This window comes from Spirochaeta thermophila DSM 6192, from assembly GCF_000147075.1.
GTDB lineage: Bacteria > Spirochaetota > Spirochaetia > Winmispirales > Winmispiraceae > Winmispira > Winmispira thermophila_A.
In genome coordinates this window covers 637,501-693,101 of sequence record NC_014484.1, presented here as the reverse complement: position 1 = coordinate 693,101, position 55,601 = coordinate 637,501, and the positions used below count along the sequence as shown (strand labels likewise).

Below are 55,601 nucleotides of genomic sequence, written 5' to 3'. Positions count from 1 at the left end.
GCCTCGGCGGCCCACATCCGGGAGGCCCTCATAAGCCCTGTCCTGGGGAGTCTCGAGCGGCTGCGGCTGGTGCTCCCCGTGGGGAGGGAGGAGGGGCGCATTCTCTTCAGCGATCCGATCGAACATGAGGGACCGGTCGAGATCGTGGGAGGGGGAGGCTTCCTCTGCCGGAACGAGGAGGGAGAGCCGGAGGTGCACCTCCACCTGGTGGTCTGCCTCGCCTCGGGAGAGCTCGCCGGCGGGCACGTGCTTCCCCACGGCAACCCGGTGCTCGCCACGGTGGAGTGCGGACTCCTCGTGCCGGCGGGGGTGCACCTCGTGCGGAGGAGGGACCCCCTCCTGGGGGTGCCGGTCCTCCATCCCGAGCCCCGCCCCTCCCTCACCCACGCCCTGCACGGCCACCACCACCGAGGGGGGAGCGGGCGGACCAGGAGGAGAGGCGCTCCCTTACCCCATGGGCTCCCCTAGTCCTCCCAGTCGAGGAGGCGCTTCTCCCCCTCGAGCCGTCGTATCTCGGTGACGTCCTGCGAGACCTCGAGGCAGCCCCGGTACCGTCCCTGCCCGTCGCGGAGGGCGAAGTACCTGATGTGGATGAACCTGCCCTTCATCTGGATCCAGAACTCCGCCACGTCCTTCTTGCCCTCTTTGAACGCGGTGAGGATCTTCTCCACGATGTGGACGCTCTTGGGGGGGTGGCAGTTGCGCACGTCCCGGCCTATCACCCCGGGGCTTCGGGGGAAGATCCTGTGCGGTGTGTCGGTGTAGTAGCGGACCTTGTCGTGCTCGTCGACGAACGAGATGTCCACGGGGAGGTGCCTGAGGATGAGATCGGCCTGCTCCACGGTGAGCTGCCCGGTGCTGAAGGGGAAGAGCACCGAGGTGCCGAGGAGGGCGGGAAGCTCGGAGGCGGGGCGCATCCCCTCGGGAGCGGGGACCGCCGCGGGTCGTGCGGCCTCACCGGGAGAGGCGGTCTCGGGGAGAGGAGGAGGCGGGCTCACCCAGGCGTAGCCGATCTCCTCTTCCCCTTCCCTCACCTTCCGCCACTCCTCCTCGGAGAGCGTCTCAAGGGCGAGGGGGAAGAGGATCCGCTCCTCCTTGTAGATCATCTCCCGGACGGCGGTGGCCACCTCCCTGAAGAGGGATGCGAACCGCTCGGCGTCGCGTGATGAGGCGAGCCTGACAAGTTCCTTGATGCCGGCCCTGATCTGGTCGTGGATGGCCCACATCACCTGTGAGGGACCGGTCACCCCATGTTCCTCGAGCCTCGGGAAGAGCTGGTGCTCCTTGCGCAGGTAGTGGAGGTCGATGCGGGAGAGTTCTTCCAGGAGGGGGACGATCCTCTCCCACGCAGGTCCTTCCTCCATGGCCTTTTCGACCTGTTCGAGGAGGGAAGCGGCGTGGGAGTCCTCTTCCATGAAGGTGTGCACGGGGTGGCCGGGCGGGACCGTGGGCCGCTCGCGCTCCTCCAGTGCCTCCCTGAAGACCTGTACGTGCACGTCGCAGAGCCGCTGCACCTCTTCCACGGGTAGACCTTCTGCGATGAGCTGTTGCTCCATCTCGGCGATCTCGGGGGCATCCACGTCCTTCACGAGCTCGGAGAACCTGCGCTTCACCTCGTCGAAGGGGGCTCCTCTGTGCAGGTCCATGATGAGCTCCTTGAGGATGTGCACGCGCTCCTCTCGTGTGGGCTTCGCTACGAGCTCCACCTCCACCCCCCGCTCCCTGAGAAGCGAGGCGATGCGGGAGAGGAGGTCCTCCACGGGGATCTTTGCCATGGCGGCGGCCTTCTCCACGGTGGCGACCTTGGCGAGGGTGGCCCGGGCGATGGGGTTCTTGAGGAGGGAGAACTCGGGGGCCACGCCTGCGAGCGAGTCGGCCATATCGGGATGCGCGGCGAGGATCTCGGAGATCTTCGTGTGGGGCGTGAGTGTCATGGTGTTCCTCCGTTTCGTGCTGATGAGAGGTTCATCGTGTGCCTCATCTCGGGCCGTTCAGGCCCTGAGCATCACGAGGAGGAACCGGGCATCCTCGACGGCCTCGAGGGCATGGAGCACCCCCGCGGGCATGAGGATGCCGCTTCCGGCGGTGAGTGCGGCACGCTCCTCGCCTATGGTCACCTCGAGGCTCCCCTCGAGGAGCACGATGTAGGCGTCGTAGGGGGCGCTGTGGGGGGAGAGGCGCTGCCCCCTGGAAAAGGCGAAGAGCGTGAGGCTCCCGGACGGGCGCTCCAGGAGGGTCTTGCTCACGATGGCCCCCTCCTGCACGGAAAGGTCGAGGTTCACCGGCTCCGCCATCTCTGGTCCTCCTCATCTTAAGGCTACCTCTATGATACCTCGGGGCGGGGGAGGAGTCCACAATTACGACAAAAAAAGTCGGATTTAGGTGTAACACATGTTACACTCTCCTCTGGGCACGGTCCCCCATGGGCCGTGGGAGGCGATGTCGCGGCCCGCTACGAGGCATGCTCCCTTCGGTGCACGCGCCAGGCGATGAGGAGGGCCATCACGGAGAGGACCTGCACGGTGACGGAAAAGACCACCAGGTAGGCCGGCGCCCTGTCGTAGAGCAGGCCCATGAGGGCGCTTCCGGCAAACCACGCCCCGCCGAAGACGGTGTGGAACAGGCCGTAGGCCGTGGCCCTGCGGTCGTGCGGCACGAGGTCGGCGATGACCGCGCGCATGACCGACTCCTGGGTGCCCATGCTGATGCCCCAGAGGGCCATGCCGGCCACCACGGCGGCGGGGCCGCCCAGGAAGAGGAGCGGGGCGGTGAAGACTTCCAGGGTCCACATCACAGGGAGGACGGCGAAGCCGATCCTGTCGTAGAGCACGCCCACCAGGAGGGCGGCGCCGGCATCCACGGCCATGGCGCCCGCGTAGAGCGCGGGGATGAGGGGCTCGGGGAGGGCGCCGGCCCTCCCAAGGTGGAAGGCCACGAGCGGAAAGTCCGCCACGCCGGCGGCGAGGAGGGCGGCGGAGGCGAGGTACCACCCATAGGCGGGAGAGAAGGTGGTCCGTCCCAGGTGCGGTGCGTGGGAGGATGCCTCCAGGTCCGAGGGCCGGGGGAAGAGGAAGCGTGCGGCAAGCACGGCGAGCACGGCGAGCACGGCGGGGATACCCAGGAGGGCGAAACCGAGTCGGTAGGTCGCCTCGGAGCCGGCACCGCGCGTACCGGTGAGGAGGAAGAGGAGGGAGAGGAGGGCGGGCCCGAGGAAGGCGCCGATCTGATCCATGGCCTCGTGCAGGCCGAAGCCGAGGCCGCGGCCGGTGCGCGAGGCGGCGTAGGAGAGGAGGGCGTCGCGGGAGGGGTTGCGCAGGCCCTTGCCCAGACGCTCGGCGAAGATGAGCAGGACCGCGAGTTCCCAGCGGCCCACAAGGGCGAGGAGGGGGATGGCCCCCAGCTGGACGGCATAGCCAGCGATGGCCACGGTCCAGTAGCGCCGGGTCCTGTCGGCGAGCTTCCCGGAAAAGAGGCGGATCGCGTACCCCAGGAACTCGCCCGCCCCCACCGCAAGCCCCACGGCCGCGGCCGAGGCACCGAGCACCTGCATGAACTGGCCCACGAGGCTGCGGGCCCCTTCGTAGGTCATGTCGGCGAGGAGGCTCACCACCCCAAAGAGCACGATGAAGGCAAAGGCCTTTTTCCGCACGGCGTCATCCTCAGGTCTCGAGATCCCGTTCATAGACGCACCTCCGGTCATTCTCCATGGAGCACCTCACGGACGAGCTCTCCGATGCGGTGACGGGCCATCTCGAGCACCCTCCTCCCCTCCTCGGTGATGACGTAGTACCTCCGCCTCCTCCCGTCCACCAGCCGCTCCTCTGAGGAGAGGAACCCCTCGGCCTCGAGGCCGTGGAGGGCAGGATAGAGGGAACCGGGACTCAGCTCGTAGCCGTGCCTTTTCAGCTCGCGTATCATCGCGAGCCCGTAGATGGGCCCCTGTGAGGCGTGGTGGAGGATGTGGAGCTTGATGAACCCTGCGAAAAACGACCGCACGATCCGCTCGGTGTCCATGTTGGTATCGTGTTCCGTTATCGGATTTCGATACTATAGTAGCGGCACACCCGGCCCCTGTCAACAGGGCGTAGTTGACAGGATCGCATGGTTTCACTATTGTTTAGATATCTAACTATCGGCTCCAGGGTAACCCATGATCGAAGAACTGTCCTCGGCCTTCGAAGACCTCATGTTCCTCAAACGGAAGGTGTTCCGGAGTCTCCTCGCAGAAGAGGGAGTCTATCCCGGACAGCCGGGCATCCTCTTCCACCTCTTCCATCACCCCCACACCGATCAGAAGGGGATCGCCGAGGCCCTGGGCATCACCCCGGCGAGCGCCACGGTGATGCTCCGCCGCATGGAGCAGGCCGGCCTCATCACACGCGCGAGAGACCCCCACGACAGACGTCGCATCCTCGTCTCTCTCACCCCGGACGGCCGGATAAAGGTGGAGCGGCTCAAGGAAAAGATCGGGTCCTTCCACCGCACCATGTTCTCGGTGCTCACCCCCGAGGAGCAGGAGGCCTGTACGGCCATCTTCCGGAGGATCGCCGACCACCTCTCCCGCACCTTCGGGATCCACCACAAGGAGTAGCCCTTCATGAAGTTGCTCGCCCGCTACATCGCCAGGTACTGGTACTTCGCCCTCGGCTCCCTCCTCTTCATGGGGACCGAGGTGGCCGTGAACCTCGCCCAGCCGGCCCTCATGGGCCGGGTCGTCGATGAGGGCATCATCCCCAGTGACATGGGGGCCATCGTGCGCCTCGGGCTCATCCTCTTCGGGATCGTGCTCATAGGTGTGGCTGGCGGGATCGGCTGCACCATCACCGCGAGCGCGGCTGCCACCCGCACCGCCCGCGACCTTCGGGATCTCCTCTACCACAAGGTCTTGCGGCTCTCCCTCAAGGAGGAGTCCCGGTTCGGTGCCGGCACCCTCATCACCCGCCTCACCGGGGACATCGTCCAGGTACAGACCATCGTGCACATGCTCCTCCGGATGATGATCAGGGCCCCGCTCCTCGCCCTTGGCGGACTCGTCATGTCGTTCCTGCTGAGCCCACGGCTCACCCTCATCATGCTCGCCTCCCTCCCCCTCCTTGCCGGCATCCTCATCTTCCTCATACGGAAGGGTATCCCGCTCTTCGTGGAAGCCCAGGGGGAGATGGACAGGCTCAACACCGTGGTGCGAGAAAACCTCGAAGGCGTGCGGGTGGTGCGGGCCTTCGTGAGGACAGACTACGAAGAGGGACGGTTCGGGAAGGTGAACGACAGGCTGAAGGAGGTGATGACAAAGGCCTCCAGTCTCATGGGGCTCGCCTTTCCCCTCGTCTTCCTCATCATGAACCTCTCCATCGTGGCAGTGCTGTGGGCCGGGGGCTTCCTCGTGCAGGAGGGTACCGTACAGGTGGGGACCATCATCGCCCTCACCAACTACCTCCTCCAGATCCTCTTCGCCCTCATGATGATAGGTTTCTTCTTCATGGGACTCTCCCGTGCCCAGGCCTCGCTCCTCAGACTCTCCGAGCTCATCGAGGCACCCGAGGAGTCCCTCAGCCTGGAGTCTGTGCAGATCCTTCCTTCCAGGTCCCCCGCATCCCTCGTGGTGGAAGACCTCTCGGTGGCCTACGACGGCACACCAGCCCTCTCGGATATCTCCTTCGAGGCCCCGGCGGGCACCCGCATAGGGGTCATAGGCCCCACAGGTGCAGGCAAGACCACCCTGGTGATGGCCCTCCTCCGGATGACTGAGCCCTCGGGAGGACGCGTGCTCCTCGACGGTGAGGACATTCAGGCCCTCTCCCTCGAGGAATTGCGGGCCCGGATCGCCGTGGTCTTCCAGAAGCCGGTGCTCTTCCGCGGCACGGTGGCGGACAACCTGAGGTGGGGCTTCCCCGGAGCAACAGAGGAGCAGATGATCGAAGCCCTCAAGAAGGCGCAGGCGTGGGAGTTCGTCTCCCGGCTCCCTGGCGTGCTCGAGGCCCGCATCGAGCAGGGGGGTACCAACCTCTCAGGCGGCCAACGCCAGCGACTCGCCATCGCCCGTGCTCTCGTGCGCCCCGCCTCCCTCCTCATCCTCGACGACGCCACGAGTGCCCTCGACGCCGCCACCGAGTCCCGCCTCCTCTCCTCCCTCCGCACCCTCCCCGTCACCACCCTCCTCATCTCGCAGCGCATGAGCGCCATCACCACCTGCGACCTCATCCTCGTGCTGGACGACGGCCGCCTCGCAGGCGCCGGCCCCCATCCCCTCCTCCTCGAACAGTGTCCCCTCTACCGGGAACTCTACGAGACCCAGATAGAAGGAGCCCTCCATGCGTAGCCCCACCGGACCCTTCCGCCACCAGGCCCCCCTCGACGCCCCCCGCCCCACCCGCATCCTCCCCATCCTCACCCGCCTGTGGCGCTACCTCCGCCCCTACCGCACCCCCCTCCTCGTGGCCCTCCTCGCCGTACTCGCCACCACCGTCGCGAGCCTCGCCGCCCCCCTCTACCTCAAGACCGCGGTCAACGCCATGGCATCCGGTCCCGGCGCGGTCAACCTGTCCGCCCTCCTTTCCGCCGTCCTCACCATGGCCGCCCTCTACCTCGCCTCCACCGGCCTCACCTGGATCCAGGTGCGCGCCCTCATCACCGTCACCCAGGGCACCCTCCACCGCCTCCGCACCGACCTCTTCTCCCACCTCCAGCGCCTTCCCATCCCCTACCTCGACCGCACCCCCCACGGCGACCTCATGAGCCGCCTCACCAACGACGTGGCCACCCTGGAGACCACCCTCAGCCAGACCCTCACCCAGCTCGCCTCCAACATCCTCCTCCTCGTCGGCTCCCTCGCCATGATGCTCGCCCTCTCCCCCCTCCTCACCCTCCTCACCGCCCTCATCATCCCCCTCGCCGTCCTCACCACCCGCACCCTCGCCCGGATGAGCCGCGAGGCCTTCCGGAACCAGCAGCACCTCCTCGGCACCCTCAACGCGATGGTCGAAGAGACCGCAGGCGGCCTCCGCGAACTCAAGGCCTTCGGCAGGGAGCGGCGCTTCCTCGAGGACTTCACCACCACCAACGAACGATTCACCGCCACCGCCTACCGGGCCATGGTGGTCTCGAGCATCCTCCCCCCCATCATGAACGCCCTCAACGGCCTCTCCTTCCCCATAATTGCCCTCGCAGGCGGATACCTCGCCCTCGAAGGACACCTCTCGGTGGGCGTGGTCGCCGCCTTCCTCACCTATGCCCGCCAGTTCTCGCGCCCCATCAACGAGATCTCCAACCAGTTCACCCTCATCCAGAGCGCCCTCGCAGGCGCCGAACGCATCTTCCAGCTCCTCGACGTAGAGGAAGAGCGCGACATCCCTGAAGCCCGACCCCTCACCACCACCTCCGGCCACCTCACCATCGAGCACCTCACCTTCGGCTATGACCCCGCCCGCCCCGTGCTCCGCGACATCACCCTCGACGCACCATCCGGAAGCCTCATCGCCATCGTCGGCCCCACCGGCGCAGGCAAGACCACCCTCGTGAACCTCCTCATGCGCTTCTACGACCCCCAGGAAGGCCGCATCCTGCTCGACGGAAAGGACACCCGCACTATCACCAGGGCCTCCCTCAGGAGCCACATGGGCATGGTCCTCCAGGACACCCACCTCTTCACCGACACCATACGGGAGAACATCCGGTACGGACGACCCGATGCCACCGACGAGGAAGTGGAGGAAGCCGCCCGCATCGCCGAGGCACACCACTTCATCCAACACCTGCCCCAGGGTTACGACACCCTCCTCACCGACAGGGGAAGCAGCCTGAGCGAAGGCCAGCGGCAGCTCCTCACCATCGCCCGCGCCGTGCTCACCGACCCCGCCGTCCTCATACTCGACGAGGCCACCAGCAGCGTGGACACCCGCACCGAACGACACCTCCAGAAGGCCCTCCGCACCCTCATGAAGGGCCGCACCAGCTTCGTCATCGCCCACCGGCTCAGCACCGTGCGCGAGGCCGACCTCATCCTCGTCATCAGGGAAGGACGCATCGTGGAACAGGGCACCCACGAGGAACTCATGCGCCGAAAAGGCCTCTACTGGCAGTTCCACCAGCACCACCAGGACGAGGCGGAGCTCCCCACCCCCGGAGCAGGCGGAGGCTCCTCCTCATAGGCTGCGCATACCCACAGGCCTCGCCCCTCACCGCCCCCCTACCCTCTTCCCCGTAGGCACCCCTCCCGTAGCCCCCTTCCCCACCTCCCCCACCCTGCGCTACCCTTCCTTAGGAGGATCCTCCCATGACCCTCAGACGCATCCTCCTCCTCTTCCTCCTCACCATACCCCTCACCGCCCGCGACTTCCCCCAATCCATCCTCACCATCCACCCCTTCCCCGACACCTACACCTCCCCCCTCCTCCCGCACGGCACCCTCCGCCTCTGGTACGAGACCTACACCCTCAAGGAGAGCCCCACCGACAGCTTCCACATCGGCATCTCGGGCGCCGCCACCCCCCTCGCCTGGCGGAACCTCATCGCCCTCCGCATCTACTTCGACTCCATCCTCGTCGTCGGCCCCCTTGCCCCCGGCGACGAGCCCGCCTCGGTCATGGAGTGGTGGATGAACGCCGTCCAGTACCAGTACGGCGCCCTCCTGGGCGTACGCCTCTCCCCCCTCGTCCTCGCCGCCGAGTACTCCCGCATGAGCTTCCACCCCCTCCGCTGGCGCATCCGCGACGACCTGCACCTCACCGACCCCGCCACCGACAGGCTCGGCCTCCTCATCACCACCCCACCCCTCTCCCCCCTCCCCTGGCTCACCATCATCCCCTCCCTCAGGGCCGCCTACGTCGACCTCTTCGACTACTGGCAGGCCCACGGCCTCCCCGAGTTCAGGGAAGACGCCTACTTAAGGGCCGGCCTCCTCCTCACCCTTCCCCTCCACCCCCTCATCCACCCCTACCTCGAGACATGGAACGACCTCCTCCTCTTCCCCGACACCACCGGCTACGCCGCCCGCTTCGAGACGGGCATCCTCCTCCCCTCACCAGCAGGCGGGCTCCGACTCCACCTCGTGACCAACACCTTCTCCGACACCCAGGAGGTGGAGGAAGGCCCCTTCCCCATGACCACCGCGGGATTCGGCTTCACCTTCATCGTCTCCTCCCCCGGTGGACGGTAGCCTCCCCACCTGGTATCTTCATTCAAGAGAAGAGCCTCTGCGCACTCGAAGAGACACGAGGAGGGAGCTATGCCGAAGATCACCATCATCTACGACTCGGAGACCGGCAACACCAGGGCACTCGCAGAAGAAGTCGCAGAAGGCGTGCGGGAAGGAGGGGTGGAAGCCGTCCTCACCCACGTGGACCAGGCCGACGCGGCCGCCATCCTCTCCTCGGACGGCCTCATCGTGGGCTCGCCCACCTACTGCGGCGGGATGTCGTGGAAGCTCAAACGATTCTTCGACCAGCACGTGGATGCGGCCTGGGGCAAGGCCAAGGGCAAGATAGGGGCCGCCTTCACCACCTCGGGCGGGCTCGGCGGCGGCAACGAGGCCACCCTCTTCTCCATCCTCAGCGCCCTCATGAACTACGGATTCCTCGTCTTCGGGCTTCCCGACTACTCGGCACCCGGCGTCACGGCACACTACGGCGCCGTGGCCGTAGAGGCGCCAGGCGAGGCCCAGAAGAAAGCCGCCCGCATGCTCGGACGCCAAGCCGCAGAGTACGTCAAGCAGATGAGGGGGAATGCAAGGTAGAGCACGAGCCCACCACACGATGACAACAGAACACAGCACCAGATCCCTTCAAGAGGCCATACTTGGTCTTCACCTGAGGAACCAAAAGGAAATGGAAAGGATATAAGCACATGAAAGGAAAAGCCATGAACCACCTTATGCGGGTCCTGATCATCAACGCCCCCCATCGGGCGGTTCTGGAAGAACGTCCGATCCCCCATCCTGCACGGCACGAAGTCCTCATCCGGGTACATCGGGCAGGGATCTGCGGCTCCGACCTTCATATCTACGAGGGCTCGAATCCCTTCGTCTCCTACCCCCGTATACCAGGGCACGAACTCGCAGGGGAAATCGTCTCTTGGGGAAGCGAAGTGAGGGACGCCCCTCCGCCGGGCACAAAGGTGGTCGTGGATCCGGTGATAAGCTGTGGGAAGTGTATCGCCTGCAGGATGGGCCACCCCAATGTCTGCTGCGACCTTCAGGTGGTAGGCGTGCACCGAGACGGAAGCTTCGCCCCCTACCTCGTGGTGCCGGCCGCGAACGTGTATCCTATCCCCGAACATCTCACATGGAATGAAGCAGTCTTCATCGAACCCTACTCCATCGCCGCGAACGTGAGACACAGACTCCAAGTGACCCCAGACGATACCGTGCTCATCATAGGAGCGGGAATCATAGGAACCCTCACGCTCCAGGCGATACGGCTCACTGGGGCGCGAACCATCATCTGCGACATCTCGGAACCTGCGCTCGAGAGAGCGAGACGCATGGGCGCCGAAGAGACCATCAACACCGAAGGAAGAGACCTCGCAGATGCAGTCCTCGCATACACCGGAGGAGAGGGACCCACGGCCGTGGTGGACGCCGTGGGAGCGCCCTCGCTCTTCGAGTCCATCGTCAGGAGCTGTGCACCGGGAGCCCGTATCGTTCTCCTGGGCTTTTCTTCTGTCCCCACCCCCGTCCGCCAGTCTGAGATCATCCGCAAGGAGCTCTCCATCCTGGGAAGCAGACTCAACAACCGGAGATTCCCCGAAGTCGTCTCATGGTTCGCTGAAGGAAAGATCGATCCCACCCCACTCTTCGTCGGAGAGTACTCCCTCAAGGAGGCCCCTTCACTGCTTGATCGAATCAGCAAGGAGAGAGCGCTACCGGGAAAACTCATCCTTCGGCTTCAAGAAGAGTGAGGCATGGCGTCGGAAGGGCTCCCTCAGGAACGGAGCTGCTCCCAGCCAGCCCTCACATACTCCAGAAAGGAAATATACGCCGCCACCACTCCCGCCCCAAGCACGACAAAGAAGACGAGCCCCAACACAGGAACGAGGGGGCTCTCAGGGATCACCCCTCCGACTGAGTAACGCACGAGCCCCAAAAACGTGGCCACCGCGTAGAGCACCGTCTTCACCTTCCCCCCCGTCTTCGCCCCGAGGGCGATCCCCTTCCGCGCGAGCATCATCCGAAGGAAGGTCATCGCGAGCTCCCTGTAGAGCACGAGCAGGAACACCCACGCCGGCATGATCCCCGCCTCCACGAAGCACAGGAAATAGGTGAGGCGCGCCACCACATCGGCGAACGGGTCGAGAACCTTCCCGAGGTCGGAGACCGTGCCGGTAGAACGGGCCACCATACCATCGAAGAGATCGGAGAACTCCATCACCAGATACAAGACCCACACGAGCCCCAGGGCGAGCCACGGAGAGGTGGGTACCCATTCGGGCACGAGAAGAAAGAGCACAAAGAACACCGGTGCGAGGCCAATCCTCACCACAGTGAGCAGATTCGCCGCATGCTGTCTCATACCCTCACCCTAGTACGGCATGGGAAATCTGTCAACGAACGGGGACCAGCCCTTGCGCTACCGTATCCCCAAACGCCTCTCGGCCGCCTTCAGGATGGCCTGCAGCATCTGGGGATACTCCATACCGGCGAGACGCGCCATCTTTGCGAGGTGCCCGTCCCAACACCAGCCGGGGTTGGGGTTCACCTCCAGAAGATACGGATTCCCATCCGCGTCGCATCTCCAGTCGAACCGGGCGTAGTCCCGACACTCCAGTCGCTCGAAAAGACGGACACACCACTCCACGATGGACTTCTCCGTCGCCTCGGGAAGCCCTGCGGGAATCGACTGGAGGGCCTTCCAGTAGGGAGAGTCGGGGAGCCATTTCGCCTCGTACCCGCAGATCCGAGGAAGCTCCGGCGGGAGTGCGGAGTAGTCCTCCTCCACTATGGGGAGCACCATGTAATCGTCCGGCGGATTGCCGATGATCCCCACCGTCAGATCCTTCCCCGTGAGGAACTCCTCCACAAGTACCGGCTTCTCGTAGCCGAACGTATCCCTGATCTCGGAGATGCAGGCGGAAAGCTCATCGAGCGACCACACCACGCTCTTCTGCGTGATCCCGAAACTGGAATCTCCGAGGTTAGGCTTCACGATCATGGGAAAACCGAACGGCACCTCGAAGACGATCGACGTGGGATCTATGAAGAAGGCACGAGGCACGGGCACACCCATCTCCTTCGCCACCCCCCGTACGAGCGACTTGTCGTAACAGAAGGCGAGCCCCTGAGGTGTGGCGCCGGTATAGGGGATACCGAGCATCTCGAGGAGCGCCGGCACGTGCAGCTCCTTCCTCGGATCGTTGAAGAACCCCTCGTCACACAGATTGAACACGTAATCGATCTTGCCCTTGAGCCTCATGAGATCCTGTATGAGGGTCTCGTGGCGAGAAAGATAGGTGAAGGAGTAGCCCGTACACTCTTTGAGCGCAGCCTTGAGACGGTCGATGGTGTAGAAGTCGTCGTCATCGAAGACCATGAAGGGTTTGAGGGGATCGGGCTTCGAGGGGTCGCCCATCACCACCGCCACCTGAGTGGACACGTTCTTCTTTTTCGGTTTTACAGGTGTCCACTCCTTCCGTATCCTCGCACTCACCAGGATGCGCCGCTCCATCATCCCGAGGTCCTGCCCCCGTGCCGAGTCGGGGGTGAGAGTCCCGTGGAAGGACACCTCCTGGAACCCCGCCTCCTCGAGGAGAGATCGTATGAGCTCGGGCGTGTAGAGCCTCTCGGCATAGAACTGATCCACCTCCACCCCCTTCTCGGTATGGACGATCACCTCCCGTGAGATGAGCCTCTGCCGATCAGCCGAGAGGGCCCGCTCCCTGCACACGAAGTGCTTCGGATCGATCCACTCCCAGGAACGGGGCACATAGTGCGCTCTGAGGAAGTCCCCATCGGCCAGATCGAGGAGCACCCGCCCCCACGGTTTGAGGACACGCGCCACCTCCTTCAGGACAAGAAGATCGTCCTTGCTGGTCTCGAAGTACCCGAAGCTGTTGCCCAGGATCATCACCACATCGAACTGGTCCGGGGGATGGGGGAGCTTCCTCGCATCCCCTTCTCGGAACCTCACCGGAATCCCCTCCTTTGCCGCCTGGGCCTTCGCCCTCTGGATGAGGTAGTGGGACCTGTCGAGTCCTTCCACCTTGGTGAAACCCCTCCGAGCGAGCTCGAGCGAGTGACGCCCCTGCCCGCAACACAGATCGAGCACCGCCTCATCCTCTCTGAGGTCGAGCACCGAGGTGAAGAGGTCCACTTCTCTTCTGGTGATGGCAAGATCATCCACCACATCGCCGTCGGTTTTCATGTAGTAGGAGTTGAAGATCCTGGACCACCAGTCAGGAGCTACGTGGGATTCCAGATCCGAGAGCGGCCCAAGACAGCGGGCCCGTGCGGCAGGGATCCGTCTTCGCCTCCGTTCCGGAGGCTTGTCTGTGTCTCGTACCTTCTCTTCCATAACAGAATGCCTACCTCCTCATACCGATTTGGAGAGGAGCGTATGCCCACCCCCTTCATCGTGTCAATCGGGACATCGACAAGGCAGGAGAGAGCCTGAAGACCAGTATCGGGCGCCGCCAGGGTACTTCCCTGCCAGGGAGCGTCTCGAGGAGTTTCTGCCTGATGGCGGTCGCGAGGGCAGGCTCGAGGGTGGCGAGGTGGAGCCCGTAGCCTCTGTTGGGATCACCCACCCATCTGAGGACATCCTCTCTGGTGAGGGTACGCTTGGTGGTGTACTCGTAGCGTGCCACCTGAGTGAGTGCGAGTCCAGCACGCCTGGCGAGTTCGGTGAGGGTCCCTTGGTCCCAGTTGACTCTGGGGTCCTCAGGATTGGTGAAGAGGTGCTCCTCCACCGAGGTGAGGGCCTCGCGGAGTGGGGTCTCGTCGCCTCGCCAGGGAACGAGGGGGGAGAGGCGCTGGGATGCGCGAAAGAAGGCTTCGGCACACACGGCGATCCCCCCGGGTTCCAGGAGCGAGGCGAGGTCGGCGAGGAGGCGTTCCTTGTCGGGTGAGGGCCCGAGGATGTTGCGTACCAGGATGCGCTCGAAGGTCTGATACCCGAGTCTCGCCTCTTGCACACACGTGGGGAGGGGGCCTGTGTCCACGAGGAGGACGGGGGCGAGCAGGTCGTCGATGCCGGCTGCCTGGTGCCTGATCCGTTGGGCCTCCTCCTCCGACGAGACGGCGCACACCACCTGTCCCTCCGGGGCCCTCCGGATCGCCTCCCACACGAGGAAGCCGGCCGGTCGTTCCGCCACGAGGACCCGATGGTGCCGGACGATCTGTGCGCGTTGGAAGATGTGGTCCCTCAGCTCCTCGAGATGAGGTCGGAGATCGGTCTCGGTCCTCCGCCACCATTCCTCCATCCCCTTTTCCGGGGTGAAGGTGAGGACCTCCTCTTCCACCTGGGCGGCCGCTGTGAGTTGGAGTTCCCGTCGTCGTAGCACCTCTTCCCTGATCCTGGCCTCGTATCCCTGCTGGCTGGGTTGGTAGAAGACGCGGCCTTTCAGCTCCCTGGGGAGGTAGTTCTGGGCCACCCAGTGCTCGCGGTAGGAGTGGGGGTAGAGATACCCGTCTCCGTGGCCGAAGCCTTTCGCGTCTCTGGAGGCATCCTTGAGGTGACGCGGCACTTCATGGGTCTTTTCCTCACGTACCGCCTTGAGTGCGTCGAAGTAACCGAGCACCGAGTTGCTCTTGGGGCACGTGGCGAGGTAGAGTGCGGCGTGGGCCAGGTGGTACTGCCCCTCCGGCAGCCCCACCCGGTCGAAGGCCTGGGCGCAGGAGAGAACCACGGTGATGGCGTGTGGATCGGCCATGCCCACGTCTTCGCATGCGAGGATGAGCATGCGCCGGAAGATGTAGTGGGGATCCTCCCCTGCGTCCACCATGCGGGCGAGCCAGTAGAATGCCGCGTCGGGGTCGGAGCCGCGGAGCGACTTGATGAAGGCGCTGATGATGTCGTAGTGGAAGTCTCCTTCCTTGTCGTAGAGCACGGCTTTGCGCTGGATGCTGTCTTCCGCCACCTCGCGGGTGATGTGGATCACCTCTCCTTCAGGCGGGGGGAAGGTGTCCGGGGTAGTCTCCACCGCCAGTTCGATGGCCGAGAGCAGGGTCCGCGCGTCGCCGTCTGCTACGGTGATGAGGTGTTCCAGTGCATCGTCGTCCATGATGATCCGGTACTTGCCATAGCCCCGTTCCGGGTCTTTGAGGGCTCGTTCGGCGATGGTCCTGAGGTGCTCGCGTGTGAGGGGTGTGAGCTGGAAGATCCTGCTCCGCGAGATGAGGGCCGAGTTGACTTCGAAGTAGGGGTTCTGGGTGGTCGCTCCTATGAGGATGACCGTACCGTTCTCCACCCAGGGGAGGAGGGCGTCCTGTTGGGCCTTGTTCCACCTGTGGACTTCGTCCACGAAGAGGATGGTGCGCCGACCGTGGTAGGCCATTTCCTGTCTGGCCTTCTCTATGGCCGCCCGTACTTCCTGTACACCGCTCAAGACCGCATTGAGCGAGAGGAAGGCGCTCTTGGTGTGGTTGGCGATGACCCGGGCGAGGGTGGTCTTGCCGCATCCGGGCGGGCCGTAGAAGATGACCGAGGAGAGCCTGTCGGCCTGGATGGCCCGACGGAGGAGCCTCCCCGGACCGAGAATGTGCTCCTGTCCCACGAACTCGTCCAGGGTACGGGGACGCATGCGGGCGGCCAGCGGCTCGTCGTGCAGGGATTTCGCTGCGTCGAATAGATTGTCGGCCCTGTTCACACGGCTATGATATCACGAGGAGCCGTGTTGCAGAAGAGGCGGTTCGTTTCCTTGACATCGGCACCTCTTTCTCCTTACAGTAGGGAACAATGCCCATTGCAGGAACCTTCTGCATCCCCCGCATCAGGGAGAGTCTGCACGCCTTCAAGAAGGCCTTCCCCTCGATCAACAGGCGTCTCTCCGTGCAGCGTGAGGACTTCACGGACACCCTGCTCGAGCACATCCTCCTCGCCTACCAGTTCCTCAACCGTCTCCTCTCCCGGGGTATCGACATCTTCTCCCCTGCAGGCCTCTACGCCCTCCTCGAGGTGAACCACCTGGTGATGTGCGGGAACGACCCCGCCACGCGTCTCTCGTTCCATCTCCACATCGAGGAGACCCGCAGGCGCTACCAGGAGAACATCGACCTCATCCTCCCTTGGGTGCGCAAGGCGAGGGGAAAGCTCCCCCCCTTTGCCTTCATCACGGAGTTCTATATAAAGTGCCTGAGTCACCCCCAGCTCTTCGTAGAGGGGAATCACAGGACCGGCAACATCCTGGTGAACTACCTCCTCGTGAGCGAGGGGTTTCCCCCTTTCATCGTGACCCCGGAGACCGGGTACGAGTACCTCGAGCTCTCGGGGGCGGTGAAGTTCTCCTCGAAGGAGAAGGTGCTGGATACCGTACTCCCGCTCAAGAAGGCAAAGAAGCGGCTCATGGGTCTGTTCCGGGAGCACGGTGATGCCCGTTATCTTGCGTGAAGGAGCGAGTCAATGGCGGCAGTGTGGAAGATCATCAACTTCATAGGAGGCCTCTCGGTCTTCTTCTATGGCATGCGCCTCATGAGCCTGGGGCTGCGTAAACGCGCAGGCGGGCGACTCCGGAAGGTGCTCAAGTCGTTCAGCGACACGCCCCTTAAAGGAGTCTTCTCCGGTACGTTTGTGACCTCGGTGGTCCAGAGCTCTTCGGCCACCACGGTGCTCGTGGTGAGCCTGGTGAACGCGGGCCTCCTCGCCCTGGAGGAGGCAATCGGAATCGTCTTCGGCGCCAATATCGGGACGACGTTCACCGCCTGGATCGTCTCGTTCTTCGGCTTCAAATTCTCCCTCTCATCCCTCGTGCTCCCGGTGTTCGCCCTCGCCCTCCCCCTCATGTTCAACAGGAGCGAGAAGGTGAGGGAAGTGGCGGAGGCCCTCTTCGGGTTCTCCCTGGTGTTCCTGGGGCTTTCGATCATCAAGGACCAGGTGCCCGATGTGCAGGTGACCGAACAGAGCGCGACGTTCTTCAGGTTCTTCCACCATGAGAGCTTCCTCTCGGTGCTCGCCTTCGTCCTCCTGGGGACACTTGCCACCATGATCCTCCAGTCCTCGAGCACCACGGTGGCCATCACCCTCACCCTGCTCTACAAGGGGTGGATCTCGTTTCCCCTCGCGTGCGCCGCGGTGCTCGGTGAGAACATCGGCACCACGGTGACCGCGCTCCTCGCCTCCATCCCTATGAACCGCCAGGCCAAACGGATCGCCTACGCCCACACCCTCTTCAATGTCACCGGGGTGCTCTGGATGCTGGCCGTCTTCCCGTGGTTCGTGAAGCTCGTGGACATCGTGGTGCCAGGGCCGGTGAGTGACGCCGGGCTCGTCACCTACCATCTTTCGGCCTTCCACACCATGTTCAACATCATCAACACCTTTTTGTTCATCTGGTTCGTGAAGCCCTATGCCGCGCTCTTGAGGCGTATCCTCCCGGAGGAGGCGGCGAAAGAAGAGCTGGTGCTCGTGGCCTCGCCCTTCCCCGAGAGCCTCGAGTCCAACCTGGTCTTGATAGAGAAGGCCCTCTCCAGGATGGCCGAGCGTGTCTTCGACATGGCCTTGGTGATCCTCCACTCCCTGGGAGGGGACGACGCCGACCTCGACCGGATGGCGGAACAGGCCCGCGAGATGGAGCTGCGTTTCGATGAGATGGAGGAAGCCATCCACGTGACCCTCACCAGGTGCGCGACCGAATCGATGGCTGAGGAGCAGGCGAAGCGACTCATGGCGTATCAGCTCATAAGCCGGGCCCTCGAGAGCATGAGCGACAGCCTCTACCGGGTGGCGCGGCTCCTCAAGCAGCGGGGTGACCTTGATATCCCCTTCCACAAAAGGGGGATGGAGGAGCTGCAGGACTACCTCCAGATCATCCTCGACTTCCTGCGGTACAACGTGAGCTATCTCTCGGGAGAGCTGGCGGCCTACGATGTGGAGCACGCCTACAGGCTCGAGCAGCGGATCGACGGTATGCGGGACTCCCTGAGGAAACGGGCGAGGAAGAAGCTCACCAAAGGGGCCGACGTGAGGGGCGAGCTCCTCTTCATGGACGTGGTGCGACATCTGGAGCACGTGGGCGACTACTCGCTCGACGTCTCTCAGGCGATCAAGGAGATGGCCGGCTGAGACCTGAGGAGGGAGACGAGAAAGGCCTGCCCACACGGGCAGGCCTTTTCGTGGAGCTGATGGGAGTCGAACCCACGACCTCATGGATGCGAACCATGCGCTCTAGCCAACTGAGCTACAGCCCCACGATACAGGTATATAGTACGCGAATCGGAGGTCTTTGGCAAGATGGGGGTCCACCCCCTCCTTGCCTTCTTAGGGAAAACCGGGCTACTCTTGTGGGTATCTTTTTCCGGCAGGAGGAGGGAACCCATGGGGGTCAACCTTGCAGGACGTTCGTTCCTCTCGCTCTTCGACTTTACGCCCGAGGAGATCCGGTATCTCCTCCGGCTCTCGCACGAGCTCAAAGGGTTGCGCAGGGCGGGGGTGAGGAGACGACTCCTGGAGGGGCGACACGTGGTCCTCATCTTCGAGAAGACCTCCACGAGGACGCGCTGCGCCTTCGAGGTGGCGGCTGCGGACGAGGGGGCGCATGTGACGTTCCTCACCAACAGCCAGCTCGGCAAGAAGGAGTCGCTCGAGGATACGGCGCGGGTGCTCGGCAGGTTCTACGATGGGATCGGCTTCAGGGGGTATGCCCAGGAGACGGTGGAGGCGCTCGCCCGCTACTCCGGGGTTCCAGTGTGGAACGGGCTCACCGATGAGTGCCACCCCACGCAGGCCCTCGCCGATGTGATGACCATAGAGGAATACGTCCGCAAGCCACTCTCGCAGGTGAGGCTGGTCTTCGTAGGGGATGCCCGGAACAACGTGGCCCGCTCCCTGCTGGTGATCTCGGCCAAGCTCGGGATGCACTTCGTGGCGGTCTGTCCTCCTGCCCTCTCTCCGGATGAGGAGTTTCTCGCACGGGCAGAGGAGGTGGCGCGGGGGACCGGGGCCCGTATCGAGATCACCGATGACCTCGATGGGGTTGAGGGGGCGGATGCCCTCTACACGGATGTGTGGGTCTCCATGGGCGAGGAGGACAGGTTGGAGGAGCGGATCCGGCTCCTCGAGCCGTACAGGGTCGATATGGCCCTCGTAGAGCGGACGGGGAATCCCGAGGTGCTCTTCCTCCATTGCCTCCCTTCGTTCCACGATACGAATACCGAGATGGGGCGGCTGGTGTACGAGCGTTTCGGCATAAAGGAGATGGAGGTCTCCGACGAGGTCTTCAGGAGCCGGCACTCGGTGGTGTTCGAGGAGGCGGAGAATCGGCTCCACACCATCAAGGCGGTGATGCTCGCCACCCTGGGGGCGGTGTAGGAGGTGGGGGTGCGTGGGACGCATGCGGTGATCTATCTCTCACACCTCAGGCACAACCTGCGGGAGATCAGGCGGCGGGTGGGGGAGGGGCGGATGGTGTGTGCGGCGGTGAAGGCGGATGCGTACGGCCATGGGGCAGTGGAGGTGGGGAAGGTGTTGGTGGAGGAGGGGGTGGAGATGCTTGGGGTGGCCACGCCGGAGGAGGGGGCGGAGCTGGCAGGGGTGGGGGCGAGGGTGCTGCTTCTGGGGCTCACGGATGGTGCGGGGCTGGAGCTCGCGGTGGAGGCGGGGTTGGAGCTCGCGGTGGGGGATAGGGAGTATGTGCGCGAGGTGGCGAGGGTGGCGAGGGCGAAGGGGAGGAGGGTGCGGGTGCACGTGGAGGTGGATACAGGGATGGGGCGGACGGGGTGTGCGCCTGAGGAGGCGGTGGGGGTGGTGGAGGAGGTGGAGGGGGCGGGGGTGCTGGAGCTTGCGGGGATGTGGACGCACTTCCCTTCGTCGGACGAGGCGGATGACGGGTTCACCGAGGCCCAGGTGGAGCGATTTCTCCAGGTGGTGGGGCGGGTGAGGGCGCGGGGGATCTCGCCGGGGCTGCTCCACGCGGCCAACTCAGGAGGGATTATCGGGCATCCTCCTTCCTGGCTCGACATGGTGAGACCAGGGATCTCCCTCTACGGCTACTATCCTTCCGAGGAGCAGGAGCGAACCCTTTCCCTCCTCCCGGTGATGGAGTTCGTCTCGCAGGTGGTCTTTCTCAAGAAGGTGCGGAAGGGCACCCCTGTCTCCTACGGCCGCACGTGGCGCGCACCGCGTGATACCTGGATCGCCACCGTGGCCGCAGGCTATGCCGACGGTTACAGCAGGCTCCTCTCTTCACGGGCCGAGGTGCTCATACGGGGGAGGCGTTACCCTGTGGTGGGGCGGGTGTGCATGGACCAGTTCATGGTGGATGTGGGTCCCCACCCCCGGGTGCGCCGATACGATCGCGTGGTCCTCTTCGGTCCCGATCCTTCGGGGCCTTCGGCAGAGGAGCTTGCCCGTCTTGTGGGCACCATTCCCTACGAGATCACCTGTGCGGTCTCCCGTCGGGTCCCGCGTCTCTATGTGGAGGAGAGCCCCTACCTCTCCGGAGGGTCGAGCTCTGCCCACAGGGGTGGACTCACGAGATACGAGCGGTAGATATGGCGCCGCATGGTACGGGCAGCCTCGTCGGGGTCGCGGCGGGCGATGGCGTTCACCACGTCGAGGTGTGAGTACTCCTTTATGAGCGGCACTTCCTGGTACTTCTCTTCCGATTTCACGAGCAGGGTGAAGAGGTGGATCCGTTCCAGGCTCTCCAGGAGGAGCGTGCTCCGGGTGAGTTTCACGAGCTCGAAGTGGAAGGAGTAGTGCGCCTCGTCGAAATCCGTATCCTCGTGTGCCTTGCCTGCGAGCGAGTCCACGTAGGCGGCGGTCTTTCTGAGGGCCTCTATCTCGTCGATTCCTATGGTGTAGCACAGGATCCTCACGGCCTGGGCTTCCACCGCCTCACGGAGGATGTACATGTCGGCGAGCTGTTCCTCGTTCGGGACGATGACCCGTGAGCCGTAGTAGGGGTGGGATTCCACGAGCCCCTCGCTCTCGAGGCGGTTGAGCGCCTCCACCACGGGGATGACGCTCACACCGCAGAACTCGGCCATGCCCCGCTTGCTCAGGCGGGTGCCGCACGGGAGCTTCCCCTCCATGATGGCCTGTTTGATGGTGCGGTAGGCCCTGTCAGAGGCCCGTTCACGAGGCGGGCGCCGTCGTGTGCTCATCTTGCATCGAGGATACTACATCGCCGGCCGGGCTTCAATGCACCCTACTTCCACATGGCCTCCTGGCGCTTGTAGTGGTCTTCGATCACGATGGCGGCCATGGCCTCCACCACGGGCACGATCCTGGGACAGATGCACGCATCGTGTCGGCCCTCGGTGATGATCTCGGTCTCGTTGCCGTCGATGTCGATGGTGCGCTGCGGTCGTGCGATGGAGGAGGTGGGCTTGACCACCACGCGGAAGACGATCTCCTCCCCGGTGGAGATGCCGCCGAGGATCCCTCCCGCGTTGTTGGTGAGGAAGCCCTGTGCGTTCATCTGGTCGTTGTGTTCGCTTCCCCTCATGTCGGCCGCCCTGAACCCTGCCCCGAACTCGATCCCCTTCACCGCACCGATGGAGAGCATGGCCTTGGCGAGGTCGGCGTCGAGCTTGTCGAAGACCGGCTCCCCGAGCCCCGGCGGTACCCCCCTGATCCGGCACTCCACGATCCCCCCCACGCTGTCGGTTTCTTCCTTTATCGTGCGGATGCGCTCCACCATCTTCTCGGCCGCCTCCGGATCGCAGGCCCGCATGGGGTTCTTCTCTATCACGACGGGGTCGAAGGTGCGGCACTGGATGCCTGCAGCCCGCAGGGTGTAGGCGATGATGGAGATCCCCCGCTGGGCGAGGATCTTCTTGGCCACGGCCCCGGCGGCCACCCGGGCTGCGGTCTCCCTCCCCGAGGCGCGACCGCTCCCCCTGTAGTCGCGTATTCGGTACTTCTTGTGGTAGGTGTAGTCGGCGTGACCTGGCCTGAAGAGGCGGGCGATGGCCTCGTAGTCTCCGGGCCGCGTGTCCTGGTTGTAGAGGATCATCATGAGCGGGGTGCCCGTGGTCTTGCCCTGAAAGACCCCGGAGTAGATGTGGACGATGTCCGACTCCTTGCGCGGGGTGCCCACCTCCGACTGACCCGGCTTGCGGCGGTCGAGCTCCTTCTGGATGTCCTCTTCCGAGAGGTCGAGGAGGGGAGGCACCCCGTCGACGATCACGCCCACCGCATGGCCGTGCGACTCGCCGAAGGTGGTGATCCTGAAGAGCGTGCCGAAGCTATTTCCTGGCATAGCCGTGTTCCTCCAGTGCAGCAAGTATCGAGCGTGCGAGCTCGTCCTCCCAGATGCCCCGTGCGTGGACCACCAGGTCGGCCTGGGCGAGGTAGGCCGTGTGCCGGCGCTCGTAGAGCGAGAGAAAGGCGGCCCAGGGGTCTGGCCCCTCGAGGAAGGGCGGCAGTCCCCCCTCAAGGATGCGCTCGTAGAGGATGCGGGGCTCCTCCTGGAGGTAGACCACCACCCCCCGCTCCTTGAGGGCCGCGAGGGCCTCGGGGTTGTCGCAGATCCCCCCGCCGGTGGCGATCACGCACGGGTGTGGGGCCCAGGTGGCGAGGAAGCGCGCCGCCTTTCGCTCGAGCTCCTTGAACCCCTCCTTGCCGAGGAGCCGGTAGATCTCCCGCACCGACCTCCTGGTCCCTGTCTCGGCCTCGTGGATGCGCACGAGCTCCTCATCCACATCGAAGAAGGGAAGACCGAGGAGTCGGGCGAGCGACGTGCCGGCCGAGGTCTTGCCCACGTGTTTGAGCCCCACCAGGACGATGCTCTGCATGGGGCGAGTATACCCGCCTCCCCGTCCCTGTGCAACGAGGTGAGGGGGGATATACACCCTCCTCTTGGGCCTCCCAGGGGTTGTGCCATTGTGGATTGAAAGAAGTATGGAAAAAAGATAAAGGGCATCTCCTTCCACCACACCAAAGAGAGAAGGCGATACCCCATGAAGTATGTCAACGTACATGCATTGGTTGCTATACAGAAGACCTTTGATCAGACGGTCTTGGAGGATATTGAGCGAAAGGGAGAAGAGGCACGTACAGGAGAGGCGGCGGGCATTTCGGGATGCCTACCGGAAGCTCTTAGAGACACGAGAGAAGGAGGAGGCGGAGAAGGCCCTTGAGGGGTTCTGGAAAGAGTGGGGAGCCCGTGCGCCGCGGATGACCGCCGCGCTCCTGTGGCGGAAGGACCGGCTCTTCTCCTATCTGGAGTTGCCCTATGAGTGGAAGGAGAAGGTGAGGACGAGCAACCTTGCGGAGAACATGTTTCGGCACATGAGAAGCTTTCTGCGGAGGTATCCTGGGTATATGAGCCGAGCCCATGCGGATGAGGCGGTAGGCCTCTACGTGGTGGGCATGCAGATACACTCGCAGGCTGGGAGACGCACCCCTTATCAGCTCCAGCTCAATTTCAACACTCCTCCTTGACAGTGCTTGCAGGCCTCTCCGGTTGACAGAGCCGGCCTTCCCATAGTATCGTAGAGACAGCCGATAGGACTTGACAAACGACCCGAATTTTTGCACATTTACACCCGCAAAGAGGGTGGGTGTAGTTCAGTGGTAGAACACCAGACTGTGGATCTGGGTGTCGCGGGTTCAAGTCCCGTCATCCACCCATCCAGCATGCGCCTGTAGCTCAGCTGGATAGAGTGCCGGACTTCGAATCCGTGGGTCGTAGGTTCGAATCCTACCAGGCGCGTGAAGTACTGTGGGCCGTTAGCTCAGCTGGTAGAGCAGCAGACTCTTAATCTGCGGGTCGAAGGTTCGATCCCTTCACGGCTCACGAGGGCCCCCGAAAGGGGGCCTGTTTTTTGTCTCCTGCCCGCATCTTCTCGGCAGCAGCTCTTGACACATACCGGGCTTTTCGCTACTATACTCCTCGCACACGTGCGAGAGTGGTGGAACTGGTAGACACGCTAGACTTAGGATCTAGTGCCTTCGGGTGTAAGGGTTCGAATCCCTTCTCTCGCAGGTTCACCACTCCAAGTGCGGGAGTAGCTCAGTGGTAGAGCTCCACCTTGCCAAGGTGGATGTCGCGGGTTCAAGTCCCGTCTCCCGCTTGGCGATCTGGTCCTTTCCAGATCGCCTTTTTTTTGCTATATTCCCTTCCATAACAAAGCGTATCGAAAGGATGGACCACTGTGATCAAGGACAAGGAGATTCAGAAACTCGACAATTCGGCCGTACGCCTCACCATCACCATCGATCAGCACGATGCCCAGAAGATGTATGACGAGCTGCTCGCCCGACTCCAGAAGGATGCGCAGATACCCGGCTTCCGGAAGGGCAAGGTGCCTACGTATATCCTGGAGAAGAAGTTCGGCGAAGGGCTCCGCTACGAAACCGCCGAACGCCTCATACAGGAAGGGCTCAGAGAGGCCTTCGACCAGATAGAGGAGAAACCGCTCTCCTATTCCGTTCCCTCCCTCACCTCCGACTTCCCCACCGACTTCTCCAAGGACGTCACCTTCACCGTGGAGTACGACGTGTACCCCGAGTTCACCCTCCCCGACTACAGCGACATCACGGTGGAAGAGCCCAAGGTCACCATCTCGAAAGAGGACATCGCGCGGGAGCTCGAGAAGCTCAGGAAACAGAACTCCTATGTGGTGGAGAAGCAGGACGGCGAGGTCAAGGAGGGTGACATCGTCACGGTGGACTACTGGGAGCTCGACGGGGAAGGCAACCCCGTGGAAGAGTCCCGGAGAGAGGACTACGTCTTCACCGTGGGGACCAGGTACAATCTCTACGAGTTCGACGACGATCTCATCGGTGCGAAGAAAGGGGAGGTTCGTACCATCACCAAGGAGTTCCCCGAGGACTACCGGTTCGAGGAGTTCAGGGGCAAGACGATCACCGTACAGGTGGAGATCAAGGCCATCAAGGAACAGCGCCTGCCGGATCTCGACGACGAGTTCGCCCAGGATATAGACGAGGCCTACCAGACCCTCGACGACCTCAAGAAGGCGATCGAGGAGCGGCTCATGGAACAGGCCAAGGCGGTCATCCGACAGAAGAAGATCGACCAGTTCCTCACCGAGCTCGCGAAGCGTACCGAGATACCCATCCCCGCCTCCATGCTGAAGGCCGAGATGGACGCATCCTACCAGCAGCTCGCCCAGCAGTACCGCACCACGGTGGAGGCGCTCGACAAGGTGCTGGAACAGGATGGGAAGACCAGGGAACAGATCTACGAGGAGTGGAAACCCTCGGCCACAGAGGCCCTCAAGAAGCGGCTCATCATCACCCGGCTCATCGAGGAAAGGAAGATAGAGGTCTCCGATGATGAACTCGAGACCTTCTTCAAGGAAGTAGCCGAGGGCGCGGGGGCGTCGGCCGACCAGGTGAAGGCCTACTACGCCCAGATGGGACAACTGGAACAGATCCGCTATGACCTCAAGGAGCGAAAGCTCTTCGACCAGCTCCTGGAAGAGATCAAGGTAAAGAAGGGTCCCAAGGTCCCGTTTGTGGACTTGGTAGGGGCAAATGAGTAATTTAATACGAGAATACACCACCTAAGGAAGGAAGATGAACGAAAGGATGAGCCATCTGGTTCCCATCGTCATAGAGCAAACCGGGATGGGGGAACGCTCGTACGACATCTACTCCCGTCTCCTCAAAGACCGTATCGTCTTCATCGACGGGGAGATCAACGACCTGACCGCGGATCTCGTGGTGGCCCAGCTCCTGTTTCTGGAATCCCAGGATCCGGAGAAGGACATCAGCGTGTACATCAACACCCCTGGTGGATCGGTCACCGCGGGTCTCGCGATCTACGATACCATGCAGTACGTGAAACCCGATGTGCAGACCATCTGCCTCGGTCAGGCGGCCTCCATGGGGGCGCTCCTCCTCACCGCAGGCACCCCCGGGAAGCGACTCGCCCTCCCCTCATCCCGCATCCTCATCCACCAGCCCTGGGGAGGCGTGCAGGGGCAGGCCACCGACATCTCCATACAGGCGCGGGAGATGGTGAGGATCAAAAAGCTCCTCATCCACTACTTCGCCCGCCATACCGGCCGCCCCGAAGAGGAAGTGGCACAAGACCTCGAGCGTGACTACTACATGACGCCCGAGGAGGCGAAGGCCTACGGCCTCATCGACGACATCCTCATACGGAGTAAACATGAGTCGCGTCATGAAAAATGACAGAGCCTGCTCGTTCTGCGGCAAGAGCGTCCAGTACGCCCGTAAGCTGATCGCAGGGCCGGGTGTGTACATCTGCGACGAGTGCGTCAATGTGTGCAAGCGCATCATCGACGAAGAGGAGGAGAACCTCACCTGGGAACTCACCGAGGAACTCCCCACACCCCAGGAGATACACTCCTACCTCGATCAGTACGTGATCGGCCAGGACCACGCGAAGAAGGTCCTCTCGGTGGCCGTCTACAACCACTACAAGCGCATCCTCCACGGCCACAAACTCTCCGAAGACGTGGAACTCGAAAAATCGAACATCCTCCTCCTCGGTCCCACAGGGAGCGGAAAGACCCTCCTCGCCCGGACCCTCGCGAAGAAGCTCAAGGTACCGTTCGCCATCGCGGACGCCACCACCCTCACCGAGGCGGGGTACGTGGGTGAGGACGTGGAGAACATCCTCCTCAAGCTCATCCAGGCGGCGGGCAACAACATCGCCGCCGCCGAGCGGGGTATCGTCTACATCGACGAGATCGACAAGATCGCCAAGAAGGGCGAGAACATCTCCATCACCCGCGACGTCTCGGGAGAGGGGGTGCAGCAGGCCCTCCTCAAGATCGTGGAAGGTACCGTGGCCGCCGTTCCCCCTCAGGGGGGGAGGAAGCACCCCAACCAGGAGATGATCCGCATCGACACCACCAACATCCTCTTTATCGCGGGCGGCGCCTTCGTGGGGCTCGACAAGATCATAGAGAGCCGGGTGAGCGAACACCCCATGGGCTTCGGCGCCGAGGTGAAGTCCAGGCGGGAGAAGAACCTGGCCGAGCTCTACGCACAGATGCACCCCGACGACCTCATCAAGTTCGGCATGATTCCGGAGTTCGTGGGACGCTTCCCCATCCACGTGGGCCTCAGGGAGCTCAAGAAAGAGGACCTGGTGAGGATCATCAAGGAACCCCGCAACTCGGTCCTCAAGCAGTACAAAGCCACGCTCAAACTCGACGACGTGGATCTCGTGGTGGAGGACGAGGCAGTCGAGGCCATCGCGGATCTCGCCATACACAGGAAGACGGGGGCGCGCGGCATCAGGGCCATCTTCGAGCACATCATGATGGACGTGATGTACGAGATCCCCTCGATCCCCGGTCCCAAACGGGTGGTCATCACCAGGGACGTGGTACTGGGAGAACAGAAACCGGAAATCCAGCTCCTCAAGAAGAGCGCATGAAGCTGTTCGAGAGGAACCGCACCCGCGGATCGCTCATCCTCCCGGTGATCCCGGTGAGGGATACGGTACTGCTCCCGGGGATGGGCATCCAGATGGCGAGCGAGAAACCCATCGGGATTCAGGCCGTGCTGGAGGCCCGCGACCATGCCCAGAACCGACTCTTCTTCTGTCATGCGAAACCGGAGGCCCCCCCGGACTTCAAGCCCGAGGCAGTGTACGAGGTGGGGACCATCGGACAGATCATCCACCTCCAGCAGAACAGGGAAGGGCACGTCCGTATCATCGTGCAGGGGTTGGAGCGCGCCCGTATCCAGCAGTTCACCAGCCTCACCATCCCCCTCAGGGCCCAGATCAAACCTCTCGAGGAGAACCTCGAGCTCACCGATGAGGTGGCGGCTCTCATGCGCCTCCTGCGGGAGGAATTCCTCGAATACGCCCGGAACGCAGGGGGTATCCCCCCCAAGGTGAAGGAGACCGTCGAGCAGACCGACTCTCCCCTCGTCCTCTTTTCCTCGATACTCCACCACCTTCCGCTTCCTACCGCGACCAAGGCCGCACTCCTCGCCCTCGAAGATCCCAGGGAGTACCTCTCCCGCCTCGGCGAGGAACTCAAGGCAGAGCAGGAGGTGCTCTCCCTCAGACAGGAGATCACCGCCAGGGTGAAGCGGCGGATGGAGCAGAGTCAGAAGGAATACGTACTCCAGGAACAACTCAAGGAGATACAGCGGCAGCTCGGCAAGGACGTGGACGACCCTGCAGGACTCAAAGATCTGGAGGAACGCCTCAAGGCGAAAGTCCTCCCGGATGAGGTGCAGACAAAGGCAGAACGCGAGCTCGACCGCCTCAAGAAGCTCCAACCGCTCTCACCAGAGGCCGGCGTACTGCGGACATACCTCGAGTGGATAGTGGACCTTCCCTGGACAGAACGCACCACGGACAGCAAGGACATCCGGAGGGCCCAGGAGATCCTGGACGAGGATCACTACGACCTCGTGAAGGTCAAGGAGAGGATCCTCGAGTTCATCGCGGTGAGACAGCTCTCCGAGGAGAGTCGGGGCCCCATCCTTTGTTTCGTGGGACCTCCGGGAACCGGCAAGACCTCGCTCGGCAGATCGCTCGCAAGGGCCCTGGGACGGAACTTCGTCCGTATGTCCTTGGGCGGAGTCCGCGACGAGGCGGAGATACGGGGCCACAGGAAGACCTACGTGGCAGCCCTCCCTGGCAAGATCATCCAGACTATGAAGAAGGCCGGTTCCATCAATCCGGTCTTCCTCCTCGACGAGATCGACAAGATGAGCAGCGACTTTCGAGGAGATCCGGCCTCCGCCCTGCTCGAGGTGCTCGACCCCGAACAGAACCACGCATTCGTGGATCACTACCTCGAAGTCCCCTACGACCTCTCCCACGTGATGTTCGTCACCACGGCCAATTCACTCCACACCATACCCTACCCCCTCAGGGACAGGATGGAGATCATAGAGGTCTCGGGCTATTCGGACGTGGAGAAGTTCCATATAGCCGTGAACCATCTCATCCCCCGGCAGCAGAAGGAGAACGGCCTCGATTGGGCCGCGATCACCTTCAGGAGGGAGGCCGTATACCATGTGATCCACCACTACACGCTCGAGTCGGGAGTGAGGGAACTCGACCGAACGATCGGGAGGATCATGCGGAAGATCGCCACCGAAGTGGTGGAGAAGAAGGTGCACCCGGAGAAGGAGGGGCGCCCCTTCTCCAAGGTGATCACGGCGAAGGCCGTGGAACGCTACCTGGGCCCGCCCCGGATCCCCCGGAACACCAGGCCCCTCGAGCCTCGAGTAGGGCTCGCCTACGGCCTTGCCTGGACCGAACTCGGGGGCAGGCTCCTGCCCGTGGAAGCGGTCTCCTTCGAGGGAAGGGGGGATCTCATCCTCACCGGGAGCCTGGGTGACGTGATGAAGGAGAGCGCCTTCGCCGGTCTCTCGTTCCTCAAGGCCCACGCGAGAAGCTTCAATCTCAACGACGAGATCTTCTCCCGCCGGGACATACACATACACGTCCCCGAAGGGGCAATCCCAAAGGACGGTCCCTCGGCCGGCATCACCCTCACGGCCGCCATGCTCTCGGTGCTCACAGGGATTCCCCCTCGCCACGATGTGGCCATCACCGGTGAGATCACCCTCACCGGCCGGATACTCCCGGTGGGAGGGATCAAGGAAAAGGTCCTCGCCGCCCACAGACACGATATCCCCTCGGTGCTCCTCCCGAAAGAGAACGAGAAGGACCTCACCGACGTTCCCCGGGAGGTTCGTCAGAGGCTCTCGTTCGTCTTCGTGGAATCCCTCGCCGAGGCCCTCGCCGTACTCTTCCCCGAGACACCGTTCACACTCAGGACCTGATCACCAGGGAAGCGCCTTGCCCTCGAGGTCCACGTAGAGGGGATGCTCGGGGAGGGTGAGGATGACATCCGCCACCTTCGCCGCCGCCTGCTCGGGGGTGATGGGGGCGGCGGCACCTCCCATGTCGGAACTGAACCACCCCGGGTGGATCGAGCGGACCACCGCCCCCTCCTTGCCGAGGCGGTTCTGGAGGATCCGGGTGGCCATGTTGAGAGCGGCCTTCGACATGCAGTAGGAGTACTCGCTCTCCCTCCAGCAATTCCCTATGGATCCCGCCTCCGAAGAGATGTTGGCGATCCACTTCCTGGGACTCCTGAGTATGAGATCGAGGAACGCGCGGATCACCATGAGAGGGGCCACGCTGTTGGTCAGGAACGTGGGAAGATACACGGAAAAATCCACCCGGGAGAGGTCGGGCCTGTCCTGCTCGAGGTGGACACCCGCATTGTTCACCAGGATGTCGATCGCATCCACGCGTTCGCCGACCTCCCGACGGACCGCCTCGAGCTGCGACTCCTCGGTGACGTCGACCGCATAGAAGAAGCACCGATCGGGATGGGCCTCGACGAGCGCCTCCAGTTCCTTCGAGAGACTCCTCCCCAAGGCATGCACGCTATGTCCCCGTTCAAGGAACGTTTCCACGAGGGCCCGCCCCAGGCCTCTCCGTGCGCCGGTGACAAGGATCTGCATCTCTCCCTCCTCTGCCGATGGTTTTCTCAACACTATAGATCGACACGGCCATGGTATTCCAGCCCGGAATCGCCCCCTTTTTTCGAATTCCGCTTGATTATCGTATGGTATCTTTTATAATCATAAGAGGAGGAAGTCCTTACCATTCCTCAAGGAGGCTCCGGATATGAAGACCATGCGTCGTCTTGCAGGATTCCTGCTGTTCCTGGTTGCAGGCCATCTGCTCATCGCCGAAGTGCTGCCCTCGGACCTCTACGTGAAGACGGTGTACGTGACCAAGGTGTATGCCCACGAAAAAGGGTACAAGGTGCTCTACGTGAAGAGCAACCTCGATATCGGTGAAGTCTACATCCCCCTCTCCTGGGTCGCCGAGAAAAAGGCCGTCATCGTCCCGGGGAACGATCCCGCCTTTCCGTACATGAGCATCTACTGGAAGAAGGGCGAGTTCTTCAAGGTGATCCTCTACGTCCCCGAAAAACCCGATCACCCCGGCTGGGGGATCCTGCCCCGAACCGAGGATGTGTCGGCCCTCTTCGAGGTCGATACCCTCCAGATGGAGTTCTGAACCAGGAACACGCCCCTTCCTCGAGCCCCCTTCCTTCCCGGGAGAGGGGATGAGGAGTCTTTCATCACGAGCGGACACCTCGTAAAGCGCCGGGACCATCCCGGCTGTTCTCATTTTGTGGAAACCCGTGTATGATGGGGCCGGAAGGATCGCATGCAGGTACCGCAGGACGTGATAGACTGGATACAGGAACGAGAGCACATCCTCGTCATAGGTCACAAGGATCCGGACGGCGATTGTGTGGGCTCTCAGATGGCCCTCTCCCTCTTTCTCGGGAGGGTGGGGAAGAAACCCCTCCCCCTTTCGCCCGGGCCCTTCACCTCAGCCGAGGTGCGGCAGTTCGCCCCCTTCTTCAAGACTCGATTCGACGAAGAAGAGCTGGCATTTCTCGAGAAGGTGGGGATCGTGGTGGTGGACACCTCGAGCCCGGAACGCACGGGTCCCTTCCGGGATCTCATATCCAGACACCCCACGCTGGTGATCGATCATCACAGCGCCGGAACACCCTTCGGAGACCTGCGGTGGGTGGAACCCTCGGCTCCCTCCACCACGTTCCTCGTCCAACTCCTCATAGAGGCGATGGCGGGGAACATCTCCCAGGAGGAAGCCTTCTACCTATTCTACGGACTCGCCACCGATACGGGGTTTTTCAGATTCCTCGAGCAGGGATCAGGTGAGGCGTTCAGGGCCGCATCCCGTCTGGTGGATGCCGGGATAAGCCCACGCACACTCTCCCTTGCGATCAACGGAGGGCAGAGCTTCCTCTCGCGGCGGTGGATAGGGATGATGCTGGAGCGCATGGAGCCCCTCTGCGATGGGAAGTTCGTGATCCTCTGCGAGACCAGGGCCGACAGGGAACGGTTCTCCGACGAGCATCGCGAGTCGGATCTCCTCTACCACCTCGTCCTCGACATAGAGGGCTGCGAGGCCCTCGCCGCCCTCCGCGAGGAACCGAACGGCAGGTGCAAAGTGAGCCTCCGATCGAAGGTGTTCCTCGATGTAGGGGCGCTCGCGCGGGAGTTCGGAGGGGGAGGGCACGTGCACGCCGCGGGGTTCGAAACGGATTTACCACTCTCCGAGGCGAAAGCCCTCATCATCGAGCGGTTTCTTCAATTTTGTAAATAGATGTAAAATTTTCTCGACATACGCTCTCCCATCCTGGCATGCCCTTTGCTACCCCTCGAGAGACGCACGGTCTCTCGAAAGGGGGTACGGATGGATCACCTCACCGCTCTCGTGCTCGCGTACCAACGTGGCGGGGTGCCCTTCGAGGCGCTCTTCCACTATCTCGCATGGTTCGTGTACACCTATCCCTCACGGGAGGAAGAACGCTCCGACTTCCTCCTGTTCTTCTACCCGCGTCTCAAGGCACTCGCCCGCAGGTTCGTCTATACCGGCGTTCCCTTCCTCCACTACCTGCGTTCCTCCATGAGGTGGCAGTACCGTACGTTCAAGAGGGTACAGCAGGAACGGGCCTCCCTGGAGCGATCCCTCGTACGAAGGGAGCACGAGGAGGCGGTGCTCCTCTTCGATCCCTCCATGAAACTCGAGGAAGGGGAAGCCGATGCGGTGATGGAAGAGATCGTCGAGTGGATAAGGGGCTCAGCCCCTCACCGGAAACAGAGATTCCTCTGCCTCCTCCTGAGGGAACTCCCATCCCTGCCTCCCCGATGGGAAAGGCCTCTGGCCGCTGCCCTGGACATGGAGGAAGAACGACTCGCTGGCTGTTTCCTCATGCTCCAGGAGAGGGTCACCGAGAGGAAGGCGAGGTATCTTCGTCTCTCCCGGAAGATCAACGAACTCCGCATGGAGATACGCCTCCTCGAGGACAGACTCTCCCGGGAGGGGAAAGGATGCGATCGGGATGCGTTCAGGAAAGGCCTGGAGAGGAGGCGACGCCAGCTCGCCCGGCTCGAGAGGAGGCGCAACGGTATCCCCCTCAAGCCGCGGCACAGCGATATCGCCGAGGTCCTGGGGATTCCCAAGGGTACCGTGGATTCGGGGATCCACTACCTCCTCAAGGAGCTCTCCTCGAGGAGACCGCCTCAGCGGGAGGGGATATCGCTCCGGAGTTTAGAGATTTCGTCGAGGAGGGCGTGCCAGGGGAGCGTGGCGCACTTGACTCTCACGGGATAGGCGGAAAGCCCCGAGAATACCACCAGGTCACCGAACTCCTCGAAGGGGGTGGGATCCTCCCCCCGGATCATGCGGATCACCTTCTCCGCCAGGGCGAGGGCCTCCTCCACAGTCTTTCCCTTCAACAGCTCGGTCATGATGGAAGCCGATGCCGTGTCGATGGCGCATCCCTTCCCGTCGAAGGCCACCTCTTCGATCACTCCGTCATGGAGCTTCACCTCCAGCTTCACCGAATCCCCGCACGTGGGATTCTCGTGGGCGCGGGACTCAGGTATGTGGGGAAGCGGCCTCTTGTTCCGGGGATGCCGATAGTGGTCAAGCAGGATCTCCTGGTAGAGCTCATCATGCATGGCGAAAGAACTCCTGCACCTTGATGAGGGACGAGACCAGTATATCGATCTCCTCCTTCGTGGTGTAGAGGCCGAAACTCGCCCTCGCTGTGGCCGGTACGCCGAGCTTGCGCATCGCGGGCTGGGCGCAGTGGTGTCCCGCCCGGACCGCCACCCCTTCCCTGTCGAGGAGCTGTGCGATGTCGTGCGGGTGCACATCCTTGAGCGTGAACGAGACGATCCCGGCCTGGTGGGGGATCCCAGGGCCGTAGAGGGTGATGTCAGGTACCTGCTTCAAGGCCTCCAGGGCATAGGCGGTGAGTTCCCGCTCGTGCGCCGCCACCGCCTCCATCCCCACCTCCCGGAGGAATCGCACCGCCTCAGCGAGGCCCACGGCCCCTTCCACGTTGGGTGTACCCGCCTCGAACTTGTGAGGCACCTCGTTCCATGTGGCTGTCTCCAGGGTCACCGAGCGTATCATCTCACCCCCCCCGAGGAAGGGGGGCATCGCCTCGAGGAGTTCCTCTCGCGCATAGAGCACCCCTATCCCCATGGGGCCGTACATCTTGTGCCCGGAGAAGGCGAGGAAGTCGCAGCCGAGGGCTTCTATGGAGATCGGAAGGTGGGGGACGGCCTGGGCCCCGTCGAGGAGGACCAGGGCACCCCGTCGATGGGCGTACTCGACGATCTCTTCCACCGGGTTCACGGTGCCGAAGACGTTGGAGACATGCACGAGCGAGACGAGTTTCACCCGTTCTGTCCAGAGTTCGTCGAGGGAGGCGAGGTCGAGCATACCGTTCTCGTCAAAGGGAAGGAAGGCGAGCTGTACACCCTTCCGGCGGGCGAGGAGCTGCCAGGGGATGAGGTTGCTGTGGTGCTCCATCTCGGAGAGCACTACCACGTCCCCCGGCTCGAGAAAGGCCTCGGCCCACGTGTGGGCCACCAGGTTGATGGCCTCGGTGGCGTTCCGGGTGAAGACGATCTCCCGTTCGCTCCCCGCTCCGATGAACCGGGCCACCTCCCGGCGCGCCTCTTCATAGAGCGACGTAGCCTCCACCGAGAGGGTGTGGAGCCCCCGATGTACGTTCGCGTGGTGCTCCCTGGCATAGGAGCGCATCGCCTCGATCACCCTGGAAGGTCGCTGCGTGGTGGCGGCGTTGTCCAGATACACGAGGGGCCGCCCTCCCATCCGCCGGGAGAGTATGGGAAACTCGGCCCTGAGCGCTTCCACGTGGTACCCTCTAGCAACGGACATAGACGTATCCATCCTCCACCTTCACTTCGTAGGTACGTACATCCTTGGTCGCGGGGAGGCTCAGCACCTTCCCTGTCCTGATATCGAACCGCGAGCCGTGTTTGACACAGTAGACCTCACCCTCCCACACCTCCCCCTCGGAGAGGAGGCTGAACTCGTGGGAACACACATCGTCTATGGCGTAGACACCGTCCTCCAGTTTGAAGAGGGCGATCCGCCTCTTCCCGCACTGGACGCTCGCAGCGCGCTGGAACGAGTCCACGGGTACGGTCCTATGCCACTTCGCCACGGAGCGCAACCCCTTTCATCCGCTTCACCTTCCGTTCGGCACGACGTGCCACTCTCTCGGCGAGGGAGGAGGGGAGATGATCGGTCACCGCCCTGATGTGAGCCGCAGCCAGGAGGCCCACCGCCTCCTCCTCGGGGATTCCCCGCGACCTCAGGTAGAAGAGCTCTTCCTCCCGCACATGGCCCGTGGTGGAGCCGTGGCTGCACCGCACATCATCGGTCCCGATACTCAGCGTGGGGATGGAGTAGGAGGCGGCCTCCTCGGAGAGGAGGAGGTTCTTGTTCGAGAGATAGGCATCGGTGCCGCGGGCCGAGCCTGCCACCTCGATGAGGCCCTGGTACACCGTGCGGCCGTCCTCTCCCGCCACCGCGTGGTACTGGGCGAGGCTCCTCGTCTGCGGACCCACGTGCTCCTGGACCGTGCGTGCATCGTAGTGGTCGCCCCTTCCGGCCACCATCACCCCCCGCAGGAAGGCCTCCGCCCCCTCCCCCGCGAGTCGCACGTGGACCCGCTGCTTGGTGAACCACGACCCCGTCACCAGGCTCGCGTGTTCCAGCACGGCGCCCCGCTCCACCTCACCCCACACGTGCACCACGCGCGCCGCATCCGCGCGCCGCGCCCCCTCGTCCACCAGCACCACCCTCGCCCCTTCACCCACCCATACACTCACCAGCACGTTCAGCACACTTCCACGCCCCCCCTCATGCACCAGCCGGACCACCCCCTGATCACCCGGCCGCGCCTCCACCAGCACGTGCACATCCGATCGCACACGCTCCCCCTGCCGTATCCGCACTACCCGCTCCCCCCCACCCGTCCTCACCCACACCACCTCCTCACTCCCGAGCGCCCGTGCGAGGAACACGTTGTCCAGCCTCCCGGAAAGCCGCTCCAGCATCGCGAGCACCGCCGGGGACTCTCCCGCACCGGCCTCGTCGCCTTCCACCAGCACCCTCACCCCGGCATTGGACCTGCGCTCCCAGTCGAGCACCGTCACATCGGTCCTCCGCCACTCCTCCTCGCTCCGGGCCGGAAGCCCCATCCCCGAAGCCTTTTCCCTCGCCACTCGGGCAATATCCTGCAACGACGTATACTCCTTAACCAACGGAACCCTCCATTTCGAGCTCGATGAGCCTGTTCAGCTCCACCGCGTACTCCATGGGGAGCTGCTTCACGAGCGGATCGATGAACCCGTTCACAATCATAGCCGCCGCCTCATCCTCCGAGAATCCCCTCGACATGAGGTAGAAGAGCTGCTGCTCGCTCACCCTGCTCACCTTCGCCTCGTGTTCCATGTGCACATGGGGCGACTTGATCTCCATGTACGGGAACGTCCTGGAAACCGACTGCGGGTCCATGATGAGGGCATCGCACACCACGTGTGAGCGGGCACCCCTCACCCCCTCCTCCACCCTCACCAGACCGCGGTACGTAGCGATCCCGCCGTCCTTGCTTATGGACTTGGAGGTGATCACCGAGGACGTGTGCGAGGCCGCGTGGATCATCTTCGCCCCCGTGTCCTGCTCCTGCCCCTTGCCGGCGAACGCGATCGAGAGCACCTCGCCGTGGGCGTACGGCCCCATGAGGTACACCGAAGGATACTTCATGGTCTTCCGACTCCCGATATTCCCGTCGACCCACTCCACCGTGGCGTGCTCGTAGGCCACCGCCCGCTTGGTCACCAGGTTGTACACATCCCCCGACCAGTTCTGGATCGTGGAGTAGCGCACCCGTGCACCCGGAAGCGCGATGATCTCCACCACCGCGGCGTGGAGCGAGGCCGTGGTGTAGACCGGGGCCGTACACCCCTCTATGTAGTGCACGAAACTCCCCTCGTCGGCGATGATGAGCGTACGCTCGAACTGCCCCATGTTCTGGGTGTTGATCCTGAAGTACGCCTGGAGCGGGATATCCACATGCACCCCCTTCGGCACGTAGACGAAACTCCCGCCCGACCACACCGCCGAATTGAGGGCCGCGAACGTATTGTCGCCCGGCGGGACCACGGTCCCGAAGTACTTCCGCATCAGATCCGGATACTCCCTCACCGCCGTCTCGGGATCACAGAAGATCACCCCCTTGGAGGCGAGCTCCTCCTTGATACTGTGATACACCATCTCGGAATCGTACTGCGCCCCTACCCCGGCCAGGTACTTCCTCTCCGCCTCGGGGATCCCCAAACGGTCGAACGTCCGCTTGATGGTCTCGGGCACCTCATCCCACGACCGGCCTGCCCTATCGGTGGGTCTAACATAATAGTAGATATCGTCAAAATTAAGGGCTGAGAGATCCACGCCCCACGTCGGCATGGGCTTCGACTTGAATATCCGGTAGGCCCTGAGCCTGAACTCCCGCATCCAGTCGGGCTCCTCCTTGTAGTAGGAGATCCTCTTCACCACCTCCTCGGAGAGCCCCTTCTCCTCCTGGACCACCGGCTTCACCACGTCGGAGAAGCCGTACTTGTACTCACCGAAATCAATTGTGGACGTACTCATGTTCGTCCTCCTCTATGCCGAACTCCTTTCGCAACCACTCGTACCCCTTCGCCTCGAGCGTCTCGACCAGATCCCTCCCTCCGGAGGTGAGGATCCTGCCGCGATACATGATGTGCACGAAATCGGGATGCACGTGTTCCAGTATCCGCTGGTAGTGTGTGATCACGAAGGCGCAGAACTCAGGTCCTCTGAGCGAGTTGATCCCCTCGGCCACGTCCTTCAATGCATCGATGTCGAGCCCCGAGTCGATCTCGTCGAGGATCGCGAACCGGGGACGGAGCATGAGCATCTGCACAATCTCCATACGCTTTTTCTCACCACCCGAAAACCCCTCATTGAGGGAGCGGTTGATAAACTCCTGGGAAAGCCCCATCCGCGTCAACGCCTCCTTGAGCTCCTTGATCATCTGCGTCACCGGCATGTTCCGGGCCGGATGCTTCTCGAGCACCCGCTTCACGAACTTGCCCGTGGTGAGCCCCGAGACCTCGGCCGGGTACTGGAAACCGAGGAACAACCCCCGCACCGCCCGCTCCTCGGGCGGCAGTTCCAGGACGTCCTCACCGTCCAGGAGGATCCTCCCCCCGGTCACGGTGTAGGACGGATGTCCCATGATCACGTGGGCAAGGGTACTCTTCCCCGACCCATTGGGCCCCATGAGGGCATGCACCTCACCGGTGCGCAGGACCAGATCCACCCCCTGGAGGATGGGCTTTCCTTCGATCTCGGCACGCAGCCCCTCTATGCGAAGTTCCGCCATGTAGTACTCCTTATATCGGATATCCGAGGCTGAAACGCGCAGCCTCGCTCATGAAATCGGGCGTCCAGGGGGGATCCCACACCAGCCTCACCACCAGGTTGTCGGTGTGGGCCACCTTTCCCACCTCTGCACGGATCGCCTTCTCTATCACCTCCCCGAGGGGACACCCCGGATAGGTGAGCGTGAAATCCAGTTCGATCCTGTCGGGGAAGACGTCCACCCGGTAGACCATCCCCAGGTCGGTGATGGGGAGCCCCAGCTCAGGATCGTAGACATTGCTGAGGGCCTCGTAGACCACCTCCCTGGAGACCGGAGGCTTCTTCCCCCGAGCGTCATCGTGCGAACTCATACGCACCTCCGATGAAACGGGAGAGGGGCAGGCTGTAGACATGCTGCTCTAGGAGGGACACCAGGTCGATCACCCCGGGCCTCATCACGCAGAACTCGGGCACCTCACACCCGTCCCTGCCGCAGGGGAGGATCACCCGCTCGTCGAGCGCCCGGGCTACCTCACCTATGGTGAGCTCAGAGAGGGAACGCTCGAGCACATAGCCGCCGTGCACCCCCTGTACAGCCCTGAGGACCCCCGCCCTCCCGAGACGCTGCAGGATCTTCCGCAACCTCGCCTCGGGGAGCCCGGTGGAAGAGGCGAGCTCTCGAGACGAGACGAGCCCTCTGACCCTGGAGAGATGGGCGAGCGCGATCAATGCATACTCGAGGTCCCTGTGAATCCGTATCACCGCCTCTCCTTCAAATAGGACCTTTTCCATCCTATTTGAAGGATAACATACTTTTTTTTACTGTTTCCGTCAAGATTATCCACGAACTCCGACACGATGTCGTACACCGCAGGCGGCTTCCCTCACCCGCCCCACCCCGGCACCATCAAGCCCACCAACATACCCGCCGCCGCTCCCCCGAGGATCACCCAGACGGGGTGGAGGCGCAGGGTCCTGAAGACCAGGAACGCCGCCGCCGCGATGAGCAGCGAGATCCCGTCGACACCCGGACCGAGGGGAATCCGCAGCGCCTCGGGCGGATGGTCGAGGAGAGCCCCCCTGCCTACCACCCACACAGCCGACCCGATGAGCCCCACCACCGCGGGTCTGAGACCCGAGAAGACCGCCTCCTTGAGCGGGGCCTTCTCCCATCGCGCGAGCCACCTTCCCACCACCAGCACGAGGAGGAACGAGGGCAGCACCACCCCCACGGTGGCCACCAGGGCACCCGGCACCCCCGCCACCCTGAACCCCACGAACGTCGCCATGTTGATCGCCACCGGCCCCGGCGTCATCTCCGCGATCGCCACCACGTCGGCGAAGACACGCGCGGAAAGCCACCCGTGCCCCTCCACCTCGGAGGCGATGAGGGGGATCATGGCGTATCCCCCCCCGAAGGCGAACGCCCCTATCTTGAAAAACGAGACGAAAAGCCCCCACACCTCACTCATCCGAGCGCCTCCCCGTCCGCCACAACGAAGCGAGAAGCCCCAGGACGCCTGCGCCCAGGAGCACGAGTACCGGGTGCACCCCCAGCACCACCACACACACCACCGCGCCCACCGCGATCACCCCGCTCCACGCATCCTTCACCGTGCTCCTTCCCACCGAGAGCACCACGGATGCGAGGAGCCCGAGCACCACCGCCCGCATCCCGGCGAACGCATGTCCCACCAGCTCCACATGTACGAACCGATAGAGCACGCCCGCCACCAGCAGGATCACGAGGAACGAGGGGAGCACCATACCGAGCATCGCGGCGAGCGCACCCCCGACCCCGGCCAGGCGCATCCCCACCAACGAGGCGGTATTGATCGCCACCGCCCCCGGGACCGACTGGGCTGCGGCAAGGATATCGAGCATTTCCTTCTCCTCGAGCCACCGCTTACGCTCACACAGGTCTCGCTGGATGAGGGGGATCATCGCGTACCCTCCCCCGAACGTGACCGCCCCTATGGAGAAGAAGGTGAGAAAGAGCCGGGCCTTTCCCGTCACGGCACCATTCACGCTGAGCCCTCCTCTCTTCCACATATGGTCGGAATCATAGTATAGTGAAAGACTACGAATCCACAAGAGAGGTAAAGAGAAAGGGATGGCACGCAAGGAGATAAAGGCCTGGACCATAAAGGACTCTGACGAATACTACGGGATAAGCAGATGGGGAGGCGACTTCTTCGGCATCTCCGAATCCGGCGAGGTCACGGTGAAGCTCTCCACCCCCGAGCGGAAGACAGAGGAGGTGAGCCTCTACGAGATCGCCCAGAAGGTGGTACAGGGCGGGCTCTCGTTCCCGGTCCTCCTCAGATTCAGGGACATCCTCAGGGCGAAGATCCACGAACTCAACAACGCCTTCCTCTCCGCCATCAAGGAGAGCGGCTATCGGGGAACTTATCGGGGCGTCTTCCCCATAAAGGTGAATCAGCAGCAACAGGTCATAGAGGACATAGTGGAGATAGGTCGTCCCTTCCACTACGGACTCGAAGCCGGCAGCAAGGCGGAACTCTTCATCGCCCTGTCCCACCTCCGCGACAAGGAGAGTCTGCTCGTGTGCAACGGCTACAAGGACAGGGAGTTCATCGACCTTGCCCTCTACGGCACCAAGCTCGGCCACAAGGTGGTGCTGGTGATCGAGCGCCTCTCCGAGATCCGGACAATCATCGAGCGCTCCCGCGCGCTGGGTATCCTTCCGTTCCTGGGCATCAGGGTGAAACTCTCCTCGACCACCCCGGGCAAGTGGTCGGAGAGTTCAGGAGACCAATCCATCTTCGGCCTCACCTCGCACCAGGTCGTCTCCGCGGTAAAGATCCTCAAGGAAGAGGGGATGCTCGACCGCCTCGTCCTCCTCCACTACCACCTCGGCTCGCAGATCCCCGACATCAGGCACATCCGCTCCGCGGTGAAGGAAGCGGCCAGGTACTACGCAGCCCTCTACAAGGAGGGGGCGACGATGGGACACCTGGATATCGGAGGGGGCCTCGCGGTGGACTACGACGGCTCGCAGACCAACTTCCACTCGAGCCGGAACTACACCCTCAAGGAGTACGCCACCGACGTGGTGGAAGAGGTGATGGAAATACTCGACCCCGAGGGAATCCCTCACCCCACCCTGGTGAGCGAATCCGGACGATTCGTGGTGGCGTATTCGAGCGTCCTCCTGTTCAACGTCCTGGACTCCTCGAGTCTCACCGTTGCTCCGGACCAGCTCTCCGTCCCCGAGGAGTGCTCGCCCACGCTCAAGGAACTCATCGATATCTACAATTCCATATCGGTGAAGAACGTACAGGAGGCCTTCCACGACATCATCTACTACCGCGATCTCATCCGCTCCCAGTTCATCATGGGCGACATCCCTCTCTGGGAACGAGGTCTGGCCGAGCTCTATTTCTGGAACGGCATAGAAAAGCTGGTGAAAGTGGCGAAGCAGCTCAAGTATGTACCGGAAGAGATAGAAGAGGCCGAGGCGAGCCTCGCTCACATCTACTACGGCAACTTCAGCGTCTTCCAGTCGCTCCCCGATGCGTGGGCCATCGATCAGCTCTTCCCCATCGTCCCCATCCACAGGCTCAACGAGCAGCCGGAGATCCCTGCCATCATCGCCGATACCACCTGTGACTCGGACGGAAAGATAGACACCTTCATCGACATCTACGACACCCGCCCCTACCTCCTCCTCCATCCCCTGAAAGACGAGGACTACATCATCGGTATCTTCCTCGTGGGAGCCTACCAGGAGACATTGGGAGACCTCCACAACCTCTTCGGTGACACCCACATAGTGAACGTTGCCCTGGACGAGGACGGCGAGATCGTCTTCGTGAACGAGGTGGAGGGCGACACCGTGGAGGACATCCTCAGCTACGTGGAGTACATCCCCAAGGCCATCCTCCACCGCCTCAAACGCAAGGTGGAACAGGCCCTCAAGGAGAAGAAGATCGGCCTCCCGGAGAAAAAGGCCATCATGGAGGCCTTCGAGGAAGGCATGCGCGGATACACCTATTTCGAGTGACGAGACCCCCTCCATTTGAAAATACGGTCGCCCTTCTCCTATACTTTGAGTATGGGAGAAGAGTATGCCATGACCTCCTCCCGCGGGGGGGGAGAGATATCCTCACTCGAGGAGAGCCTCGAAGAAGTCTCCCTGGACATGGGGGCACCGGGGGCAAGCCTCTGTCTCACTATCACCTATGAACTCCAGGAGATCGCCCGGTGGGAGGCCCCCGATGCGGTCACCCTTCTGGACGCGCTCCTCCTCTCCACCGACGAAGGCAGGTTCTGGATAGAGGGCTTCGAACTCAGGAACTTCACCCATCTGTCCATCCTGGACGGGCGCATACACCTCTACCCCCTCAAGGTGGGAGGATTCCTCTACGGCATCCTCGCGGTCGACAGCCCCTCGCATCCCGAGGCCTTCCTCTCCCATAAATCGAGGTACGAACAGGCCTGGTTCTCCGCCCTTCCCTGGGAACGGATATTCACCCCCGGGTTCCGTCTCGATATCGCGAAAAACCTCCTCCCCTCACTCCGGACAGGGCTCCTCTATCTGGACGTCCGGACCCGTTCGATCGATCTCCACCTCCCGGGATCCTCGACGAGCCCTTCCACGTCCCTCACCCTCTCCGAACCGGAATTCCTCGCCACCGTGGAACCCGATGCCCGGAAGTCCCTCGAGGAGTTCCTCGCCGCTCCCCACGACACCTTCCACGGACGCTTCTCCTTCCCGGGAAGGGGCCGCACCTCTTTCCTCGTCATACCCCTCCCGGTGCAGGGCCGGATCCTCCCCTTCCTCCTCCTCGACGTACACGCCGAGACCCTCTACTTCGAGTCACTGCAGGAACAGCGGAGGCTCTTCACCTCGGTATTGGATTCCTTCACCGACTACATTCTGGTGACGGACAGCGACAGGCGTATCCTCTACGCCAACACGGCCTTCGAGACCTGGGCCTACCTCCTGGAAGGACGCCCTCTCCCCAGCCTGGTCGGCAAGCCCATCTCCCTCGTCTCGAGGGCCATCGATGCCCACCTCCGCCCCCTTTTGGAGGAGGCGGAGAAGAGCGACACGGTGATCCTCAGGGAGATCTCCTGGCAGCACAGGGCGGAAGAGATCACGACCGAGGTCACCATATTCCCCCTCCACAAGGACTACGAGACCGCACGGTGGCTCATCATACTTCACAACATCACCCACCGGAAACGCACCGAACGTCTCCTCAGCCAGCAGAAGCAGTTCTATCGCCAGATGCTGGAGGCCCTCCCCATAGGGGTCTATACCCTCGATCCGCTCAGCGACTACACCGTCTCCCTGTGGAATCCCTACATGGAACGGATCACAGGAGTCCCCCGGCAGAAGGCCCTGGGAGTCCCCGAGACCCGACTCTTCCCTCCCCCTCTCTCCGAGGAGCTCGAAGTCCTCAACCGGAAGATACTCGAGGATCCCCTCACCCGGGTCCTCGTCCCCTCGATGGAAGTCGAGTTCCCCCACCAGGAGGAGTCCCGCATCGTGAAGGTGCAGAAGCGAGGTGTCCTCACCCCCGAAGGTGAGCTCGACCACATTCTGGTCCTCCTGGAAGACATCACCGAACAGCGACGGACGGAGGAGGAACTCGAACGATACCGCAACCACCTGGAGGAGGAGGTCGCGCGGAAGAGCGCGGAGCTCGCGCGGGCCGCCATGGAGATGGACGCCATCCTCCGGAGCACCGAGTCGGTGGCCATCTGTTCCATGGACAGGGATCTGCGCATCCAGATCTTCAACCCCACCCTCGCCCGACTGTCTCGCATGTACTTCAAGAGACCTCCTCGGAGGGAGATGCGCTTTACCGATCTGTTCCCCACGAGGACCATGCAGAGGCAGGTGGAGACGGCCGTCTCCCGGGTTCTCTCGGGTCAGACATTCACCACCCGCTTTTCCGTCTCCAGGAGGAACCTCCTCCCCCTCCACCTGGAGGTGGTCATCTCTCCCAAACGGAACGAGGGGGGAGAGATCCTCGGTGCCACGGTGATCGCCATGGACATCACCCAGCGGGCCACCGTGGAACGCCAGATGCGGCTCTTCAAGGCCATAGCCGACACCGCACCCTACGGGACCGTGATCATCGACGCCAACCACACCATCGTCTACGCCAATCCCTACATGGCCCGGATCCACGGCTACAGGCTGGAAGAAGTGATGGGTCAACACCTCTCCATCTTCCACACCGAGGAGCAGTACGAGAAGCTCATCGAGGAACTCACCAGGGCGGAGGACGTGGGAGTGATGCCCTCCCAGGAGATATGGCACGTCTATCAGGGACAGCTTCCTTTCCCCATGCTCACGACCGCCACATTCATCAAGGACGAAGAGGGGCACGTCACCTACATAGGAATCGTGTCCCTCGACATGAGCCTCCAGAAAGAGGCCGAACAGAAGCTCAAGGAAGCCAAGGAGGAAGCGGAGCGGGCGATGCGGGCCAAGAGTGAGTTCCTCGCCAACATGAGCCACGAGATCCGAACCCCGCTCAACGCCATCATCGGCTTCACCGACCTCCTCGCCTCCTCCTTCCCCTCGGGGAAGGAAGCCTCCTACCTCGACGCCATAAGATCCAGCGGCAAGAACCTCCTCATGCTCATCAACGACATCCTCGACCTCTCCAAGATAGAAGCCGGCAAGATGACCCTCTCCTACAGCCCTGTCGACCTGCGTTCCTTCATCGAGGAAATAGCCAACATCTTCCGGACCCAAGTGGAGCACAAGGGCCTCTCCTTCATCCTCGACTACGCCCCTGCCCTCCCTCCCACCGTGGAGATCGACGAACTCAGACTCAGGCAGGTCCTCTTCAACCTCATAGGCAACGCCATCAAGTTCACCGAACAGGGCCATGTGAAGGTCCAGGTGAGAGGGAGCCTTCATACCGAAGAATCGAAGGTGGACCTCACCATCTCCGTGGAAGACACCGGCATAGGCATACGACCGGAGGAGAGAGAGGCCATCTTCCAGTCCTTCCACCAGAGCTCGGGCCAGGATACCCGCAAATACGGGGGCACGGGACTCGGACTCACGATCTCGAAGCGCCTCGTGGAGATGATGGGCGGGACCATCTCCGTGGAAAGCGAGTACGGGAAGGGAACCACCTTCACCGTGAATATTCCCGATCTCACCTGCTCCACCGAGCGGATGGTGTCCGCCACCGAGGAAACCGGGGGAGACGTCCCGATGTACGAAGGGAAGGTCATCCTGGTGGTCGATGACAAGGATCTCAACCGCACCCTTCTCAAGGAATACCTCGCGCCCACAGGGGCAACCGTCATCGAAGCCTCGAATGGGCAAGAGGCCCTCTCCCGAGCCGAGGCCCACCCTCCCGACCTCATCCTCATGGACATCAGGATGCCTGTGATGGACGGCCTCAGTTTCATCAAGGAATACTACAGAGATCCTTCCCATCGGAACATACCGGTGATCGCCCTCACCGCCTCGGTCCTCAAAGAGCGGCACGAGGAATTCCTGAGGAACGGGTTCGTCGAAGTCCTCACCAAGCCGATCCAGAAGGACGCCCTCTTCTCGACCTTGAGATCCTTCCTCCCGACGGAAACGAGTCGCACCGCGGCTCCCCCTCCCCCGCGGGAGGAGCATCTCGAGTTCACGGCCGAAGACCTCGCACGAAGGGCGCAGATCCTCTCCCTCTACGATCGGGAGATCGCTCCCCTTCTCGAAGAGGCGAAAGAGACATGGCTCAACACCACCCTGGAGGAACTCGGCTCCAGGGCAAAAGAGGCGGGAACGCGAATCGGCTCACCTTTTCTCTCGGGGTGGGGTGCATCCCTGGAGGAAGCGGTACAGAGCTTCAACATACATCGGATACGCACCCTTATAAAGGAGTTTGAAGAGAAGATCGGACGATTGAAGGAGGAATCCCTATGACACAGGGGACAGAGAAAAAACACCGGATCCTCATCGTGGACGACACACCTCCCAACATACAGCTGCTGGGCAGTATCCTCCAGGAACACTACATCGTCTCCTTCGCGGAGAGCGGCCCGGAGGCCCTCTCCCGGCTGGAGAAGACCCCCTTCGATCTCATCCTCCTCGACATCATGATGCCTGAAATGGATGGATTTGAGGTGTGCCGCCGGGTGAGGAGCAATCCAAAGACGAAAGATATACCCATCATCTTCCTCTCGGCAAAGGCCGACAGGGAGAGCGTGATGAAAGGACTCGAACTCGGCGGTCAGGACTATGTTGTCAAACCCTACGACCCCCGGGAACTCCTCAAGAGGGTCCAGACCCAGCTTTCCCTGAGGGAACAGCAGAAGAAGATCGAAGAGCTCTCGCAGAAGGCCCGACCGGCCGCCATCCCCCTCACCAAGCTCACCGGACTCGAGTTCCTCACCCGAAAACAGTTCTACGAGAAACTCATGTTCCTCACCATCCACGAGAACCTCTCCTCCCGGCTGAACCTCGTGCGCGACACCCCCCTCCTCACCGAGAACGATCCCGCCCTCTCCCTCGCCGAGATCGAAAAGATCCTCCTCCTCACCCGAAATCACCTCTCCAAGAACAAGGACGGGCTCCTCAAGGCAGGTATGGAAGAAGCGAGAGAGCTCATGACGGCATTCTCGAAGGCAGAACTCCAGAAACACCTCGTCATCATACGAGAGGCCCTCAAGCAGCACAACGTCATAAGCAACGGGCTCTTCTTCGTGAAGACCTACTTCGAGACACTGAAGGATCACGTGAGCCACACGGAAGACGGGACAGACCGACCGGTGAGCGACATGGTCGCCTCCGTCCTCGAGGAGGTCCTCCCCCTCCTTCCCGAGACCGTGACCGTGACGACCGCCACCCCTCCCGTGCAGGATCCCTCCCCCCTGAGCCGTGACCACCTCTTCCTCATCCTGGCTCACGGTCTCCTCACCGCCGCCGAGAGCATCCTGAGCGGAGAGGGGGAAGGAGACGTGTCCTTCTCGGCTTACGCCCACGGGGGTATACTCTACCTCGAGATCAGCGATACCGGCACGGGGCTCAAGGTGCAAGAACGGAGGCGACTCCTGAGGGCTTTCGAGGAGGAGGATCTGGGAGTCGGGATCCTCGCCCTTGGTCTCGCCACAGTGAAGGAACTCGTGGAGACTCAATACAAGGGGACGTTCCGCATCGAGGAAACCGAGGCAGGGACCAAGACCTCTGTTCACATCCCGCTTCGCATGGTACAATGACTCCATCCGTGTGCAGAGGAGGCTCGTGGATGAATCGGATCGAGTGGAAGTGGGTCTTCGTCAGCATGGGAATATTCCTCGTCACCGAGGTGGTACTACGCGTAGGTCTCACCCTCTTCGGGATCCTCACCCTGGGGATAGGCTTCATCCTCTTCCTGTTCATCAAACCCGCGGTCTATTTCCTGGGGGGACTCCTCTCGGGCTACATCTCTCCCGGGATCACCCTCATGGAACCCGCCCTGGGAGCGGTGCTCATCAATGTCCTCAGCACCGTGCTCTACACCCCGGTCTTCGGCATAGGGAAGCTCCTCGGCCTCATGATCTCCAGCCTGGCGGCCTTCTTCTTCGCCCTGATCGGCGCCCGGACGGGCGAACGCCTCCAGTATCTCTCCTGACCGCTACGTGCGCACCTGCTCCAGGAGCGCCTCCCTGTACTCCTCGGCGAGGGAGAGGAGCCCTTTCCTGTAGACCGTGGTCCTGTTCCGTCCCCGCTCCTTCGAAAGATAGAGGGCCTGATCCGCCTCCTCGATGAGCTTCCGGGGATCCAGGAGACGGTATCGAGTGCAAGAAGTGACGCCCACGCTCACCGTCACGTGGAGGATCTTGTCTTCGAAATAGACCTTCATGAGCTCTATGCTGTGGCGGACCCGCTCCGCCACGATGTAGGCCGCGTTCCTGTTGGCCCCGGGGAGGAGCACGACGAACTCCTCCCCACCGTACCGGGCTGCCACATCACCCTTCCGCAGGTTCTGCTTGATATTCCTCGCGATGGAGATGAGGACCTCGTCGCCGGCAAGGTGGCCGTAGCGGTCGTTAAAGAGCTTGAAGTGGTCCACATCCAGGATGATGAGCCCCAGGTGGCCTCCGTACCGCTTCACCCGGTAGAGTTCTTCTTCGAGCCTCCTCATGAAGAACGAGGCGTTGTAGATCCCCGTCTTGAAGTCCATGATGGACGAGCGGTAGTGGATGTTGTTCTGGAGGCTTATCGAGACGAACTCCACCAGACGTCCGATATAGGCGAGCTCCTGGGGGGTATAGTCCTCGCCGAGCACCTTCTTCCCGAAGACGATGAGCCCGTAGACCCCCCCCATCCCTATCACCGGGACGAGGATCTCCGCTTCCACGGCCCGCAACGGCTCCACCAGCCCCGGCGAAGGCACCTTGTATTCGAAGAGCGAAAAGCTGATGGAAGAGGGATGCCGCTCGAAGAACTCCCGGTACCCATCCAGGCTCGTGATCTCGAAGGGGGGTGGGATCTCCCTGAGCCGCTCATAGCACTTCACCAGGATCTTGCCCTCCACCCCCGCCTCCTGGAGGATGAGGGTGAGATACGAAGGGATGAACTTGTCCATGAGCCCCTGGACCACCACCTCGAGCACCTCCTCTATCGAGGACTTGCTGAGGAGTTCCACCGCCTGGGAGATGATCTCCTCAAGATTACTGATCTCGTTCCTGTAGTGCTGGAGCTCATCGAGGACACCGATCCGCTTCAGGAGATCATAATACTTGAGATAGTCCTCGTTCCCACCAGGAGCCTCTCTGTTCGTCCCTTCCATCGGCATGCCTCGGTCGATCCTCCTGTGCAGTATCTGCACTTATAGCATATATGATTTCCGCCGACTTTGCTACCGCGACGCTGATTTCTCTATCCCCTCCCAGAGACCGAGGATATAAGCGATGCCCAGGGCCCGGTCATAGAAACCATACCCCGGCCGCCCCTCCTCTCCCCAGATGTGGCGTCCGTGATCGGGTCTCAGGTAGCCGTCGAATCCGATCCCGTGGAGCGCCGCCACGAGCTCGTACATGTCCAGGCTCCCGCAGAAACTCGGATGCGCCGATTCGTAGAAGATACCCTCACCCTGTTTCTTGAGGTTCCTCAAGTGGACGAAGGCGAGTCTCCCCCGCTCCCCCACCCTCCGAATGATGCGGGCCACATCGTTGTCGGAGCGCGCGGCGAGCGACCCCGTACAAAGCGCACAGCTGTTGGCGGGACTGTCGACCAGGGCGAGGATGCGCAGGATGTTCTCCTCGGTGGTCACGATACGCGGCAACCCGAACACCCCCCAGGGGGGATCATCCGGATGGATGGCCATCCGGATTCCGAGACGCTCGCACTCCGGCACCACGGCGGAAAGGAAATAGCGGAGGTTGTCGAAGAGCTCGTCCTCACCCATGGCCCTGTACTGCTCTATGGTGCTCCTGACGGCGGCCAGCCGCTCCGGCTCCCAGCCGGGCAGGGAAAATCCCTTGGACTGGCCGAACATGGCCGACACGAGATCTTCGACGCCCTTGCCCTCGAGGAGTCTCCGGTCGTAGGCCATGGTGGAGGAACCATCATCGAGGGTATAGGCGAGATCCGTACGAATCCAGTCGAAGACCGGCATGAAGTTGTAGCAGACGACCTTCACGCCTACGGAGGCGAGGTTCCTGAGCGTGAGGATATAGTTCTCGATGTACCTGTCCCTCGAAGGGAGGCCGAGTTTGATATCCTCGTGCACGTTGACGCTCTCCACCACCTCGAAGGAGAGCCCATGCGAGCAGATGAGGGACTTCAATTCCTCGATGCGGCCCTTTGGCCACACCTCTCCCACCGGGATATCGAAGAGGGCGCTCACCACCCCCTCCACGCCCGGGACCTGACGGATCCACTGGAGGGGGACATGATCGTCTTTCGGACCGAACCACCGAACCACAATTGTAGGTGCCATCACACACTCCTCATGACATACTCGACGTATATGGCAGGTATGATACCAAAAATTCCATTTCATCACAATCGTAAACTCCCTCTTCCCTTTTTCCGGATTTTTTATTACTATTCAAGTAAGAATACTTTTTTATCGATTGGAGGACTCCATGAAGCACCTGCCATCGATCCTCATGTACGACACGAAACCCTACGACCGTGAGTTTTTCGAGAGCGTGAACCAACGCTATGGATTCACCATAAAGTATCTCTCCGATCGCCTCACGGAGGACAACGCGATCCTCGCCAAGGGCTATGACGCGGTCTGTCTCTTCGTGAACGACTATGTGACCCCAAAGGTCGCCGAGGTCTTCGCCTCGGCGGGAGTGAAGCTCATCGCCCTTAGATGTGCAGGGTACAACAACATCGATCTCCCTTCGGTCTACGGGAAGATCCACGTGGTCCGCGTTCCTGCCTACTCCCCTCACGCGGTGGCGGAGCACACCGTGGCGCTCCTCCTCGCCCTCAACCGGAAGGTCCACCGGGCCTACTGGAGGACCAGGGAGTTCAACTTCAGCCTCACCGGGCTGATGGGGTTCGACCTCCACGGCAAGACGGCCGGCATCATCGGGACGGGCCAGATAGGACGCCTCGTGGCTCAGATACTCGGAGACGGATTCGGCATGCGCATCCTCCTCCACGACCCCTATCCGGCCGGGGAATGGGCCGCCTCACACGGGTTTTCCTACGTGCCTCTCGAGACGCTCTACCGCGAATCCGACGTGATCTCGCTCCACTGTCCCCTCACCCCCCAGACTATCCACCTGATCAACGACGAGAGCCTCTCTCTCATGAAAAAGGGAGTTTTCATCGTCAACACCGGCCGGGGCAAACTCATCGACACAAAGGCCCTCATCCAGGCCCTCAAACGAGGGCACATCGGTGCGGCGGGACTCGACGTGTACGAAGAGGAGACCGAATACTTCTTCGAGGACCACTCCGACACCCACATCCAGGACGACGTGCTCGCCAGGCTCCTCACCTTTCCCAACGTCCTGGTCACGAGCCATCAGGCCTTCTTCACCCGTGAGGCCCTCACCAACATCGCGGAGACCACCCTCAAGAACATCGACGACTTCTTCAGCGGTCGATCTCTCGAGAACGAAATCTGCTATCAGTGTGACAAGGCATCGTGCCGGAAGAAGGAGACCGGACGCTGCTTCTAGCGGGACGTCACCGGGAGGCCCTTCGGAGGGCCTCCCGTTCCATCCTCCGGTTCCGGAGATAGAGGAGGGTGTCGATCCCCACCATCGTCCAGTTGAGGATGTAGAGGATGAGTACGGGATCCCGCGCATAGAAGAGTTTGTGGATGATCCCCGAGGTGTACCCTATCAGCAACACGAGCAGGAAGAGGAGGCTCTTCCCCCTCGTCGACCGGGAGACATACGAGGTATGGATCGAGAAGGGCCACGCAGCGCCGAAACAGAGGAGCATGAGGGCTTCGAACGGACTCATGGGCCGGCCTCCTCGAAACGTCCCTACAGCCCCACCCCTATCTCCCGGGCCACCTGCGTTACGTAGTCACGGGCCTGGACATATTCCTCAGGGGTGGAGAGGTGCTCCAGCATCCCCGGGACGTCATCCAGTCGATCGAGCTCGGAGAGCAGGGTCCTGTAGTCGAGGTTCCCCCTCCCGGGAATCACTTCTTCAAGATGGACCAGAAACCGGTCCTGGAGACGCACGTCCTTGAGGTGGCACGATCGTATCCAGGGTCCGAGTCTCCGCACGAAGTCGCGTATCACCTCTGCGTTGTGAAAGAAGCGCTCGGGGCTCCAGATCATGTTCACCGGATCGAAGTGCACCGCAAAGGCCTTTCTGTCCACCGCCTTGATGAGCCGTTCGTAGCTTTCAGCGGTGTGCGGATACATCCACGGCATGGTCTCGAGGGTGTAGAAGGTGCGGAGAGGCTTCACCTCGTCTATGATCGATCGTACCGTCTCCACGATGAGGTCGAAGGCCTCCTCGCCGAGATCGTCGGCACAGGGGCCGTCCCACTTCTCCCCCAGAGATCCGCCGATGTTCACACAACACCTGGCCCCCAGCTCGTCTGCGAGGGAGAGAGCCCTCACACACGCATCCAGGGCGGCCTTTCGCTCCCCGGGGTGTCGCGAGAGGGGATTGTTCCACACGCCCACCTCGGCGATCACGATATCCGCACGTTCGGCGGCTTCCCGGTAGGCCGCGATCTCCTCGGATGAGGCTTCCGGGGAGACCGGAGCGTAGGCCGCGCGGTATCCCCACCGCCTCAGGAGCGTCACCCATTCTTCCGGCGACCGGACTTCGGCGAAGAGAGGCCCTCCCAATCTCATACGATCTCCTTCCTGGGCAAAAACAAAGCCCTGCCCCCCAGGCAGAGCTTCTCAGATCGGCGAGAGGCCTCATTCCGCAAGCGCGGCGAGGGCCTCCTCCCTCTTTCCATGGGCCACCGCCTTTGAACAGGGCTTGCACACTGAAAGTTTCTTTTCGTGGGCAGAGACCTCGTAGAGGAGCTTCACCCCTGTTCTTCCACAGAGAGGACACTTCCCTCTCCCTTTCTTCGGCTGATCCTTAAGCCCCTTACCCCTGTGAGCTTTGGACATCTCCCATACTCCTCTTACAATATGGTACGCAATAGTATCCCGATTACTTCATACGGGTCAAGTCCGTGAGGATGACCTTCACCGGGAGGTGGTCAGAGTATCCGCTTCCCGTACCCATGTCCCATGACCACGGACGGCCCCTCTCATCGAGAAGCCAGGGGAAGGCCACCACCTCCCCTCCTGTCACATCGAGCCCCACCCCGTCTCGAAGCCCCTCGGTGAAGAAAAACCCGTCGATCCGCTCCCATCGGCCCTCATACCAATACGATCCAGGAGGCATGGTCCCGGGCACCATCATGCTCCACACCGAATGGACATCCTGCGGGAAGAGCGCGCGGTCAAAGAATGTCTCCACCGCGTCGGCCTCCATGTTGAAATCCCCTCCCACGAGGACGTGGACTCCAGGCGCGGTCCTGCGGATCTCCTCCAACCGTCTCGCGATGAGGAACAACTGGTTCCGCCGAATCTCATCCCGCCACGCAGGACCTGCCCGGGAGATGAGATGGACACCGAAAAGAAACACCTGTTCTCCCCCAAGGCGGTACTCCACCTCTACCACACTCCGGAGGGCGGCCACCCTGGGATCCTTGAGGGCGTGCACCCTCACGCCCTCGACCGGTATACGGGAGAGCACCGCCACGTGAACCGCTCCCTCCTCCTCCGGGAGGAAGTGCCACCGGTACCCCGCATCGGCAAGATACCCGGAGACGAGCCGGCCGAGCACCCGCTCGTTCTCCACTTCCTGGAGAATGAGCACATCCGCATCGAGGGACCGCACCACCCGGCTCACTGCCTCCAAGCGTACAAGAACCTTCTCCTCGGTCCAGAACGAGGACGGCCGGAACTCGTCGTACTCCGCCCCATCCTCCACCGCGTCGAAGAGGTTCTCCACGTTATAGGTAGCTACGACGTACTCCTCCCCTCGGACCCCGACCAACCGGAAGAGGAGCAGGAAGAAGACGAGGTGGGGCCTTCCCATCGATCAGACGAGCTCCTTCCCCGAAGAGATGATACGGCTTATGAGACCATAGGAGAGGGCCTCGCCTGCGTTCAACCAGTAATCCCTGTCGGTATCCTTCTCCACTTGCTCCAGCGGCCGGCCCGTCTCCTCACTTATGATCTGGTTGATCTTGTGTCGCGTCCTCTCGATCTCCTTGGCGTGGATCTCTATCTCGGTGGCCACGCCGCGCATCCCGCTCCACGGCTGGTGGATGAGATAGTGGGAATTCGGGAGACCGAGGCGGTACTCCTTCGGCGCCGCCAGGAGGATGAGGGCCGCCGCACTCGCCACGAGCCCCATCCCTATGGTATACACGGGCACTCCCACGAACCGTATCATGTCGAAGATCGCGAACCCCGCATCCACATCGCCTCCCGGAGAGTCGATGAAGACCTTCACCGGTTCGTCACCCATCTGTTCGAGGAGAAGGAGCTGCTTCACCACCTTCTCCACCAGTTCCTTGTTCACCTCACCTGAGAGGATGATCGACCTCGTCCTAAGAAACTTCTCCATGAGAGCCTGTTGATCGCCCTGTTCCTTCCGTTCGTCCTTCTCCTGGAATCTCATGCGTTCGTTTCCTCCGTTGTTCCTGCAAGATATGCTCTGCCGTAAATATACCACTTATGGACGGCAAGGTCGATATTCGCTACTGTTATAGATATGAAAGTCGCAGTGTGCGCCATCGTAGGGAGACCGTCGAGCGGCAAGTCGACCCTCCTCAACACCCTGTGCGGGAGGAAGGTGGCCATCACCTCCCCCGTACCCCAGACCACCAGGAACAGGATACGGGGGATCGTCACCGAGGAGCGAGGGCAGATCGTCTTCATCGACACCCCGGGCTACCACCAGTCAGAAAAGAAGTTCAACCTCTTCCTCAAAGAGCAGGTGATCGAGGCACTCAAAGAGGTCGACGAGATTCTCTACCTCGTCGACAGCACCCGGTCGATTGGTGAAGAAGAGCACGAGCTTATCGAGTTGGTCAAGCAGGCGGGAAAACCTGTCGTGATCGCCCTCAACAAGATCGATATCCCCGAACACCATGCAGAGGGGATGGTTCCCTTGCTCAAGGCCCACTTCCCTTCCGCCCCCATCGTGAAGATCTCCGCTTACACCGGTGAGGGCCTGGAGGACCTCAAAGCCAGGCTCTTCGAGGCGGCCGAAGAGGGACCACAACTCTATCCCGAGGAGTTCTACACCGATCAGGAACCTCGTTTCCGGATCGCTGAGATCATAAGGGAAAAAGCGATCCACCAGACGAGGGAAGAACTCCCCCACGCCCTCTATGTGGAAGTCCTGGACGTGGAAGAACGACCGGACGAAACGCTTTGGGCCCGAGCCCTCATCTGTGTGGAACGGGAGTCCCAGAAGGGAATCATCATAGGGAGAGGGGGGGAAAAGATAAAAACCATCAGGCTCCAGTCCGAGAAGGAACTCTCCGGGATCTTCGAACGACCGGTGAGGCTCGACCTCAGGGTCAAGGTGGTACCCAAGTGGCGGCGTAACGAGGGTCTTCTCCGTCGGCTCCTCACATAAAAGGATCCTCCCATTTTTTGGAGTGGGAGGATCGGCCGGAACAGATCGCGAGACGCCCACCTACGAGGAGGATCCCTGCTGTCGCTTCCGCCTGCGCAGGTTCTTGGGCTTCGGTCTCGTATTCCCGTAGGTGCCTCTCCAGATCTTGCCCTTCCTGCTCTTCTTGTCACCTTTTCCCATAGCGGCCTCCAGCAAAAAA

53 protein-coding genes, 6 tRNA genes and 1 pseudogene (1 of these 60 running past the window's edge) are annotated in these 55,601 nt (G+C 62.2%); 30 read left to right on the top strand and 30 right to left on the bottom strand.

Going from position 1 to position 55,601, the window contains the following annotated elements:
* Window positions 1-468, top strand: partial view of a PCC domain-containing protein gene (locus STHERM_RS12630; RefSeq protein WP_013313412.1) — the 3' portion only. 87 nt of this gene lie to the left of the window's left edge; the window shows 468 of its 555 coding nt (coding positions 88-555); the start codon falls outside the window, past its left edge; it ends in the stop codon at window positions 466-468.
* On the opposite strand, the gene STHERM_RS03020 is transcribed toward STHERM_RS12630, so the two are convergent.
* From STHERM_RS03020 to STHERM_RS03005, 4 genes are all read right to left on the bottom strand, one after another.
* The gene (locus STHERM_RS03020) at window positions 465-1,934 is read right to left on the bottom strand and encodes a DUF438 domain-containing protein (protein WP_013313411.1); all 1,470 of its coding nucleotides are present in this window, start codon (window positions 1,932-1,934) and stop codon (window positions 465-467) included. The genes STHERM_RS12630 and STHERM_RS03020 overlap by 4 nt on opposite strands.
* 57 nt (window positions 1,935-1,991) lie before the next feature.
* Window positions 1,992-2,294: a cupin domain-containing protein gene (locus tag STHERM_RS03015; RefSeq protein WP_013313410.1), complete on the bottom strand. Its 303-nt coding sequence runs from the start codon at window positions 2,292-2,294 to the stop codon at window positions 1,992-1,994.
* A 158-nt stretch (window positions 2,295-2,452) separates the two neighbouring features.
* The gene (locus tag STHERM_RS03010; RefSeq protein WP_013313409.1) at window positions 2,453-3,682 is read right to left on the bottom strand and encodes an MFS transporter; all 1,230 of its coding nucleotides are present in this window, start codon (window positions 3,680-3,682) and stop codon (window positions 2,453-2,455) included.
* Window positions 3,683-3,696: 14 nt separating this feature from the next.
* Window positions 3,697-4,014, bottom strand: a complete 318-nt coding sequence (locus STHERM_RS03005) for a PadR family transcriptional regulator (RefSeq protein WP_013313408.1) — start codon at window positions 4,012-4,014, stop codon at window positions 3,697-3,699.
* 136 nt (window positions 4,015-4,150) lie between these two features.
* Between STHERM_RS03005 and STHERM_RS03000 the strand changes: the two genes are divergently transcribed.
* The 6 genes from STHERM_RS03000 to STHERM_RS02975 all read left to right on the top strand — a co-directional run bounded on the left by STHERM_RS03000 (window position 4,151) and on the right by STHERM_RS02975 (window position 10,890).
* Window positions 4,151-4,591 carry a MarR family winged helix-turn-helix transcriptional regulator gene (locus tag STHERM_RS03000; protein WP_013313407.1) on the top strand — a complete coding sequence of 147 codons (441 nt, stop codon included), beginning with the start codon at window positions 4,151-4,153 and terminating at the stop codon, window positions 4,589-4,591.
* Window positions 4,592-4,597: 6 nt separating this feature from the next.
* Window positions 4,598-6,316 (top strand): ABC transporter ATP-binding protein, encoded by a 1,719-nt coding sequence (locus tag STHERM_RS02995; RefSeq protein ID WP_013313406.1) that lies wholly within the window; start codon window positions 4,598-4,600, stop codon window positions 6,314-6,316.
* The gene (locus tag STHERM_RS02990) at window positions 6,309-8,144 is read left to right on the top strand and encodes an ABC transporter ATP-binding protein (protein WP_013313405.1); all 1,836 of its coding nucleotides are present in this window, start codon (window positions 6,309-6,311) and stop codon (window positions 8,142-8,144) included. The genes STHERM_RS02995 and STHERM_RS02990 overlap by 8 nt, the downstream gene beginning before the upstream one ends.
* A 125-nt stretch (window positions 8,145-8,269) precedes the next feature.
* The gene (locus STHERM_RS02985; RefSeq protein ID WP_013313404.1) at window positions 8,270-9,151 is read left to right on the top strand and encodes a hypothetical protein; all 882 of its coding nucleotides are present in this window, start codon (window positions 8,270-8,272) and stop codon (window positions 9,149-9,151) included.
* Window positions 9,152-9,220: 69 nt separating this feature from the next.
* Window positions 9,221-9,727 (top strand): flavodoxin family protein, encoded by a 507-nt coding sequence (locus STHERM_RS02980; RefSeq protein ID WP_013313403.1) that lies wholly within the window; start codon window positions 9,221-9,223, stop codon window positions 9,725-9,727.
* Between the two features lie 125 nt (window positions 9,728-9,852).
* Window positions 9,853-10,890: a zinc-binding alcohol dehydrogenase family protein gene (locus tag STHERM_RS02975; RefSeq protein WP_148223854.1), complete on the top strand. Its 1,038-nt coding sequence runs from the start codon at window positions 9,853-9,855 to the stop codon at window positions 10,888-10,890.
* A gap of 23 nt (window positions 10,891-10,913) precedes the next feature.
* On the opposite strand, the gene pgsA is transcribed toward STHERM_RS02975, so the two are convergent.
* The 3 genes from pgsA to STHERM_RS02960 are packed head-to-tail and all read right to left on the bottom strand — an operon-like array spanning window position 10,914 to window position 15,792.
* The gene (gene pgsA / locus STHERM_RS02970) at window positions 10,914-11,501 is read right to left on the bottom strand and encodes a CDP-diacylglycerol--glycerol-3-phosphate 3-phosphatidyltransferase (RefSeq protein WP_013313401.1); all 588 of its coding nucleotides are present in this window, start codon (window positions 11,499-11,501) and stop codon (window positions 10,914-10,916) included.
* Between the two features lie 57 nt (window positions 11,502-11,558).
* Window positions 11,559-13,499, bottom strand: a complete 1,941-nt coding sequence (locus STHERM_RS02965) for a methyltransferase domain-containing protein (RefSeq protein WP_013313400.1) — start codon at window positions 13,497-13,499, stop codon at window positions 11,559-11,561.
* 55 nt (window positions 13,500-13,554) lie between these two features.
* Entirely contained in the window at window positions 13,555-15,792 is a 2,238-nt protein-coding gene (locus STHERM_RS02960) for an AAA family ATPase (protein ID WP_013313399.1), read from the bottom strand.
* An 89-nt stretch (window positions 15,793-15,881) separates the two neighbouring features.
* Between STHERM_RS02960 and STHERM_RS02955 the strand changes: the two genes are divergently transcribed.
* Entirely contained in the window at window positions 15,882-16,532 is a 651-nt protein-coding gene (locus tag STHERM_RS02955; RefSeq protein WP_013313398.1) for a hypothetical protein, read from the top strand.
* 12 nt (window positions 16,533-16,544) lie between these two features.
* Window positions 16,545-18,203, top strand: a complete 1,659-nt coding sequence (locus STHERM_RS02950; RefSeq protein WP_013313397.1) for a Na/Pi cotransporter family protein — start codon at window positions 16,545-16,547, stop codon at window positions 18,201-18,203.
* 51 nt (window positions 18,204-18,254) lie between these two features.
* On the opposite strand, the gene STHERM_RS02945 is transcribed toward STHERM_RS02950, so the two are convergent.
* Window positions 18,255-18,328, bottom strand: a tRNA-Ala gene (locus tag STHERM_RS02945).
* Between the two features lie 127 nt (window positions 18,329-18,455).
* On the opposite strand from STHERM_RS02945, the gene argF reads away from it, so the two are divergent.
* Together argF and alr are read left to right on the top strand one after the other, a co-directional pair.
* Window positions 18,456-19,448 (top strand): ornithine carbamoyltransferase, encoded by a 993-nt coding sequence (gene argF, locus STHERM_RS02940; protein WP_041623192.1) that lies wholly within the window; start codon window positions 18,456-18,458, stop codon window positions 19,446-19,448.
* A 9-nt stretch (window positions 19,449-19,457) separates the two neighbouring features.
* Window positions 19,458-20,627: an alanine racemase gene (alr, locus tag STHERM_RS02935; protein WP_237223338.1), complete on the top strand. Its 1,170-nt coding sequence runs from the start codon at window positions 19,458-19,460 to the stop codon at window positions 20,625-20,627.
* Here alr and STHERM_RS02930 read toward each other — a convergent pair.
* Genes STHERM_RS02930 through STHERM_RS02920 form a run of 3 tightly spaced genes read right to left on the bottom strand, consistent with a single transcriptional unit; the run spans window position 20,567 to window position 22,879 of the window.
* Window positions 20,567-21,244 (bottom strand): GntR family transcriptional regulator, encoded by a 678-nt coding sequence (locus STHERM_RS02930; RefSeq protein WP_013313394.1) that lies wholly within the window; start codon window positions 21,242-21,244, stop codon window positions 20,567-20,569. The two genes, alr and STHERM_RS02930, sit on opposite strands and share 61 nt — an antisense overlap.
* Window positions 21,245-21,288: 44 nt before the next feature.
* A complete protein-coding gene (gene aroC / locus STHERM_RS02925; RefSeq protein ID WP_013313393.1) occupies window positions 21,289-22,344 on the bottom strand; it encodes a chorismate synthase in 1,056 nt (351 codons plus the stop codon).
* Window positions 22,331-22,879, bottom strand: a complete 549-nt coding sequence (locus STHERM_RS02920; protein WP_013313392.1) for a shikimate kinase — start codon at window positions 22,877-22,879, stop codon at window positions 22,331-22,333. Before STHERM_RS02920 ends, aroC begins: the two co-directional genes overlap by 14 nt.
* 198 nt (window positions 22,880-23,077) lie before the next feature.
* Here STHERM_RS02920 and STHERM_RS02915 point away from each other — a divergent pair.
* From STHERM_RS02915 to lon, 10 genes and pseudogenes are all read left to right on the top strand, one after another.
* A pseudogene (locus STHERM_RS02915) lies at window positions 23,078-23,528 on the top strand (transposase); the annotation flags it as partial.
* 115 nt (window positions 23,529-23,643) lie between these two features.
* Window positions 23,644-23,715: transfer RNA gene (locus tag STHERM_RS02910), tRNA-His, on the top strand.
* A 10-nt stretch (window positions 23,716-23,725) separates the two neighbouring features.
* Window positions 23,726-23,799 (top strand) — tRNA-Arg (locus STHERM_RS02905).
* Between the two features lie 11 nt (window positions 23,800-23,810).
* A tRNA-Lys gene (locus STHERM_RS02900) sits at window positions 23,811-23,883 on the top strand.
* 106 nt (window positions 23,884-23,989) lie between these two features.
* Window positions 23,990-24,071, top strand: a tRNA-Leu gene (locus tag STHERM_RS02895).
* 17 nt (window positions 24,072-24,088) lie between these two features.
* Window positions 24,089-24,160: transfer RNA gene (locus tag STHERM_RS02890), tRNA-Gly, on the top strand.
* Window positions 24,161-24,241: 81 nt separating this feature from the next.
* The gene (gene tig, locus STHERM_RS02885) at window positions 24,242-25,594 is read left to right on the top strand and encodes a trigger factor (protein ID WP_013313390.1); all 1,353 of its coding nucleotides are present in this window, start codon (window positions 24,242-24,244) and stop codon (window positions 25,592-25,594) included.
* A 34-nt stretch (window positions 25,595-25,628) separates the two neighbouring features.
* On the top strand, window positions 25,629-26,249 hold the full coding sequence (gene clpP / locus STHERM_RS02880; RefSeq protein ID WP_013313389.1) for an ATP-dependent Clp endopeptidase proteolytic subunit ClpP: 621 nt from the start codon (window positions 25,629-25,631) through the stop codon (window positions 26,247-26,249).
* Window positions 26,227-27,465 (top strand): ATP-dependent Clp protease ATP-binding subunit ClpX, encoded by a 1,239-nt coding sequence (gene clpX, locus STHERM_RS02875; RefSeq protein WP_013313388.1) that lies wholly within the window; start codon window positions 26,227-26,229, stop codon window positions 27,463-27,465. The genes clpP and clpX overlap by 23 nt, the downstream gene beginning before the upstream one ends.
* Entirely contained in the window at window positions 27,462-29,843 is a 2,382-nt protein-coding gene (gene lon / locus STHERM_RS02870) for an endopeptidase La (protein ID WP_013313387.1), read from the top strand. The genes clpX and lon overlap by 4 nt, the downstream gene beginning before the upstream one ends.
* Here the strand turns inward: lon and STHERM_RS02865 are convergent, their stop codons facing one another.
* Entirely contained in the window at window positions 29,844-30,533 is a 690-nt protein-coding gene (locus STHERM_RS02865) for an SDR family NAD(P)-dependent oxidoreductase (protein ID WP_013313386.1), read from the bottom strand. It lies immediately after the preceding gene.
* A 166-nt stretch (window positions 30,534-30,699) separates the two neighbouring features.
* Between STHERM_RS02865 and STHERM_RS02860 the strand changes: the two genes are divergently transcribed.
* The 3 genes from STHERM_RS02860 to STHERM_RS02850 all read left to right on the top strand — a co-directional run bounded on the left by STHERM_RS02860 (window position 30,700) and on the right by STHERM_RS02850 (window position 33,234).
* The gene (locus tag STHERM_RS02860; RefSeq protein WP_013313385.1) at window positions 30,700-31,098 is read left to right on the top strand and encodes a hypothetical protein; all 399 of its coding nucleotides are present in this window, start codon (window positions 30,700-30,702) and stop codon (window positions 31,096-31,098) included.
* Between the two features lie 153 nt (window positions 31,099-31,251).
* Window positions 31,252-32,223 (top strand): DHH family phosphoesterase, encoded by a 972-nt coding sequence (locus STHERM_RS02855; protein ID WP_013313384.1) that lies wholly within the window; start codon window positions 31,252-31,254, stop codon window positions 32,221-32,223.
* Window positions 32,224-32,313: 90 nt separating this feature from the next.
* Window positions 32,314-33,234: a hypothetical protein gene (locus STHERM_RS02850; protein ID WP_013313383.1), complete on the top strand. Its 921-nt coding sequence runs from the start codon at window positions 32,314-32,316 to the stop codon at window positions 33,232-33,234.
* Here STHERM_RS02850 and sufU read toward each other — a convergent pair.
* The 10 genes from sufU to STHERM_RS02800 all read right to left on the bottom strand — a co-directional run bounded on the left by sufU (window position 33,144) and on the right by STHERM_RS02800 (window position 40,389).
* Entirely contained in the window at window positions 33,144-33,584 is a 441-nt protein-coding gene (gene sufU, locus STHERM_RS02845) for a Fe-S cluster assembly sulfur transfer protein SufU (protein WP_013313382.1), read from the bottom strand. The genes STHERM_RS02850 and sufU overlap by 91 nt on opposite strands.
* On the bottom strand, window positions 33,577-34,818 hold the full coding sequence (locus STHERM_RS02840; protein WP_013313381.1) for a cysteine desulfurase: 1,242 nt from the start codon (window positions 34,816-34,818) through the stop codon (window positions 33,577-33,579). Before STHERM_RS02840 ends, sufU begins: the two co-directional genes overlap by 8 nt.
* Window positions 34,805-35,107 (bottom strand): non-heme iron oxygenase ferredoxin subunit, encoded by a 303-nt coding sequence (locus STHERM_RS02835; RefSeq protein WP_013313380.1) that lies wholly within the window; start codon window positions 35,105-35,107, stop codon window positions 34,805-34,807. The genes STHERM_RS02840 and STHERM_RS02835 overlap by 14 nt, the downstream gene beginning before the upstream one ends.
* Window positions 35,091-36,212 (bottom strand): SufD family Fe-S cluster assembly protein, encoded by a 1,122-nt coding sequence (locus STHERM_RS02830; RefSeq protein ID WP_148223853.1) that lies wholly within the window; start codon window positions 36,210-36,212, stop codon window positions 35,091-35,093. Before STHERM_RS02830 ends, STHERM_RS02835 begins: the two co-directional genes overlap by 17 nt.
* On the bottom strand, window positions 36,205-37,602 hold the full coding sequence (gene sufB, locus STHERM_RS02825) for a Fe-S cluster assembly protein SufB (RefSeq protein ID WP_013313378.1): 1,398 nt from the start codon (window positions 37,600-37,602) through the stop codon (window positions 36,205-36,207). The genes STHERM_RS02830 and sufB overlap by 8 nt, the downstream gene beginning before the upstream one ends.
* On the bottom strand, window positions 37,583-38,359 hold the full coding sequence (gene sufC / locus STHERM_RS02820; protein WP_013313377.1) for a Fe-S cluster assembly ATPase SufC: 777 nt from the start codon (window positions 38,357-38,359) through the stop codon (window positions 37,583-37,585). The genes sufB and sufC overlap by 20 nt, the downstream gene beginning before the upstream one ends.
* Before the next feature lie 10 nt (window positions 38,360-38,369).
* Window positions 38,370-38,708 (bottom strand): metal-sulfur cluster assembly factor, encoded by a 339-nt coding sequence (locus STHERM_RS02815; protein ID WP_071650328.1) that lies wholly within the window; start codon window positions 38,706-38,708, stop codon window positions 38,370-38,372.
* Window positions 38,692-39,129, bottom strand: coding sequence for an RrF2 family transcriptional regulator (locus STHERM_RS02810; protein WP_013313375.1), 438 nt, complete (start codon window positions 39,127-39,129; stop codon window positions 38,692-38,694). The genes STHERM_RS02815 and STHERM_RS02810 overlap by 17 nt, the downstream gene beginning before the upstream one ends.
* Window positions 39,130-39,221: 92 nt before the next feature.
* Entirely contained in the window at window positions 39,222-39,809 is a 588-nt protein-coding gene (locus STHERM_RS02805; RefSeq protein ID WP_013313373.1) for a chromate transporter, read from the bottom strand.
* Entirely contained in the window at window positions 39,802-40,389 is a 588-nt protein-coding gene (locus STHERM_RS02800; RefSeq protein WP_237223333.1) for a chromate transporter, read from the bottom strand. The genes STHERM_RS02805 and STHERM_RS02800 overlap by 8 nt, the downstream gene beginning before the upstream one ends.
* A 61-nt stretch (window positions 40,390-40,450) precedes the next feature.
* On the opposite strand from STHERM_RS02800, the gene speA reads away from it, so the two are divergent.
* Genes speA through STHERM_RS02780 form a run of 4 tightly spaced genes read left to right on the top strand, consistent with a single transcriptional unit; the run spans window position 40,451 to window position 47,939 of the window.
* Complete coding sequence (gene speA / locus STHERM_RS02795; protein ID WP_013313372.1) at window positions 40,451-42,364, top strand: biosynthetic arginine decarboxylase; 1,914 nt, start codon at window positions 40,451-40,453, stop codon at window positions 42,362-42,364.
* 51 nt (window positions 42,365-42,415) lie between these two features.
* Window positions 42,416-46,252 carry a PAS domain-containing protein gene (locus STHERM_RS02790; RefSeq protein WP_041623191.1) on the top strand — a complete coding sequence of 1,279 codons (3,837 nt, stop codon included), beginning with the start codon at window positions 42,416-42,418 and terminating at the stop codon, window positions 46,250-46,252.
* Entirely contained in the window at window positions 46,249-47,544 is a 1,296-nt protein-coding gene (locus STHERM_RS02785; protein WP_013313369.1) for a response regulator, read from the top strand. Before STHERM_RS02790 ends, STHERM_RS02785 begins: the two co-directional genes overlap by 4 nt.
* Window positions 47,545-47,573: 29 nt before the next feature.
* The gene (locus tag STHERM_RS02780; RefSeq protein WP_013313368.1) at window positions 47,574-47,939 is read left to right on the top strand and encodes a hypothetical protein; all 366 of its coding nucleotides are present in this window, start codon (window positions 47,574-47,576) and stop codon (window positions 47,937-47,939) included.
* Window positions 47,940-47,942: 3 nt separating this feature from the next.
* On the opposite strand, the gene STHERM_RS02775 is transcribed toward STHERM_RS02780, so the two are convergent.
* Both STHERM_RS02775 and STHERM_RS02770 read right to left on the bottom strand, forming a co-directional pair.
* Window positions 47,943-49,106 (bottom strand): GGDEF domain-containing protein, encoded by a 1,164-nt coding sequence (locus tag STHERM_RS02775; RefSeq protein WP_013313367.1) that lies wholly within the window; start codon window positions 49,104-49,106, stop codon window positions 47,943-47,945.
* 63 nt (window positions 49,107-49,169) lie between these two features.
* Entirely contained in the window at window positions 49,170-50,252 is a 1,083-nt protein-coding gene (locus STHERM_RS02770; RefSeq protein ID WP_041623190.1) for a mannonate dehydratase, read from the bottom strand.
* Window positions 50,253-50,400: 148 nt separating this feature from the next.
* On the opposite strand from STHERM_RS02770, the gene STHERM_RS02765 reads away from it, so the two are divergent.
* Window positions 50,401-51,456 (top strand): 2-hydroxyacid dehydrogenase, encoded by a 1,056-nt coding sequence (locus STHERM_RS02765; RefSeq protein ID WP_013313365.1) that lies wholly within the window; start codon window positions 50,401-50,403, stop codon window positions 51,454-51,456.
* A 7-nt stretch (window positions 51,457-51,463) separates the two neighbouring features.
* Here STHERM_RS02765 and STHERM_RS02760 read toward each other — a convergent pair whose 3' ends face one another.
* The 5 genes from STHERM_RS02760 to STHERM_RS02740 form a co-directional block, all read right to left on the bottom strand.
* The gene (locus STHERM_RS02760; RefSeq protein WP_013313364.1) at window positions 51,464-51,745 is read right to left on the bottom strand and encodes a hypothetical protein; all 282 of its coding nucleotides are present in this window, start codon (window positions 51,743-51,745) and stop codon (window positions 51,464-51,466) included.
* A 23-nt stretch (window positions 51,746-51,768) separates the two neighbouring features.
* Window positions 51,769-52,599 (bottom strand): sugar phosphate isomerase/epimerase family protein, encoded by an 831-nt coding sequence (locus STHERM_RS02755; RefSeq protein ID WP_013313363.1) that lies wholly within the window; start codon window positions 52,597-52,599, stop codon window positions 51,769-51,771.
* A gap of 69 nt (window positions 52,600-52,668) precedes the next feature.
* The gene (locus tag STHERM_RS02750; protein WP_013313362.1) at window positions 52,669-52,869 is read right to left on the bottom strand and encodes a hypothetical protein; all 201 of its coding nucleotides are present in this window, start codon (window positions 52,867-52,869) and stop codon (window positions 52,669-52,671) included.
* A 43-nt stretch (window positions 52,870-52,912) separates the two neighbouring features.
* A complete protein-coding gene (locus STHERM_RS02745) occupies window positions 52,913-53,848 on the bottom strand; it encodes an endonuclease/exonuclease/phosphatase family protein (RefSeq protein ID WP_013313361.1) in 936 nt (311 codons plus the stop codon).
* A gap of 3 nt (window positions 53,849-53,851) precedes the next feature.
* Window positions 53,852-54,436, bottom strand: coding sequence for an ATP-dependent Clp protease proteolytic subunit (locus STHERM_RS02740; RefSeq protein WP_013313360.1), 585 nt, complete (start codon window positions 54,434-54,436; stop codon window positions 53,852-53,854).
* Between the two features lie 93 nt (window positions 54,437-54,529).
* Here STHERM_RS02740 and era point away from each other — a divergent pair, with 93 nt between their 5' ends.
* Window positions 54,530-55,402, top strand: coding sequence for a GTPase Era (gene era / locus STHERM_RS02735; protein ID WP_013313359.1), 873 nt, complete (start codon window positions 54,530-54,532; stop codon window positions 55,400-55,402).
* A gap of 60 nt (window positions 55,403-55,462) precedes the next feature.
* Here the strand turns inward: era and STHERM_RS11425 are convergent, their stop codons facing one another.
* Window positions 55,463-55,582: a 30S ribosomal protein THX gene (locus tag STHERM_RS11425; RefSeq protein WP_014624235.1), complete on the bottom strand. Its 120-nt coding sequence runs from the start codon at window positions 55,580-55,582 to the stop codon at window positions 55,463-55,465.
* Between the last annotated feature and the right edge of the window lie 19 nt (window positions 55,583-55,601).

Excerpts from the sequence above, each read along its gene's own strand:
- lon (WP_013313387.1), top strand. The coding sequence starts at position 27,462 with ATGAAGCTGTTCGAGAGGAACCGCACCCGCGGATCGCTCATCCTCCCG.
- STHERM_RS03000 (WP_013313407.1), top strand. The coding sequence starts at position 4,151 with ATGATCGAAGAACTGTCCTCGGCCTTCGAAGACCTCATGTTCCTCAAA.
- sufB (WP_013313378.1), bottom strand. The coding sequence starts at position 37,602 with ATGAGTACGTCCACAATTGATTTCGGTGAGTACAAGTACGGCTTCTCC.
- STHERM_RS02810 (WP_013313375.1), bottom strand. The coding sequence starts at position 39,129 with ATGGAAAAGGTCCTATTTGAAGGAGAGGCGGTGATACGGATTCACAGG.
- STHERM_RS02975 (WP_148223854.1), top strand. The coding sequence starts at position 9,853 with ATGAACCACCTTATGCGGGTCCTGATCATCAACGCCCCCCATCGGGCG.
- clpX (WP_013313388.1), top strand. The coding sequence starts at position 26,227 with ATGAGTCGCGTCATGAAAAATGACAGAGCCTGCTCGTTCTGCGGCAAG.
- STHERM_RS02740 (WP_013313360.1), bottom strand. The coding sequence starts at position 54,436 with ATGAGATTCCAGGAGAAGGACGAACGGAAGGAACAGGGCGATCAACAG.
- STHERM_RS11425 (WP_014624235.1), bottom strand. The coding sequence starts at position 55,582 with ATGGGAAAAGGTGACAAGAAGAGCAGGAAGGGCAAGATCTGGAGAGGC.
- pgsA (WP_013313401.1), bottom strand. The coding sequence starts at position 11,501 with ATGAGACAGCATGCGGCGAATCTGCTCACTGTGGTGAGGATTGGCCTC.
- argF (WP_041623192.1), top strand. The coding sequence starts at position 18,456 with ATGGGGGTCAACCTTGCAGGACGTTCGTTCCTCTCGCTCTTCGACTTT.
- STHERM_RS02850 (WP_013313383.1), top strand. The coding sequence starts at position 32,314 with ATGGATCACCTCACCGCTCTCGTGCTCGCGTACCAACGTGGCGGGGTG.
- STHERM_RS03015 (WP_013313410.1), bottom strand. The coding sequence starts at position 2,294 with ATGGCGGAGCCGGTGAACCTCGACCTTTCCGTGCAGGAGGGGGCCATC.
- STHERM_RS02800 (WP_237223333.1), bottom strand. The coding sequence starts at position 40,389 with ATGTGGAAGAGAGGAGGGCTCAGCGTGAATGGTGCCGTGACGGGAAAG.
- STHERM_RS02930 (WP_013313394.1), bottom strand. The coding sequence starts at position 21,244 with ATGAGCACACGACGGCGCCCGCCTCGTGAACGGGCCTCTGACAGGGCC.
- STHERM_RS02860 (WP_013313385.1), top strand. The coding sequence starts at position 30,700 with ATGAAGACCATGCGTCGTCTTGCAGGATTCCTGCTGTTCCTGGTTGCA.
- STHERM_RS02950 (WP_013313397.1), top strand. The coding sequence starts at position 16,545 with ATGGCGGCAGTGTGGAAGATCATCAACTTCATAGGAGGCCTCTCGGTC.
- STHERM_RS03010 (WP_013313409.1), bottom strand. The coding sequence starts at position 3,682 with ATGAACGGGATCTCGAGACCTGAGGATGACGCCGTGCGGAAAAAGGCC.
- sufC (WP_013313377.1), bottom strand. The coding sequence starts at position 38,359 with ATGGCGGAACTTCGCATAGAGGGGCTGCGTGCCGAGATCGAAGGAAAG.
- aroC (WP_013313393.1), bottom strand. The coding sequence starts at position 22,344 with ATGCCAGGAAATAGCTTCGGCACGCTCTTCAGGATCACCACCTTCGGC.
- STHERM_RS02770 (WP_041623190.1), bottom strand. The coding sequence starts at position 50,252 with ATGGCACCTACAATTGTGGTTCGGTGGTTCGGTCCGAAAGACGATCAT.
- STHERM_RS02840 (WP_013313381.1), bottom strand. The coding sequence starts at position 34,818 with ATGTCCGTTGCTAGAGGGTACCACGTGGAAGCGCTCAGGGCCGAGTTT.
- STHERM_RS02805 (WP_013313373.1), bottom strand. The coding sequence starts at position 39,809 with ATGAGTGAGGTGTGGGGGCTTTTCGTCTCGTTTTTCAAGATAGGGGCG.
- STHERM_RS02745 (WP_013313361.1), bottom strand. The coding sequence starts at position 53,848 with ATGGGAAGGCCCCACCTCGTCTTCTTCCTGCTCCTCTTCCGGTTGGTC.
- STHERM_RS03020 (WP_013313411.1), bottom strand. The coding sequence starts at position 1,934 with ATGACACTCACGCCCCACACGAAGATCTCCGAGATCCTCGCCGCGCAT.
- sufU (WP_013313382.1), bottom strand. The coding sequence starts at position 33,584 with ATGCATGATGAGCTCTACCAGGAGATCCTGCTTGACCACTATCGGCAT.
- clpP (WP_013313389.1), top strand. The coding sequence starts at position 25,629 with ATGAACGAAAGGATGAGCCATCTGGTTCCCATCGTCATAGAGCAAACC.
- era (WP_013313359.1), top strand. The coding sequence starts at position 54,530 with ATGAAAGTCGCAGTGTGCGCCATCGTAGGGAGACCGTCGAGCGGCAAG.
- STHERM_RS02815 (WP_071650328.1), bottom strand. The coding sequence starts at position 38,708 with ATGAGTTCGCACGATGACGCTCGGGGGAAGAAGCCTCCGGTCTCCAGG.
- STHERM_RS02865 (WP_013313386.1), bottom strand. The coding sequence starts at position 30,533 with ATGCAGATCCTTGTCACCGGCGCACGGAGAGGCCTGGGGCGGGCCCTC.
- STHERM_RS02965 (WP_013313400.1), bottom strand. The coding sequence starts at position 13,499 with ATGGAAGAGAAGGTACGAGACACAGACAAGCCTCCGGAACGGAGGCGA.
- STHERM_RS02920 (WP_013313392.1), bottom strand. The coding sequence starts at position 22,879 with ATGCAGAGCATCGTCCTGGTGGGGCTCAAACACGTGGGCAAGACCTCG.
- STHERM_RS02990 (WP_013313405.1), top strand. The coding sequence starts at position 6,309 with ATGCGTAGCCCCACCGGACCCTTCCGCCACCAGGCCCCCCTCGACGCC.
- STHERM_RS02785 (WP_013313369.1), top strand. The coding sequence starts at position 46,249 with ATGACACAGGGGACAGAGAAAAAACACCGGATCCTCATCGTGGACGAC.
- STHERM_RS02995 (WP_013313406.1), top strand. The coding sequence starts at position 4,598 with ATGAAGTTGCTCGCCCGCTACATCGCCAGGTACTGGTACTTCGCCCTC.
- STHERM_RS02955 (WP_013313398.1), top strand. The coding sequence starts at position 15,882 with ATGCCCATTGCAGGAACCTTCTGCATCCCCCGCATCAGGGAGAGTCTG.
- STHERM_RS02775 (WP_013313367.1), bottom strand. The coding sequence starts at position 49,106 with ATGCCGATGGAAGGGACGAACAGAGAGGCTCCTGGTGGGAACGAGGAC.
- speA (WP_013313372.1), top strand. The coding sequence starts at position 40,451 with ATGGCACGCAAGGAGATAAAGGCCTGGACCATAAAGGACTCTGACGAA.
- STHERM_RS02760 (WP_013313364.1), bottom strand. The coding sequence starts at position 51,745 with ATGAGTCCGTTCGAAGCCCTCATGCTCCTCTGTTTCGGCGCTGCGTGG.
- STHERM_RS02755 (WP_013313363.1), bottom strand. The coding sequence starts at position 52,599 with ATGAGATTGGGAGGGCCTCTCTTCGCCGAAGTCCGGTCGCCGGAAGAA.
- STHERM_RS02790 (WP_041623191.1), top strand. The coding sequence starts at position 42,416 with ATGGGAGAAGAGTATGCCATGACCTCCTCCCGCGGGGGGGGAGAGATA.
- STHERM_RS02780 (WP_013313368.1), top strand. The coding sequence starts at position 47,574 with ATGAATCGGATCGAGTGGAAGTGGGTCTTCGTCAGCATGGGAATATTC.
- STHERM_RS02985 (WP_013313404.1), top strand. The coding sequence starts at position 8,270 with ATGACCCTCAGACGCATCCTCCTCCTCTTCCTCCTCACCATACCCCTC.
- STHERM_RS02750 (WP_013313362.1), bottom strand. The coding sequence starts at position 52,869 with ATGTCCAAAGCTCACAGGGGTAAGGGGCTTAAGGATCAGCCGAAGAAA.
- STHERM_RS03005 (WP_013313408.1), bottom strand. The coding sequence starts at position 4,014 with ATGGACACCGAGCGGATCGTGCGGTCGTTTTTCGCAGGGTTCATCAAG.
- STHERM_RS02855 (WP_013313384.1), top strand. The coding sequence starts at position 31,252 with ATGCAGGTACCGCAGGACGTGATAGACTGGATACAGGAACGAGAGCAC.
- STHERM_RS02980 (WP_013313403.1), top strand. The coding sequence starts at position 9,221 with ATGCCGAAGATCACCATCATCTACGACTCGGAGACCGGCAACACCAGG.
- STHERM_RS02765 (WP_013313365.1), top strand. The coding sequence starts at position 50,401 with ATGAAGCACCTGCCATCGATCCTCATGTACGACACGAAACCCTACGAC.